Consider the following 57,671-nt stretch of genomic DNA (forward strand, 5'->3'; position numbering starts at 1 on the left):
CTGCGTCGAGCCGCCCGCGCACCGCGGCGGCGGCCGTATCCGGGTGCTGGGCAATGTCGGTGCGCCACGGCTCGCCCAGCAATTGCCCGGTAATGTTTAGCAATGCAGGAAATTGCACGCCGAGATTGATGCAGAATTTGCCGGTACTGCCCTCGTTCCATTTGCCCCCCTGGAAGTCGAAGATCTCGAAACAGCGTTCGTCCCCGGCTCCGCTGTCGCGCCAGAGCTTACGGCTCTTGCGCGTAAATCCAAGCGGGGCCATGGCGGTGCCCAATTCGGCAGCGAGAAAATCAATTTTCTTGCCAATCTTTGCATCTTGGGCAGGTACGGATCGCGGCATCGATACTCCTGTTATTACGCGTATATTTTCGGTGCATGAATTATGCAAAACTAATTGCAAGTATTCAATACGCCTGCCGCCCCGACGGTCCGATCAGCCGTTCGGCTCCCGCACGCGGTGCGCAATACCTGCCGTGAAGCGGCACCCTGCCTTCCTGATCTGGCATGGCAAGCCATAAAAAAAACCCGCCGCAGTATGCACCGGGGCGGGCTTTTTGCACATTGATGTGCTTACTCGATTTCGACCGTTTCCTGCGGCGCTGCCGGTGGCGGCAGGTCGCCTTCGGGGAAGTCGAGCGTGACATTGTCCTTCTCGTCCATGTCGACCGTGACCTTGCCGCCGTTGACCAGGCGGCCGAACAGCAGCTCGTCGGCCAGGGCCTTGCGGATCAGGTCCTGGATCAGGCGCGACATCGGGCGTGCACCCATGAGCGGATCGAAGCCTTTCTTGGCCAGGAACTTGCGCAGCGACTCGGTAAAGATGGCCTCGACCTTCTTCTCGTGCAGCTGCTCTTCGAGCTGCATGAGGAACTTGTCGACCACGCGCAGGATGATTTCCTCGTCCAGCGCACGGAAGCTGATGGTCGCGTCGATCCGGTTGCGGAACTCGGGCGTGAACATGCGCTTGATGTCGGCCATCTCGTCGCCCTGCGCCTTGGAGTCGGTAAAGCCCATCGAGCGCTTGGTCAGGCTTTCGGCACCGGCATTGGTGGTCATGATGATGATCACGTTACGGAAGTCAGCCTTGCGCCCATTGTTGTCGGTGAGCGTGCCATGGTCCATCACCTGCAGCAGGATATTGAAGATATCCGGATGCGCCTTTTCGATCTCGTCGAGCAGCAGCACGGCGTGCGGCTTCTTGGTGATTGCCTCGGTCAGCAGGCCGCCCTGGTCGAAACCAACATAGCCCGGGGGCGCGCCAATGAGACGGCTGACCGCATGCCGCTCCATGTATTCGGACATGTCGAAGCGGATCAGTTCAATGCCCAGGATGAAGGCAAGCTGCTTGGCCACCTCGGTCTTGCCTACGCCGGTCGGACCGGAGAACAGGAAGGAGCCAATCGGCTTGTCGGTCTTGCCCAGGCCCGCACGCGCCATCTTGATCGCTGACGACAGCGCATCGATGGCAGGATCCTGGCCGAACACCACGTTGCGCAGGTCGCGGTCGATGGTCTGCAGCTTGCTGCGGTCGTCCTGGTTGACTGTTTGCGGCGGGATGCGCGCGATCTTGGCAATGATGTCCTCGATCTCGGTCTTGCCGATGGTTTTTTTCTGCTTGCTCTTTGGCAGGATGCGCTGGGCAGCCCCGGCTTCGTCAATGACGTCGATGGCCTTGTCGGGCAGGTGGCGGTCGTTGATGAAGCGCGCCGCCAGTTCGGCCGCCGTCGACAGCGCCGACGATGAATACTTCACGCCGTGGTGCTCTTCAAAGCGCGACTTGAGGCCGCGCAGGATCTGCACGGTCTGCTCCACGGTTGGCTCGTTGACATCGACTTTCTGGAAGCGGCGCGACAGCGCGTGGTCTTTCTCAAACACGCCGCGGAACTCGGTATAGGTGGTCGCGCCGATGCATTTGAGCTGGCCGTTGGCAAGCGCAGGCTTGAGCAAATTCGAAGCGTCCAGCGTGCCGCCGGAGGCCGAACCGGCACCGATGATGGTGTGGATCTCGTCGATGAACAGGATGCCGTGCGGGGTATCCTTGAGCTGCTTGAGCACCGCCTTGAGGCGCTGTTCAAAGTCGCCCCGGTACTTGGTGCCGGCCAGCAGCGCGCCCATGTCGAGCGAATAGACGACGGCATTTTGCAGGATTTCAGGCACGTCTTCCTGCGTGATGCGCCACGCCAGGCCTTCGGCGATGGCCGTCTTGCCGACGCCGGCTTCGCCCACCAGCAAGGGATTATTCTTGCGGCGGCGGCACAGGATCTGGATCACGCGGTCGACTTCATCTTCGCGACCGATCAGAGGATCGATCTTGCCTTCGGAAGCGGACTTGTTCAGGTTTTGGGTGAACTGGTCGAGCGGGCTTTCCTTGGCCTGGCCTTCGACCTGGGCTTCTTCCACGCCTTCGGACGTCTTTTGCGCTTCGGACTGCTGGTCCTTGCGCACGCCGTGCGAAATGAAGTTGACCACGTCCAGGCGCGTGACGCCCTGCTGGTGCAGGTAGTACACGGCATGCGAGTCTTTTTCGCCAAAGATGGCCACCAGCACATTGGCGCCCGTGACTTCCTTTTTGCCATTGGACGCCGACTGCACGTGCATGATGGCGCGCTGGATCACGCGCTGGAAGCCGAGCGTAGGCTGGGTGTCCACTTCGCCCGTGCCGGGCACGGTGGGCGTGTTGTCGCCAATGAAGTTGGTCAGCGTCTTGCGCAGGTCTTCTATGTTGACAGCACAGGCGCGCAGGACTTCGGCGGCCGATGGATTGTCGAGTAGCGCCAGCAGCAGGTGCTCAACGGTGATGAATTCATGCCGTGCTTGCCGTGCTTCGACAAAGGCCATGTGTAGGGAGACTTCGAGTTCCTGCGCGATCATACTTCCTCCATCACGCATTGCAGGGGGTGACCTGCCTTGCGCGCATGCGTTAAAACAAACTCCACTTTGGTACACGCTATATCTTTTGAAAACACGCCGCACACTCCTTTGCCGTGGCGATGAACAGACAGCATGATCTGCGTGGCCGTCTCGCGGTCTTTATTGAAGTACTCCTGGATGACGGCGACCACGAATTCCATGGGCGTATAGTCATCGTTGAGCAGCGCTACCTGGTATAGCGGCGGTGGTTTGACCGTTTGCCGCTCCAGCAATTGTTCTGTGTCTTGCTTGGTTGCCATACGCTTATTCTAATGCTTTCAATGTTGATGCATTACGTAAATATCAGGGCATTTACATTTGTTTTCCATATTACGCGTTTTCCGGTTATTGCGCAGATGGCGTCCCGCATGCGAAATTCAAGAGTTGGTTTCATGCAGCTCGTGTCAATTTTGGCAAGCATGATACAAAACCTCTTGACTTCGTTATTTTTTCATCCAACAATGCAGACATTGACTTGTACTTATGTACATTGTTAATAAGAAGAGCAGGCTGAGGAGGGGGCAAAAGAGCTTCTTGCTTTTATAGCTCACGTGATTGGTTCTTATTTGAAAGTTCTTTATGGCAACAGGTACAGTTAAGTGGTTCAATGATTCCAAAGGTTTTGGCTTCATCACCCCAGATGACGGCGGCGAAGATCTGTTCGCGCACTTTTCCGCAATCAACATGAACGGTTTCAAGACCCTCAAAGAAGGTCAAAAAGTTCAATTCGAAGTCACGCAAGGCCCTAAAGGCAAGCAAGCTTCCAACATCCAGGCTGCTTAAGCATCCCCGCATGTAAAAACCCCGCTTGCGAGCGGGGTTTTTTTATGGGCGCGGCGCGCTTTCCCGCACGCCTGCGGCGGGCGTCGAAGACTGCGTGCCATGCCGCCAAGCCTGCGCGCCATGGGGCAAGGGCGGGGGCCCCGACGCTCACGCCTGGCGCAGCTTCTTGAGGATTTCAGCCATGCGGTACGGCTTGCCGATCAGCTGGAAGCGGGAGATGTCCGTGATCCGGCTGGCCAGCTCGGGCGCCGCGTAGCCCGACACCAGCAGGATCTTCAGCTCCGGCCTGAGCTTGAGCGCTTCCATGCCCAGTTCATAGCCGTTCATGCCGGGCATGACGACATCTGACAGCATCACGTCGATGTCGGGCATGCGGCGCAGGATCGCCAGCGCTTCGGCCCCGCTGTTGGCCGAGAAGACGTCGTAACCCATGCTCTTGAACAGCTCCACCGCAATATCGAGCACTTCCGGCTGGTCATCGACGATCAGCGCCTTGTCATTGCCGCTGTTGGTTTCGGCGGAGGCTCCCTCCTCGCCCTCGCCCATGACCAGCATGGGAAAATACATGGAGATGCAGGTGCCCTCTCCCGCTTCGCTGGCAATCTGCAGCGCGCCACCCGATTGCTGCACCAGGCCGTAAGCCTGCGACAGGCCCAGTCCCGTCCCCTTGCCCACCGGCTTGGTGGTAAAGAAGGGCTCCACCGCGCGTGCCCGTACCTCGGGGTCCATGCCGGTGCCGCTATCCTTGACCGTCATGACCAGATAGCGCCCGGCGGCCAGCTGCGTGACCTCGTGCTCGTCCAGCGTCACCACTGCGGTGGAAACGGCAAGCGTGCCGCCGTGCGGCATGGCGTCGCGCGCATTCGATACCAGGTTGAGGACGGCCGCTTCGAACTGGGCCGCATCGATGTGCACCAGATTGGCCGCCTGGCACAGGGCCAGCTCGAAACGCACATCCGGCCCGGCCGCGCGGCGCAGGATGGCCTCGAATTTCTGGATCAGCTTATTGAGGTTGTAATCATCCTGCACCAGTGGCTGCTGGCGCGCGAACGAGAGCAGCTGCTGGGTCAGCGTGGCGCCGCGCTGGGCTGCGCGCTGGATGCTCTCCAGGACCTTCTGTCCGCCCGGAGAACGCACCTCGCGCGCCAGCAGTTCGGACCCGCTCACGATCACATTGAGCAGGTTATTGAAGTCGTGGGCCACGCCGCCGGTGAGCTTGCCGATGGCTTCAAGCTTTTGCGACTGGAACAGTGCCTCGCGCGTGCGCTCCAGGGTGGCGGCCGCGTCGCGCCGCTCGGTGATGTCGCGCGTGATCTTGGCAAAGCCGAGCAGGCGCCCGCCGGCATCGCGAATGGCGTCAATGACCACATGCGACCAGAAGCGCGTGCCATCCTTGCGCACGCGCCAGCCTTCGCTCTCGATGCGGCCTTCGCGCTCGGCCGTGGCCAGCGCGCGCTGAGGCAGGCCGGCAGCGCGGTCGCCCTCGGTGTAAAAGCGCGAAAAATGCGAGCCGACCACTTCGTCGGCGCGGTAACCCTTGATCCGTTCGGCACCGGCATTCCAGTTCGACACCACGCCTTCGGGGCTGAGCATGTAGATGGCATAGTCGGTCACCCCCTGCACCAGCAGGCGGAACTGCTCTTCGCTGGCGCGCAATTCATCCTGGGCGCGCTTGCGCTCGGTGAGGTCGCGCGTGATCTTGGCAAAGCCGAGCAGCTCGCCGTGCTCGTCGCGCACCGCATCAAGGACCACGCTGGCCCAGAAGCGGGTGCCGTCGCGGCGCATGCGCCAGCCCTCTTCCTCGAACTTGCCTTCGGTGGCCGCCGTGTGCAGGGCCCGGGCCGGCTTGCCGCTGGCGCGGTCTTCATCAGTATAAAAGCGCGAGAAATGTTCGCCGATGATGTCTTCGGCGCGGTACTGCTTGAAGCGTTCCGCGCCGGCGTTCCAGCTCACCACCGTGCCGGCAGGCGAGAGGGCGTAGATCGCATAATCGGTGACACTGGCAACAAAGCGTGCCAGGCGCCCCGCCTCATCGGCCGGACCGCGCGCGCTCGGCGGATTGCCCGGGGGCGAGGAGGACGGGTCCGATGAAGGTGCAGACATGGCGGCGGCTGGTCAAGTTGAGAGGTTGCCAAGTGTACATCATGATGACTTTTTGTCCCACCCCGCACGCAGGCAATCGGGCGCCCCTTCTGCCAACAGGCCGCCTTACGGCGCGGTGAAGGTCAGCGAGGCCAGCAGGGGCGCAAAAAAAGCCCGGCTGGCGGCCAGATCGCCACATGCATCATCGTGAAATACTGCGCGCACGGTCTTGCCCTCGCGCGCCAGGATCTTGGTGGTCATGCGGCACTCGGCCACCTGGTCATAGCTGTCGAGAATGGCGATGCAGTGCTGGCCGTCGCAGTCGAGGCGCTGTTCCAGCACGCGCCAGGCGCACTCTTCCATATGGGTGAGCTTGTTCAGGTCGGCCGCCAGGAATGATTCTGCCATTTCCCGCGGCGGCAGGGCCTGGCCGGGCGACGCCGTCCAGGTGGCGATGTACATGCCGCGGCTGCCGTCGCCGGACTCGAAATACAGGCCCGTATCGGGATCGTCGGTACTGGTCCAGTCGGCCGGCAATTGCACCGTCCAGGTGGGGTTTGAAATTGTCTGCGTGCTGGTGCTCTCGCTCATGGCAATGCTCCAAAAGAAAAAAGGCCCCACTCCCTGGACAGAGAGCAGGGCCTGGTCGCATGGGATTTACATCTGTTCGATCATCACATCGCCAAAGCCCGAGCACGACACCTGGGTGGCGCCTTCCATCAGGCGCGCGAAGTCATAGGTGACTTTCTTGCTGGCGATCGACTTTTGCATCGAGTCGATGATGAGGTCGGCCGCTTCGGTCCAGCCCATGTGGCGCAGCATCATTTCAGCCGACAGGATCAGCGAACCGGGATTCACATAGTCCTTGCCCGCATATTTGGGCGCCGTGCCATGGGTCGCTTCGAACATGGCGACCGAATCGGACAGGTTGGCACCGGGGGCAATGCCGATACCGCCCACCTGGGCTGCCAGCGCATCCGAAATATAGTCGCCATTCAGGTTCAGTGTGGCAATCACGCTGTACTCTGCCGGACGGAGCAGGATTTGCTGCAGGAAGGCGTCGGCAATCGAATCCTTGATCACGATCTCGCGCCCCGTCTTGGGGTTCTTGAACTTGCACCATGGACCGCCATCAATCAGCTCGGCGCCAAATTCCTTTTGCGCCAGCGCGTAGGCCCAGTCACGGAAGCCACCTTCGGTGTACTTCATGATATTGCCCTTGTGGACAATGGTGACCGATGGCTTGTCATTGTCGATCGCGTACTGGATCGCCTTGCGCACCAGGCGCTCGGTGCCTTCGATCGAGACCGGCTTGATGCCCAGGCCCGAGGTTGCCGGGAAACGGATCTTGGTCACGCCCATTTCCTTGACCAGGAAGTCCATCAGCTTCTTGGCCCCTTCCGACCCCTGCTGGTATTCAATACCGGCGTAGATGTCTTCGGAATTCTCGCGGAAGATCACCATGTCGGTCTTTTCCGGCTCTTTCACGGGCGAAGGCACGCCGGTGAAATAGCGTACCGGCCGCAGGCACACGTACAGGTCGAGCTGCTGGCGCAGGGCCACATTGAGCGAGCGGATGCCGCCGCCAACGGGCGTGGTGAGCGGGCCCTTGATGGAGACCACGTAATCCTTGAGCACCTCGAGCGTTTCTTCCGGCAGCCACACGTCGGGGCCATACACGGTGGTGGACTTTTCGCCGGCGAAAATCTCCATCCAGCTGATCTTGCGCTTGCCGCCATAGGCTTTTTCCACGGCCGCGTCGACGACCTTGATCATCACAGGACTGATATCGACCCCGGTGCCATCGCCTTCGATATAGGGAATGACCGGGTTATCTGGTACATTCAGCGAAAAATCGGCATTGACGGTGATTTTCTGGCCGTCAGCAGGTACTTTGATATGTTGAAACATCGTGATCTCCGAAGTGGACGTGGTGCAGGCGGCACATGGCACGCCGGGCATGTTCTGTATGTGATTTCACTAAAACCAACGAGAAGTCTTCTATAAGACCTAAGACCCGCGTTCCGCATTATGCCCCAGTATTTTACTGGGCGCTACGATTTTGCGACACTGGCAATCAGGTTGAAAGCTTAACATTTTCCCGACTGGCGCCCCATTATGCCCCTCATTTTGTTTAACAAGCCGTTCCAGGTGCTGTGCCAGTTTTCGCGCCAGGAAGGCCGGCAATGCCTGGCCGACTACATCAAGACGCCCAACATCTACCCCGCCGGCCGGCTCGACGCCGACAGCGAAGGCTTGATGCTGCTCACCGACGACGGCAAGCTGCAGCACCTCATCGCTCACCCCGACCACAAGGAAGCGAAGACTTACCTGGTGCAGGTGGAAGGCAGATGCACTTCCCAGGCGCTGGCCAGGCTGCAGGCGCCGATCGACCTAGGCGACTTTGTCACCAAGCCGTGCCAGGCGGTACAGATTGCCGAGCCGGGGTGGCTGTGGCCGCGCAACCCGCCGATTCGCACGCGCGCGGACGCGCCCACGAGCTGGATCGCGATGACCTTACAGGAAGGGAAGAACCGCCAGGTGCGGCGCATGACGGCGGCCGTGGGCCTGCCCACGCTGCGCCTGGTGCGCAGCAGCATCGGGCCGTTTTCGCTGGCGACCCACCCGCTCATGCCGGGCGACTACATGGCAGTCGATGCGGGCGGGGTGCGCGCATAGCGCCGGAAGGCGGCACGGCAAAGCGAAAAACCCGCGATGACCATAGTCAGGCGGGTTTTTTACATCACGTACACTGGCAGTGGCGGAACCAGGTCCGCCGGGCGCGCTGGATTTAAGCGGCGGCTGCTGGGACCGACATTGCCTTCATGGCAGCGGCCAGGCGGCTCTTGTGGCGAGCTGCCTTGTTCTTGTGGATGATTTTCTTGTCAGCGATGCTGTCGATCTTCGATACCGAAGTCTTGAAGATGTTTGCCGCTGCATCCTTGTCGCCGGCCTGGATGGCCTTGCGAACTGCCTTGATTGCGGTGCGCAGGGTCGAACGCTGCGACGAATTGTGAGCGTTTTGCTTAACTGCTTGACGAGCGCGCTTGCGCGCTTGTGCGGTATTTGCCATGGAATTTCCTAGATCGGGTCAAGTTGCGTTGGCAAACATAAGCGTCTGCCCAACATTAGTGTTCTGCGTAACAGAATTCTGTACAGCCTTCGATTATAGCGAGTTATTCCGTCAAGGGCAATTCCTAAATTGCAGCCCCGGAAAAGCGCTGTCGCGCCCCGAGCAGGCTGCAAAGCAGTCAGGAATGCAATGCCGCCACGCTATAATTCTGCCCCATGAACCTGCTCAAGACCCTCGCTGCCATTTCCAGCATGACCATGCTGTCCCGAATCACAGGACTGTTGCGCGAGAGCCTGATGGCACGCGCATTCGGTTCCGGCGTGTTCATGGATGCCTTCATTGTCGCCTTCCGCCTGCCCAACCTGCTGCGCCGCCTGTTTGCCGAAGGCGCCTTTTCCCAGGCGTTCGTCCCGCTGTTATCGGAATATAAAACCAAAAATGGCGAGGCCGACACCAAGAATCTCGTGGACCAGGCCGCCACCTTCCTGGTCTGGGCCACGGTCCTCATCAGCGTGCTCGGTATCGTCGGCGCGCCCCTGCTGATCAGCCTGATCACCGATCCGGACAGCCAGACGCCGGAAAGCCGCGACGCCACCATCTGGATGACGCGCTTCATGTTCCCCTACATCGTGTGCATGTCCTTCGTGGCCATGGCGGGCGGCATTCTCAACACCTGGCGACAATTCAAGATCCCGGCGTTCACCCCCGTATTGCTGAACCTGTCGTCGATCTTCGGTTCACTGGTGCTCTACAAATATACCTCGCTGCCCATTTACGGCCTGGCAGTGGCGGTGATGCTCGGTGGCCTGCTGCAGGTGGGCCTGCAGATTCCGGCCCTGCTCAAGATCGGCATGCTGCCGCGCCTGTCCATGAATCCCCTGCGCGCCCTGCGCGACGTGGGCGTGCGCCGGATTCTCAAGCAAATGGTGCCGGCATTGATGGGCGTGGGCGCGGCCCAGGTCAGCCTGCTCATCAATACCGCCATTGCCAGCAGCCTGGGCCCGGGCAGCGTGTCCTCGCTCAACTGGGCCGACCGTCTGATGGAGTTTCCCACTGCCATGCTCGGCGTAGCGCTGGGCACCATCCTGATGCCCGGCCTGGCCAAGGCCAATGCCGGCGGCGACAGCGAGGAATACTCGGGGCTGCTCAACTGGGGCCTGCGCCTGACCTTCCTGCTGGCCCTGCCCTCTGCCGTGGGCCTGGCCATCCTCGCCACGCCCGTGCTCGCTACTGTGCTCAACTACGGCAACTTCAGCGCCGCCGCCACCGAGGCTGCCTCTGCGCCGCTGATAGCATACTGCGTCAGCCTGATCGGCATCATCGCCGTCAAGACCCTCACCCCCGCCTTTTTTGCGCGCCAGGATTTCCAGACGCCGCTGCGCATCGCCATTGGCGTGGTGGTGGCCGTGCAGCTGATGAACCTGGTGTTCGTGCCGGCCCTGGGCGTGGCCGGCCTGGCCCTGTCGATTGGCGTGGGCGCCTGCATCAATGCCCTGTGCCTGTATGTGCTGCTGCGCAAGCGCGGCATCTTCAAGCCGCAGCCGGGCTGGATCATGTTCTTCATCAAGCTGGCCCTGGCTGTGACGGTGATGGGCGCGATCGGCTGGTATGCCAGCGCCCAGTACGTGTGGACCGGGCCGCAGGTCAATGGCTGGCTGCGGGCGGGACTGCTCACCGCCATCATCAGCACCTGCATGGTGGCCTATTTCGGCGTGCTGGGGGTACTGGGATTCCGGGTGCGCGACTTCAAGCGCACCGGCCGCTAGGCGCAGGTGACTGGGAAGAATAAAGTCGGTCGGACTCGCCAAGGATAAGTCGTTGATTTCGCGGCAGGCCAGCTCCAGGTAAAGTCGGTCGGGGCCTCCGTCTTGCTAAGGCGAGAGCTACCCGAACAATAAAGTCGGTCGGGCCGTGAGTCAGCTTTCGCCCCCTACCAGTCGTTCGACTTTCATTCTGAATCCTCTGCTGCACGCCAAGGCCAATCGTGGTACGAACGAATCAGATTGGCGGTCGGGCTAGCTGTCCAGTAGAGGATAGTGCTGACCCGCTGTTGCTGCTCAGGAGTCAACCTGGTTTCCTCGATCAACGAGCGGTAGGCATCCATCAGAAAATGCTTGCCAAACCATGTGATTAAATAAAATGGAACTTCCTTTGTGCTGACATCCCAGTTCGATCTTGCAATTTCGGCTAGAAGCTCTTTACAGCATCGCGTAGGGCGAGGGTCGATCTCAACCATTAAGCAGGCGGCTAACCCACCAGCTCTCCCACCTGCTAGCGATTGGGTGAAAAGAAAATCGAAGAGCTCGGCCCCTGAGTTCGTGCCCAGCTCCAGCGCCAAGTCAACGAAAGCGTCGTAATCGGGGACGCTCTCGATACGGCGCAGACCAATTTCCTTATCCATATTCTGTATCCATTTATACGCCGTTCCCGCAACAAAGATTTTATGCAGTTGAAGGGCCGCTTTTGGTTGTGGATTCAATCGGTCGCGCGATGATAGGAGCTTGCCAATTGAAAAGCGCAGCATTTGGGCTGAAAGCCGCCTGTCGCGGCCGGCTGCTACCAATGTGGGCCGAGTAAAAACGGTAGCCGATACCGGCCGGTCGATCGGGGCACTTTGCATGAGGTAAGGCTACAAGGTTAGCAGTTGGTGGGTGCACGCGGGATCACAAAAATTACTCAAATTGGGAAATTCAGCCTTATGTTGCTATGGTGTAGGTCCGAGTAGGCCTAGGTGTTTGGCTGAGGTATCGGGCTGACTACTTTAGCATCGATCAACTCTCCAAAATAGTCGCCCATGTGTCCGGTAGGCCCCCTTCTAAATTGGCCGACGACGGTCATTGGCGACGGCTTGCCCCACTTCATACCGATCTGCACCCAGAGTCCGGTATGCGGCGCGAATTCCTCCGCCGGTGCGGACATGTTACGAGGTGCAGGATAAAGCGCTGTTTGCTCGAAGCCCTGTGCGTAGATGCCCTCTACCATGACCCAGCGTCGATGAAATTGCTGCGGTGTCCGCGATAGGTGATGGAGCGTGGTTCGGCATGGACTGTGGGGCGAGTCGCCCGTATAAAGTTCCACACAGGCATGCGCCTCGAGCGGATCGGCATCATCGCGCTTCTGAATGGCAGCCTCAATTATGGTTAGGCGGAGCTGCGCGGCGTCTAGTTCTCTTTGCATCTGGATGTGGCGCATAGTTAGATACGCGCTTAGGGAAGCACAGCAAACGATGGCAGCGACTGCGAAATTCGATACGTGAACGCGCATGGGTTGATCTTGGATGCCGTTAATAGGTACGCAGTCGTTCGAGGATTAGTCGGCAATGGACATCCCCGTGACCGAACTCGGCGATTCGCGTCAGAATACCAGATAGCCGCACTGAAATACCCGGACTTTCACGACAGGCGGCTTCCGCCCCATACCGGTCCTTCCGGGCAAGCTCATACGCGGGAAAGCCAATAACTAGTCAGATATTTGTGGCAGCACGGACTCACAGCGATTTCAGCTCAGCAGTACTGAGTAACGTGTTATGGTACGCGCGTGTTTTCACTTCATCGATCAAACCGCGACCCAGCAATTGTAGGTCTAGCGCCTGATGTGTCAGCTCGCGCTGTACAAAAACATGCGCTTGTAACGCCGCTTCCGTCTCGGGCAGTCCTACCTGTATATCAAGATCCCAGATCGCCGCTTGATCTGCTGCTTCATAAGCGCGTCGTGCTGCCCATGCTGCTTCCTGCGGGTCGCGGTTCAGCAGGCACCTGATCGAGTAAGCTAAAGAAGAGACGCCATCGTCGGCAAGTGGCGCCGTCCCTTCATCCGGAATCATGCTCATCACCTCGTCAAGGATTGCCGACCAGTATGCCGCGTCGACGGGCCGCGTACCCAGGATTGTCCAAAGTGAGGATGCAATTGCACGCAGCCGCAAGGAGTAGCCGCCACTGGCATCCTTCATGAAATATTCATAGACGGAAAGCTGTCGGGTTGCCGCAGCGGTCGCGAACGCGACCAAACAGCCGGCTTCCAGTTCAGTTAACGCTAAAACCAGAGATGGTTCATCATACCTACGCATCATTTTCGTCTTTATCTCGTAACGATCGGCAGAACTTGCCACAACGGTCCGCTAGGCCTAGCTTCGCCTACGTCGAATGACCGGTCCTGGCCGAACTCGGGCGTTCGCCCCAGCATAGCAGTTTGCCGAGCTGAATAATTTACAGACTGTCCCGACAGGCAGCTACCGCCCCAGGCCGTGTAAAAACAGACGCACTAACTCCAGTACCCACATTTTACCTTTAAGGGTTCATCTGGAGGCCGCCGCAGGCCCTTAAGGCCAGCGGAGTTTTTCCCGGACCTAGCGGGATCATCAGCATCGCAAAGGCCCATACGACGCGTAGCAGAGTCATAAATAGGGCTTGCGCCCTTATTGCTTCGATGATCCTGGTCATGCCCAATACCGCGAGCAATCGTTTGAAGTTATAGGCGAGCACATGCAGGCTCATCTCGGTCCTCACGCGCTCTAACCCCTTGGTCAGGAAGTGCGTTGCCCCCATCCATGACTTAATGGTTCCGAACGGGTGCTCGACTGTGCAGCGACGAATGCGCATGGTCTCGGGCTGCTGCTCAAGACGAACCTGCATGTCATCGAGCACGCCCTGGTGTTCCCAGCGCGTCACGCGTCGCGCCTGGCTCGGCGTGCACTTGTCCTTGAGCGGGCAGCCCTTGCAATTCGAGCTCCAGTAACGGTTGAGCGTCATACCCTTTTCGACGCAGGCAAAGCGCCAGATCAGCGATTGACCCGCCGGGCACCGGTATTCATTCTTCTGCTGATCGTAGATGAAATCAGCCTTGTCGAAGCGGCCCTCCGCCTTGGCGTTGGAGGTCTTGGTCGCAGGGACCAACGGTTCAATACCGGCCTCGCGGCATGCCAGGATTTCTTCGCCTTTGAAGTAGCCGCGGTCGGCGATTGCCGTCAACTTGGCGGTACCAATCGCAGCGCGAGCTTTCTTAGCCATGACAGAGAGTTGATCGCGGTCGTTGCCGATGTTCGTAACTTCGTGTTCAACGATGAGATGATGCTTGGCGTCGACGGCAGTTTGCACGTTGTACCCAACGATGCCGTCACCGCGCGTGATCATTGACCGTGCATCGGGATCGGTCAGCGAGATTTGCGTTTCGCCAGAGGCTTGCAGCTGTGCTTCGACTTTCTTAAGCTCGGCCATCTGTCCCTTCATCGCCGCGATTTTCTCGTTTAAACGCACCGATCGTGCTTGTGCCGTCGCCGGTGCCTGCCGATCGGCGGTGTCCAGTTCTGCTAAGTAGCGGCCAATGTTTGCTTCGATCTCTTCCATCCTACGCTTGAGTTTCCCGTGCGTGAAATTGCGGTCACTGGTGTTGACGCCCTTGAACTTGCTGCCGTCGATAGCCACTACCGCATCTTGAAACAGATCGAGTCGCTGGCACAGCACGATAAACTGCCGGCAAACACTGCGGATGGCCTTGCCATTGTCTTTCCGGAAGTTCGCGATAGTTTTGAAGTCGGGAGCTAGGCGGCCGGTCAGCCACATCAGTTCCACGTTGCGCTGCGCTTCGCGCTCGAGCCGGCGGCTCGACTGGATGCGGTTGAGGTAGCCATAGATGTAGAGCTTCAGGAGCACAGCGGGGTGATAGGCAGGCCGCCCTGTCTTTGCTGGGAGAACTCGTGCAAAGCCCAGCGCGGCCAGGTCAAGTTCTTCAACGAAGATATCGACTACGCGGACAGGGTTGTCCTCGGTTACGTAGTCGTCCAAAAGCTCGGGGAGTAGCGTGCCTTGTCCACGGTCCTCGCCTTCAATAAAACGTTTCATACAGCACCAGTATTGATGAGATACTGGCTCAACGTTTACCGTGGAAAATCCGTTTACATGGGATCACGTTTTTACACAGCCTGGCCCCATTGCGGACATTCCTTAGCTCGCAGAATTTAGAACCTGCGAGTTCCGACCTCAAGCTCTTCTTCGTGACAATAAAAAAAGACTGTTTTGTCGATGTTGTGCAAAACGATTGCATCATCCCTCGATGGAACGAAGACGTCCTGCCAGCAGTTGATAAAAGCGGCCGCATCGACCACGCAGACATGGTCTGGACCGTAGACAACTTGGAGCGTTCCTTCCGCTCGCAAACGAGCCTTCAACCATGCATCGGCAACGCTGCGGCTTTCGATGATGTGCCGTTCAACCTTTTCAGTCGTATGCTCGTTCAGTCCGTACCGCTCGTTACTGCTGAACTGTAAAGCATTGGCATAAGCGTTTTTGGCGCGTTCTTCCTTAAGCCATCGGGCTTTGAGACCGAGCACTCTGTATTCGTCCACGTACCCCATAACAGAACCTTTATCTACATCTGGGCATGAGAACAACGCCATTGGGAATCGACCAATTGATCGAATGTCTGCTTCTGTCGGCCGCGTCCGCAAACTCTACATGAGCTCGCGCGACATAGCCAGCAGCAAGGAGGCTCTTCCGCTCCCATTTCCGACCGACTTTATTCTGGCCCGACCGACTTTATTCTCTCTGATCACAGGCGAGCGGCATCAGCGCCGGCGCGACACCGGTGGCGGCAGCACCGGCGTGGCCGGCTGCACCGTGGTGTCGTCGTCGCGCGCGCGGCCATCCTTTTCCTCGGCTCTCACTTCCTCCCGGCCTTCCTCGCGACCTTCCGCCCCCTTGTCTTCTTCCTTCTCCTTGTCTTCCTCCTTCTTGTCTTCCTCCTCTGGCGGCGGGGGTGCAGGAGACTCCTCGCGCAAGGCTTCCTCGACCGGTTCGGCTTCCACCGGCACCGGTACCGGCCCAGCCGGCGGCTGACCGGCATCCTTGGCGCCTGCGCTGCCCTGCACCGCGCCCGGCTTGCCGCCCGCACCCGCGCCGCCCGGGCCGGGCGCAAACAGCGATGGCGCACCCGGGGTGTCGTTGCCGGTCATGGAATTGGGCGGCGTGATGATGCCACCCACACTGCCCTGCCCACCCGCCATCACGAACTTCCAGTCCGAGATGCGCTCGCGGTTTTCCAGGTTTGAAAAACGCAGGTCGAAGTTGGCGATCTTGAGCGGCTTGCGGTCCGACAGGCTGTGCACGGCCACTACTCCGACCTTGTCGCCCAGGTAGATGACGCCCCATTCGGGCTTCCCGGTGACGGGGTCAACGAAAATCTTGCGCAGGTGCCGGCGCACATTGGGAAAGCGCGGGTCGCGCAGCAGGTCCTGCAAGGTGGGCGGCTGCTGCGGCTTGCCGGGCGGCGTGGCGGCCGCATAGCTGCGCAGTGCCTCGCTGAACTGGGCCCCGATCTCGAGCAGTTCTTCTTCCTGGGCGGCGCGCTGGAACAGGGACCCCATCTTCAGGCCAGCCGCCGCCACCAGGCCGATGATGGTCACCAGGATCATCAGGCTCAGGTAGGTAAAGCCGCGCTGCGGTGATCGGATCACGCCGTCACCACTCGGCGTACGGCTTGCCGCTGCGGTCATTGCCCGGGGCGCCGCTCCTGATGCTGTACAGGCTGCCCTTGGTCGCGTCTTCCGGCGGCACCAATATCCAGCTGGTGCTCGTTTCCGTGATCGGGTCGACCGGCATGCTGCGCAGGTAGCGCAGTTCCACCAGGTGTTCGAGCGAATCCGGATAGCGGCCACGGTCGGCATAGAACTGGTCGATGGCGTCGCGCGTGTTGCGCAGGTTTTCAGCCAGGATGGTTTCCTTGGCCTTGTCGATACTGGGGAAAAAGCGCGGCACGGCCAGCGTGAGCAGCAGCGCCACGATGGCCAGCACCACCAGCAGCTCGATCAGGGTAAAGCCTTGGCGCAGCGCGCGGAACATGCGGGCGGTCATGGTCACCACTTCCTGTAAGGTATGTCGTTCAGGCCCACGCGCTCGGACAGCGAATAGACATCGTACACGTCCTCGCCTTCGCGCGGCTCGTCAGCTTCGCTGGCGTAGCTGCGCTTACCCCAGGTGTCGGCGTCGCTTAGCTGTGGGTCGCTGCTGAAAGGGTCGCGCGGAATGCGGCGCAGGAAAAACAGCTTGGCGCGCTTGGGACTGCGCAAGTCCGCCACCCCTTCCACCAGCACTTCCAGGTTCTTCGGGTAGCCGGTGCTGTTGAGCGAGCGGGCCATGCGCCCTTCATCATAGGCCCGCTTGTAGGCGTCGATGGCGGTGCGGATCTCGCGCAGGGAGCGGCGCAGTTCCTGCTCCTGCTTGCGCTGCAAGACCACCTGGGTCACGGGCACGGCCAGGGTGCCGAGCAGGGCGATGATGGTCAGCGACACCAGCAGTTCGATCAGCGTAAATCCGCGCGCCGCGCGCACCATGCCCATGGCGGCTTACTGCCGGATGTCGCCGGCCGGAAGCGCCTGCCCCTTGAGCGGCGAATCGGGCGTGGCAATTGGCGTGACGATGGCGCCCTTTTCGGGCGACGTGACCGGGATCGGCTGGGCCGGGCCGGGCGCGGTCACGGGCGCCGCGGCCGGCAGCGCCGGCACGGGCGGTACTGGCTGCAGCGGCATCTGCGGCGCCGGCATCTGCGGCTGCTGCATTGGCTGATTCTGCGGCACTCCCGGCGGCAGCTGGCCCGGGTTTGGCGGCAGCACGACCGGCGCACGCACGGCGGTGTCGGGGCGGCGCCGGAAGCTCGATTCGGTACCGGCATTAAACTCCGAGGCCGCCGCGGACGGCCGCTGGATATTGCGGATCAGGTGCGGCGTAATCGACAGCACGATCTCGGTCTTGTCGTTGGTGTCGCGCTGCGACCCGAACAGGCGGCCCAGGATCGGGATGTCGCCCAGCAGCGGGATCTTGTTGCCGCTCTCGCGATCTTCGTTGTTGATCAGGCCTGCCAGCACCTGGTTCTCGCCATCTTTCAGTTGCAGCATGGTGCTGGCCTCGCGGGTGCCGATCTGGTACGCCGTGGTGCCGGACTTGGTGGTGGTGGAGCCGACCAGGTTACTGACCTGCAGCGAAATGCGGATCGCAATCTCGTTGTTGAGGTAAATGGTCGGTTCCACGTTCAGCGTCAGGCCCACGTCCAGGTAAGTCACCGATTCGGAAGCGAAACCGTTGGCCCCCGGCGAAATGGTGGTGGTCACGTTGGGCACCTTGTCGCCGATGACGACCTTGGCCTTTTCCCGGTTGCGCACCCGGATGCGCGGGTTGGCCAGGGTGTTGGAGTCGCCATCGATCTTGTTGGCGTTGGCAGTGGCCGACAGGCCCGAAATGCCAATGTCATTGCGGGTCAGGCGGCGCAGCTGGTCAAGCGTGATGGGGCCACCATCGGCGCTGCCATCGGCCGATTTGCCGCCCACCAGCGGCGTCAGCGTCACGCTGCTGGGCCAGGCGATACCCAGTTCCACCAGGCGGCTGCGCTTGATTTCCAGGATTTCCACTTCCAGCATCACTTCCGGCTCGGCCACGTCCTGCAGGGCCACCAGCTTGGCGGCCAGCTTGATCGCATCCGGATTGTCGCGCACGATCACCAGATTGAGCTTTTCGTCCACCACCACGTCGCGCGACTTGAGGATGGTCTTGAGCGTATTGCCCACTGTCTTGGCGTCGGCGTTGGCGAGGAAGAAGGTCTTGATCGTCGTTTCCTGGTATTCGCGCAGCTTGCTCACGACATTGGGGTAGACCAGGATGGTATTGCCGTCCATGACCTGCTGCTCGAGCTGGTTGGTCACCAGCAGGAAATGGACCGCCGCTTCCACGGTGCTGTTCTTCAAAAAGATCGAGGTCCGCTGATCGGTCTTGACGTCCTTGTCGAACAAGAAGTTCAGGCCAGAGCGGCGCGACACCACTTCAAACACCTGCTTGAGCGGGGCATCGCGAAACTCCAGGCTGATGGGCTGGCGGTAGGCGGCGGACAGGCCCGTTTCGGCGGCCGGGGTGCTGGTCTTGTCGGTAATTTCCAGCATGAGCTGGCGCGCCGGCTCGTGGCCGGGGCGCTCGGTCAGGATCGACTGCACGCGGCTGCGCGCCAGTTCCATGTCACCGCTGTTGAAGGCATTCTGCGCTTCGCCCAAAACGCGGCTGTGGCGCAGGTCCGCTTCGAGGGCGCGCAGGCCCTGGCGCGCGCGCTCGTTGGCCGGGTCGATGGCGAGCACGCGCCGGTAATCCTGCTGCGCCATGTCGGCTCTGCCGGCGGCCAGTGCACGCTCGGCCTGCTCCAGCAGGCGCGTGGCATTGCGGTCGCGCGTGGTCAGGTAGGCCGAGCGAAAGCGCGGATTGGTGGGCTCGGCCGCGATGGCTTGCTGGTACTTGACCAGGGCCGCCTCGATCTTGTCCTGGGCGGCCAGGTTGCGGCCTTCGTTGTACGCCATCTGGGCCGTGCAGCCGGACAGCAGGAGCGCGGCCAGTGGCAGGGCCAGGCGGCGGATCAGTTGACTAGGCATCAGTCGAGTACTCCAATGTTGATCTGTTGAACCTGGTTCAGGGGCAGATAGGTAAGCTTCAGGATCGGTGGCGCGATGGCGTCCACACGGTAGGTGCCGTCGATGATCATCTTGTCTTTCACGATATAGGTCTGGTCGCCGCGCGCCAGGAACACTTCCCAGTTGCCTTGCGAGACAGCCTTGCCGATAAAGGTGAACGGCAGTGGCGGGGCCTGGGGTGGCGGCGGCGGTGGCGGCGCCTCCTGCTTGGGCGGCGGTGGCGGCGGCGGCGTCCAGTCGCGCCGTCCAAAGACGTCGGCGCCCGAGCCCATGGCTTCATCGCTGTCGCCAATCAGGGTGGCGCGCGGGATCAGGCGCAGGATCGATGGCGCGGCCGCCTGGCCCCTGGCGGGCGCGGCCGATGCGGCAGGGGCGGTGGCACTGGCGGCGGCCGGCGCGGCGCGGCGCACCGGCTCGGCCACTTCGCTCTCGGGCGCATTGTCGCCAAACAGCACCAGGCCGGCGGCAAGCACCAGCGCGACCCCCATGGCGAGGTGGCGGGGGGTCATCGCGCGCCCCCGCTGGTATCGGCCGCCATGAACAGGGTCAGGCGCAGGCGCGCTTCCACGGCCGGGTCGCCAATGGTCTCGCGCTTGAAGCTGATTTCGTCGAGCGAGGCGAAAGGAATGGCGGCCAGGGCCAGCATGCCAAACTGGAGCACCTTGTCATAACTGCCCTTGACCGGCAGCGTCACCTGGTAGGTGTACAGGCCGGCGTTGCGTTCGTAGGCGCCCTTGTATTCGCCCTGGCTGAGCGCCAGGCCGGCCTTGTCGGCCAGCGCGAACAGGGTGCGCACCTGCTGTTCGGCGTGGCGCTTCTCGCCCAGCGTCTGGTAGAACAGGATCAGATTGTCGTTGGCGGTGACCGGGGCGGCAACGGCAGTGGCCACCGGCGGCATGGCCGCGGCGCGCATGGCCTGCCGATGGCGCTCGGCCTGCAGTTCGCCCTGCGGCAGCAGCCACACCAGCGCGGCGCCAGAGAGCAGCATCAGCAGCACGGCGCCGCACAGGACCGGGCCGAGCGCGGCCAGCGCCAGGCGCAGGCGCAGGCCAATGGCGGCCAGGCTGGTGTTGTTCATGGCGCGCTCCATTCGGCTTCGATCTGAAAGCGGATGGGCCGGTTCGGATCCTGCTCATTGATTTCGTGGCGCGTGAGCGTCACCGCAGAAAAGGTCTCCTGCTCCTTGAGCGCTTCGACGTAGGCGATCATGGTGTCGCTGGACTTCGCTTCGGCCGTGATCTTGATGCTGCGGCGGCGCGCATCCGGCTCCAGCGCCAGCATGGCAATGGTGGCCGGCGTGGCAGCGCCGATGGCGTCGTGCAGGGCGCGCCATGGCAGGTTGAGCTGCATGACGGCGGCATTGACGGCGGCCGCCCGCGGCTCCGAAATGGCAACCGGCGCCACCACCACCGGGGCCGTCACGCGCACGCTGGCGCGCTCCAGTGCGGCGTGCTGCTGCGCCGCGTCCAGCTGCTGCTGCTCCCACAGGCGCCAGCCAAGCCAGGCCGCGGCCAGGGCAAGCAGCAGCGCCACGCTCAGCAAGACCCAGTCGCGCCTGCGCGTGCGGTACAGGATGCGCGCCAGGCTGGGTGGGGAAAAGTCGATCGGCATGGCTTTCATGAGAGGATTCCGGTAGCGGCCAGGCGGGCGGCGGCGGACAGCTGGCCGGGGGCCGGGCTGCCGAGCAGCACACAGGGCAAGGCGGCCGTGCTGTTGTTCCAGGTGGCCGGCGCCTGGCCGGAGACAAACAGGCGTGCCGGCGCGGCCATGTTCAGGCGCAGCGCTTCGCGCGCCACGTGCTGGCCGAGCCAGTCGGCGGGGGCGTGCTCCGGAATGGCGGCAGCGCGCAGGGCACGCACCCGGCCACCTTCGAGCGCGCCGATGGTCAGCACCTGCGCCTGCACCAGGCCATACCAGGCGTCCGGCAAGATGGCCGAGCGCCAGCGGTTCCATCCGGCGACAAACTGCGGCAGCACTTCGACGATGGTGGCGCGGCTGTCAAAGGCCGCCTGCTGGAGCAGCGCCAGCAGCTCGCGCGGCATGGCCGCAGCCAGAAATGGCGCGCCCGTGTCCCAGCCGGCCGAAAACGTCCACTGCCCCGCGCTCTCGCCATACAGGGACTGGAAGCGCAATGCGGCAGCCGCTTCCAGGTCGGCCAGGCGGGTGCTGCCCCGGGGCGGCGTGACCTGCCACATGCGCACCAGGTCATCGGCAAGCACCACCGACAGCGGCCAGCCGGCGCTGCCGAAGTCCGACAGCAGCTGGCGCGCGGCCGCGCCAATGGCGTCCATGCCGGTGCCGCCCAGCGCCACCTCGGCCACCACGTCGGCGCGCGGGCTGCCCCAGCGGCTTACCTTCAGCAGCGCCACATCGTAGGGTGAAACGCCCAGGCGCAGGCTTTGTCCGAAACGTTTACGCATGCAAGGTCACCCGCTTGATTTCCGTCAGTGTGGTGGCGCCGCGCCTGACCAGGTCGAGCGCGGCCAGGCGCAGGCTGCGGGTGCCATTGTCGTAGGCCGCCTGCTTGATCTGGCGGATCGGCGCCTTGTCCACGATCAGTTCGCGGATCTGGTCGTTCAGGGTCAGGATTTCGGCAATCGAGCGGCGCCCCTTGTAGCCGGTGCCGCGGCAGTCGCCGCAGCCCTTGCCTTCCATGAAAATGAAGTCTTGCACGTCCTTGCGCTCCAGATTGACCGATGCCAGTTCGGCGTCGCCGGGCGTGTAGCGCGTGGCGCAATGCGGGCAATTGGTGCGCACCAGGCGCTGGGCCCAGATGCCGTTCAGGGCCGACACAAAAGCATAGGGGTCGATGCCCATGTGGGTGAAGCGGCCGAACACGTCGAACACGTTGTTGGCGTGGACCGTGGTCAGCACCAGGTGGCCGGTGAGCGCCGACTGCACCGCGATTTCGGCCGTTTCGCGGTCGCGGATCTCGCCCACCATGATCTTGTCCGGGTCGTGGCGCAGGATCGAGCGCAGTCCCTTGGCAAAGGTGAGGCCCTTTTTTTCATTGACCGGGATCTGCAGGATGCCCGGCAGCTGGTACTCCACCGGGTCTTCGATGGTGATGATCTTTTCGCGCCCGTTGTGGATTTCGGTCAGCGCCGCGTACAGCGTGGTGGTCTTGCCCGAACCGGTGGGGCCGGTCACCAGCAGCATGCCATACGCTTCCTGGGCCAGGGTGCGCAGCGATACCAGCGAGGCCGCGTCAAAGCCCAGTGCTTCGAGCGTGAGCGAGCCGTAGGCTTCGATCATGGCACGCTTGTCGAGGATACGGATGACCGCATCTTCGCCATGAATGCTCGGCATGATCGATACGCGCAGGTCGATCTCGCGCCCGCCCGACTCGACCCGGAAGCTGCCGTCCTGCGGCACGCGCCGTTCGGCGATATCGAGTTCGGCCAGCACCTTCAGGCGCGAGATGATGTGCTCCGCCACTTCGACGCCGTTGACGGAGGTGGCGTGATCGAGCACGCCGTCGACCCGGTACTTCACGGCCAGGCCGCCGGCGGTGCTCTCAAGGTGAATGTCGGAGGCGCCGGCCTTGAGTGCGTCGTACAGGGTGGAGTTGACCAGCTTGACGGCAGGACTGGCCGCCTCGGAGACGGACGCAAACGAGAGCACGGCGGCGGTCTTGCCGTCGCGCCGCCCGTCGCCGGTGCCGGCCACCAGGGTGTCGACCGCGCGCGCCGACTCTTCCTGCTTGGACAGGTAGGCCTGGATGTCGGACTGCAGCGCCAGGCGCAATCGGAGCGGGCGGGCGGCGGTGGCGCGGGCCTGGGTTTCGAGCCAGGTCTGCAGGTCCACATTGAAGGGGTCGGCGATGACGCCGGTGAGCTGGTCGTCGGCGCCGCGCAGCAAGACGCAGTGGCGGGCCAGGGCCTGGGCCAGCGGCAACAGGTCAAAGGCGGGCGCCTGGCCGAACATCTCGGCCGTCTCCATGACCGACAGGCCAAAGGGCTGTGCCAGGTCGCGCACGATCTGGCGCGCATCGAGGCCGGAGATGGCTTCCAGTTCCGCCATCAGCGGACGCTGGCTGTGCAGGCTTTGCGCGCGGGCGCGGGCCAGCAGTGCAGCGTCAATCATGGTGCTCAAGACATGTCTCCGGCGAGGTCGAAAATGGGCATATACAGAAGCACCACGATGGCGCCCACCACCAGGCCGATGGCGGCCATCAGGAGCGGCTCGAAGGTGCGGGTGAAACGGTCGATCCAGCGGCTGATTTCGCCGTCGTAAAACGCGGCCGACTGGGTCAGCATGGGCCCCATGTCGCCGGTGCGCTCGCCCACGCGCAGCATGCGCAGCGAAATCGGGGTGGTCAGGCGGTTTACTTCAAAGGCGTGCGAGAGCGGCTCGCCCGCTTCAATGGCCTGGCGGGCCAGCACCAGGCTGGCGCGCATATTGGCCGACACCATGCCCTGCACGGTTTCAATCGCGTGCACGATGGTGATGCCGCCTTCACTGAGCATGCCGAGCGTGAGGTACAGGCGTGACAGTTCATAGATGCGAATGCGCTCGCCAATGCCGGGCAGGCGTGCCAGCAGCCGCGCCAGGCCGCCCTCGCGCGTCATGCGCCGCCACAGCGCCACCATCAGCACCGCCAGCACGGCAAGGCCGGCCAGCAGCAGGCCGGTGTGCTGCGTCACCACCTGGCCCCAGGCCAGCATCATGCGCGACATCCACGGCAGTTCGCGCCCGGCGCCCTGGTACACGGCGGCGAATTTCGGCACCACATAGGTGATCAGGAACAGGCTCACGCTGGCGCCCACGGTGAGCAGGATGACGGGATAAATGGCGGCGCTGACGATCTTGGCGCGCACGGTGTCGATGCGCTGCTGGTAATCGATGTAGCGCGCCAGCGCGCGCGGCAAATCGCTGGTGCCTTCGGCCGCGCGCACGATGCCGATATACAGCGGTGGAAACAGGTCGGGCTGCTCGGCCAGCACGGAAGAGAAGCGCTTGCCTTCACGCAGGCCGCCCAGCAGGCGTTCGAGCACGCCGCGGGTGGCGGGACTGGCTTCCTTTTCCAGCAGCGCTTCGAGCGCTTCCACGATGCCCAGGCCTGCCGTGAGCAGCGCCAGCAGTTCCTGGCTGAACAGCACCAGCGACAGGCTGCGCCCGCGCCGCTTGCCCAGCGCGCCGCCGCCGACCGCTTCCACACTGCTCACGAACAGGCCGCGCGCTTCCACCTGGCGGCGCGCATCGGACTCGTCGAGCGCGTCAACGGTCATGCGCGTGATGGTGTGATCAGGCGCCAGGGTGCGAACGGCAAACTGCATGGCTTACTGGCTCGGGGGCTTGAATGGGGCGGTCTTATTGCGACACGATGTCGGCATTTTCGCCGGTGCCGCCCGGCTGGCCATCCTTGCCATTGGAGACAATCTCGTATTCGGATTTGGTGCCGGGCGCGCGGTAGGCGTAGGGGTTGCCCCAGGGGTCCTGCGGCAGCGCCTTGGACAAATACGGCCCGGCCCATTTGGTGCCGGCCGTCGGCGGCGCGGCCATCAGCGCGGCCAGGCCCTCTTCGGTCGTGGGATAGCGGCCCACGTCCAGACGGTAGGCATCGAGCGACTTCTGGAACGCATCCATCTGGGTCTTGGCGACCGCCACTTCCGACTTGCCCACCTGGGACAGGTACTTGGGACCGACGTAGGCAGCAAGCAATCCAATGATCACGATAACGACCAATAATTCCAGCAGGGTGAAGCCGGCGCTGCGCCGGCGAACGATGCTGTGGGGCTGTGGTGCAAACATCCGAACGACTCCTCAAAGGCTCAATTTGGCGTGCAAGGCTACCATACCCGCTGCAATACCGACAACAACTCTTTGGCCTGGCGAATCAGTGGATGGACGCCATGGTGTTGCATGATTTATTGCCCTTCAGAAAAGAGCCGCAAAGCGGTGCAGCGTGCCACCGCTTCGGTACGGTTGCGCACCCCGAGCACCTGGTAAATCCGGTGCAAATGGTTCTTCACGGTCAGGGCGCTCAATCCCAGCAGGCAGGCGATTTCCTCGTTGCGCTTGCCGGCGCGCAGCCAGTGCAGCACCTCGCTCTCGCGCGCGCTCAGGGGACGCAGGATGGCCTGCCCCGCCTCCCTGCGCGCAGTGACGGGCGCGCCTTGCGCCAGCCGCGCCAGGGCCAGGTGCAGGTGCGGCAGCAACAGCGTCAGGAAGTAGGCATGGCGCGGGCCGGGACGCATGGGCAAGCCGAACAGGGCAAAGACGGTGGCACCACCGGCCAGTTCTCCGCTGCCGTCGATGAGCACATTGTCGAAGCCGCAGGCAGCGAGCTGCTGGTGCAGCGCCAGGATGGCGGGGGCCGGCGCGGCATCGTGCAGGTCGGCCAGGCAGGGCAAGGCCCCGGCGGCGCTGCAATGGCGGGCCAGCGCGACGGCCAGGCCCGTGTGCGGGTTGCACAGGCGCGCCAGCGCGGCGTCGTCGATCACGGTGCCGTGCAGGCACTCCAGGCGCTGCAACGCCTGGCCGGGGCCAAACTGCATGCACACGAGAAGCTGGTGCGGCAACAGGGCCTGCAGCTGGCCCTGGCTCCACAGGAAAAACTGGTGCACATCGGCCACCTGCACGGCCGACTCGATGATGCGCAGCAGGTATTCCTGCTCGAGCGGGCTGAGGATGACGGGCTGGCTCACGCTGGGACAGTGGCTGCGGCAAGCCGTCAGGCGGCAGCCCGCAGGCCGAGCCTGGCGCGGGCAGACCATGCCACGAAGCGGTAGCCGCTGCCGCGCACGGTTTCGATATGATCCTGGTGGCCACTGGCCTGCAGGGCGCTGCGCAGGCGGCCCACATGGGTATCGACCGTGCGTTCATCGAGAAAGACATGGTCGCCCCATACCTGGTCAAGCAGCTGGGAGCGGCTGTGCACCCGCTCGGGATGGTGCATCAGGAAGTTCAGCAGGCGAAACTCGACGCGGCCCAGGGCAATCTGGCGCGTGCCGGCGGTGACGCGGTGGGTGCTGGGGTCGAGCCGCAAGCCCGCCATTTGTACCGTGTCGGCCGCCGCCAGGGGCGCGCGCCGGCGCAGCAGGGCCTGGATGCGCGCGAGCATTTCGCGGGGGCTGAAGGGCTTGGTGATGTAATCGTCCGCCCCCGCTTCCAGGGCCATGATCTTGTCGTGTTCGCCGGCCCGTGCACTGACCATGATCAAGGGCAGTTCGCGGGTGCGGGCATTGGCGCGGATGCGGCGGATCAGCGACACGCCGGACTGGGCAGGCAGGTCCCATTCCAGCAGCAGCAGGTCCGGCATGGCATCGTCAAGCACCAGCCAGGCCGACTCGGCGTCGCCGCAGCGCGCGACCAGGTGGCCGGCGCGGGTCAGGTTAAAACCGATCAAATCCTGGACGGCAGTGTCGCTGTCAACAACAAGCAGGTGGGCGGACATGGCTACCTCGGCAAAATCTCACACAAAATTGCATAATAAAATGACTATGCCTGAAGCCGGAAAGCAATGACTAATATATTTTTGTTTGAGTATTCAGACAATTGTCGACTAAATCAGGCCCGCCATTCTAGGTGCATTTGCAGCAAATTGCAGTAGAGGAATTACGCAATCCATAAAAAAAGACACATCTGTCGTTTCCGAGCAAATGTGTCTTGGAGAACATGGGGCCAGAGGCCCCTATGCGAGAAAAACAGTGCGCAATCAGTGCGCGCGGCGGCGCATGACGGCGCCGGCCAGCGCCAGCGCGCTCAGCATCAGCAACAGCTGAGACGGCTCCGGCACTTCACCCACGCTGGCCAGGTCACCGGCACTAATGACAATCGATGCGGCCACGCCATTGGCGCCGGGGATGATGGTGAAGTCCACCAGCTGGGCCAGCATGGCAGTCATGTCGGCGTCGTACAAGGCCACGCTGAACAGGGACTCGTTGACATCGTCGATGGTTTCAAAGTCACCGCCGAAATGGACGGTGAAGCCGAAGTTGCCGCCCAGCGTCACGGCCTGGGTCAGATAGCTGATCAGCACATCATTGGTCATGGACACCATGCCGGGAATGGCGCCGCTGACGCTGCCGAAACGGTCGAATTCTACACCGAAGCTGCCGCTGAAATTGGACAGGGTGGCGGTCGCACCCACGGTGCCGACGAAGCCATTGCTGAATGCGAAGTCCAGCAAGCCGCTTTCACCGGCAAAGCTCGAGGTGTCGATGGTGACCTGGTAGGTCGGTCCGGCCACGGCGGCGGCGCTGCCACATGCCATGGCCAGGGCAAACAGGGCTTGCTGCGCGAATTGCTTGAAGTTGAACATGATCTTGTTTCCTTAGACTTTAAAAAGTACCGCTGTAAATGGTGTGGGTGTAGCTCATCGGCACTTTCCTCGGGTTGGAGAACACGAGGCTGACCGTGAATTTGGCGCCAGGCGCCACCGAAGCGTTATTGACCGTGATATAAGGCGCGCCATCCTTGCTGCCGGTGGCGTTGTCCAGCGTGATGCCGGCCGGCAAGTCCTTGAGCTGCACCTGGAACGGGCCGCTGATGGCCGCGCTGGTGGTATTGGTCAGCGTGATGGTGCCGCTGAACTTGCCGGTCAGGCGGTTCAGGGCCAGGGCCGAGCGCTGGATGGCAAAGCCGCCGGTGACGTCGGCATAGGCCGGTGCCAGGTTCAGGCTTACCACCACAGGGTCGTGGTCGGCAGAGCGGTAGGCGTGGTCTTCAATCAGGGCCAGGGCGGCCGGGCTCTTGCCGTCGAGGTTGTAGTCGATCATGGCCGGCTCGTCGGCATTGATATGCCATTCGGTGGCGCCGACGATCTGGGCGTTGAGCGAGGCACTGGCCAGGGCGTGGTCCAGATAGCCCACTTCGCCGTCAAACACGTAGGAGTAAGGAATCCCGGACGGGCGCACGAAACGCTCGAGCTGGTTGACCAGGCCGGCCTGGGTCAGCAGGTGGATCGGGTCTTCGAAGCCATGGGCATTCATGTCGCCAATGACCAGCAGGTCCGGGTCGCCGGCCGTGCTTGCCACGAGGGGCAGGAAATAGTCGCGCAGGCGGGCCGCCTGTTCGGTGCGGCGCAGGTTATGGCAACCCTGGCCATCGCCCAGGTCACCATTGGCGCCCGAGCCGCAGCCGGACTTGGCCTTGAGGTGATTGACCACCAGTGAGAACTTGGCACCGTTGGCCGTCTTGAAGGTCTGGGCCATGGGCGGGCGGCTGTTGACGTCGTCGCTGTCGGACAGCGCACTGCCCACCAGCGACACCTTGGCCGGCTTGTAGATCATGGTCACACGAATGGCGTCGGTACCGGTGGCAGGCGGGGCAGGCACATAGGTGTAGGTCGGGAAACCAATGGCCGCATTGAGCTGCCTGACCAGGTAATCGACCGCGACATCACCATTGTTCTGGATTTCCATGAGGCCGAGCACATCGGCGTCAAGGGCCTTCAGTTCATTGACGATCTTGGCGTTCTGGCGGTCGAACTCGGCCTGATTGTCGGCACCACGGCAATTGCTGCGGCGGATGCTATTGCCCAGCGTGCAACCCTGGTCCACGTTGCCAAACACGTCAGCGCCATTGGTGAAGGTCGTGAAGTAATTGAGCACGTTGGCACTGGCCACGCGCAGATTGCCCGCCGCCAGCTGGGGCGCTGCGGTACGTGGATTGCTTGCCGTGAATGAGGGCTCCACGCTGTACTGCAGCTTGAAGCCGCCGCCACCGCCGCCGATGGAACCATAATCGATCACGCCGGTCAGACCGGTAACGGTGTCGCCGGCGCGGACCACGCGGCTGCCACCGTCAATGTAAGGGATCACGGTTGGGGTACTGAACAGGCTGTCGTCCAGCACCAGCTGGTTTTTCGCATTGGCTGCGGCCAGGGCAATGGCTTCAGGCGTATTGGGACGGAAGCGGTTGGTCGCCGTTTCGCGGCGCCCGTCGGCCAGGGTCAGTTCGCCCCGGTTACCGAGGTAGCTGGTCTGGTTGACCACCAGCGGGTTCACCACATTGACGAGCATGGCTTCCAGGCGCGCCAGGTCCAGGGTGCCGTCAAAGGTGATGTTGGTGGGGGTGACGCTGTTGCCGGTGCTGAGCACGGCAGACGCCGTCACATCCTTCATTTCCGTGTAGGTGCGTGGCGCGCCACTCGGCCGGTATTCCGTGATGGTGCCGCTGACGCGCATGCGGTCGCCCACATTGACCGCCGTTGGCGCGAACACGAACAGCCCGTCCGAGGTGGCGGGGTTGCCGTCGCCGGTCGGGTCTTGCAGGAAGAAGCCGTTGGCGACTTTATGCGTGACCACGCCTTCGGTGGTGACTGTCAGGTTGTTGAAGGGGCTGGTGGCGCCCTCGCCCTGGATTTGTGGAATCGTTGCCGCGCCAGACACACTGACGTTGACCGTGCAGCTTGCTTGCTGGCCGGCGTTGTTGCCAAAGCTGATCACGACCGGATAGCTGCCCACGCCAAGGCTGGCATCAGCCTGCAGGGTCACGCTGGCGACACCGCCCTCGGCACCGGCGGCGGCAAAGCCGGCCAGCGTGATACCGGGCACGCCGCCACTGGTGATGTCGGCGCTGTTGACGACGCTGTCGGCATCGGTGGCCGACAGCGCGGCCATGCCGCCGCTGCCCTGCTCTACCGACAGCGATTCCGGGCAGGCAGGAATAATAGGCTGGGCGACATTGCCGCCGCCGCACAGATTGCGCGCCGAATCGCTGGTGCGCGGGGCCGGCGCGCCGGTGGTGATGTCGAGATCGTTGGCATCGGTATCGACGCAGCCCCCCTCGGCGCGGAACAGGGCCAGGGTATTGCTGCCGGACGGCGCGGCCGTGCCTTCGGCCCCGGATGCAGAACCGAAACCGATCATGTCAACCACGTTCGGCGTCGCCGGGCTGTGGCCGTTGATGGTCACGCTGTCATTGACCAGGGCCAGCTTGCCGTTGGCCGCTGCCATGTTGAACGCGCCGCTCAGGGGCACCACCACCGGCGTGGGCAATGCGGGCTGGGAAGTGCCGCCGCCGCCCTGCTGCTGGACCAGCACATATTGGCCAGGCTCCACCGTCATGGTGGGCAGGATTGCCTTGCCGGACCAGGTGCTGTTCGATGCGGAGGCATACTGCAGCGACCAGCCGCTGAGCGTGACGGCGGTAGCGCCGCGGTTGAAAATTTCAACGTAGTCATTCTTGTAGATCGTGGTTCCGGTATTGCCACCAGCGCCATATACCTGGCTGATCACGAGGTTGGGCGACGCCGCCAGGGCAGGCCAGGACAGGCCTGCCAGTAGCGCGGCAAGCACGGTCATGCGGCCGGGGTGGGAAACGACGAGCTTTTTCATCAAGGAATCCTGAGGTGAGAGGAAGAAAATCGGTATTGTAGAGTTGACCACGGCCGGTGCGGCGCGGCGTTATTAAAATTATTCGATCAGCTAGCGCGATACTAATGTGTCCAAGTGACAAGCTTATGACGCCGCCTTGGGAAGAACGGACCAATCTCGCCCCTGCCAGCCACCGTCATGCGCGGATGTACGTGGAAAATCTGCTTGCCGGAACCGTCTCAACGCGAGGCTCAGCCTGTCTAGAATGACAAGCTCCCCGGTGCTGTCCGATAGAAAAACTGACAGGATGCCCGGCGGCCCGGTGACAAATGCGGCGCGGTGGCGCAGAATTTTTTTAACAACAATGAGTATTTGACAATCAATTCGCACTAAAATGCTATGCCTGTCCAGCCGAAGTTGACCCGAGGAGACCGCACATGACCCTGCCCCTGCATATTGACGACGAAGAACAATTTCAAGTCTCGCAGACCATCCGGGAATTCAGGCTACGACGGCGCGAGATGGGGCAGTTCCCGCTGCCGAATCCATCGACTGTCGTTGCGGCCGAACTGCTAGCGCGCTCGCTGATGGACATGAACGCTCCGGACCTGGGGGCGGTCGGGGTTGCCGAAGTCACCGCCAATGGCTTGACAACCTATATCGCCACATCGTCAGGATTTGGCATGCTGCCAGACGACGTCATCCGGCAATGGTCGGCGTACCTGACCGCGACCCTCGAAAACAGTTATCAGAAAGTTAGCTGCATGAGCCTGAGATCGCATGCCATCTTTTACGCGCCGGCGCACATGGACACGATCCGCTTCATCACCCAGGCGTTTCCCGCTTTCGAGGGCCGGCATCAGCCGATCAGCCAGGCCAACGTCGACGCGGCAGCGCTGGCCTTGCGCCGGTTGCCCCAGGACACGCCATTCGGAACGGACCTGGCAGGCGGCCCCCAGCTGGTCGGCTACGGTCCGGCCATGACAGCCATTCGCATGGCGCTTGCCTGCGCCATCGGTGTTCGCATCAACGCGGCAGGCGCGGAGGATGCGCGCCGCAACGTATTGGCGGCACTGGATCGGCTGAACGATGAACTCGAGGACGCGCCTTATGGCGACCGCTATATGCTGGCACAAAACCTGGCCGCCTTGGCCAACAGCGGCGGCCATCCCGAGCAATTTCGATATCGTGAAAATCCCTTGCAGTCGATATCGGCGGTCACCAAGATCCAGGGCGTGCTGACCGACGCCTGGCGTGTGGCCGACCTGAACCGCTTCTGCGCCGAACCCAAATTGTTTACCTATCTGGCCAACAAAGGCCAGCCCGGCCGCCTGACGGGACAGGTCGCCATATGGTGGGACCGGACGCGGACCAACAACTACTGTCCCGCCCCGGGTACCGGCGTGTGGGCCGACTACATGCTGCCTTGCACGTCCTGCCAGAACCGCTCGCAACAAATGCTGCAAGGCATACCGGTTGGTCCGGAGCGGGTCGAGGAAATGCCGGCAATGGTGCTGGCAAACAAACCGGCAGCGCGGCAGCGGCGTAACTCGATCGGCTGACAGGCGGCCAGGCGGGCACCGGCACAGCGCCGGGGTCTTTCAGCCATGCCGACGGGCGGCGCGCGTGGACCCGGGCGACCGCATGCAAAATAACAACAAGGGAGCCGCAGCTCCCTTGTTTGACCGGCCTGCCCGCTTATGCGCGCTGGTAGATATCTTCGAAACGGACAATGTCGTCTTCGCCCAGATAGCTGCCCGACTGCACCTCGATAATGTGCAGCGGTACCTTGCCTGGGTTTTCCAGGCGGTGGTTCATGCCGATCGGGATGTAAGTCGATTCGTTTTCCGACAGCAGGCTCACTTTCTCGCCACAGGTCACGCGCGCGGTACCGCTCACGACCACCCAGTGCTCGGCCCGGTGGTGGTGCATCTGCAGCGACAGCTTTTCGCCCGGCTTGACCGTGATGCGCTTGACCTGGAAGCGGTCGCCCGCATCAATGCCTTCGTAGTGGCCCCATGGACGATACACCTTGGTATGGTGCAGGTGTTCGGTGCGCTCCTTGAGCTTGAGATGGTCCACCACATTCTTGACGCGCTGGACGTGGTCCTTGTGCGCCACCAGCACGGCGTCCGGCGTTTCGACCACCACCAGGTCTTGCACGCCCACGACCGCCACAATGCGGCTTTCCGCCCGCACCAGCGTGTTGTTCACGCCATCGAGGTAGACATCGCCCCGCTTGACGTTGCCACGCTCGTCGCCGGTCGGCTGCAGCACTTCCCACAGCGCCGACCAGGAACCGACATCGTTCCAGCCAATATCTGCCGGTACCACCACGGCGCGGCTGGTCTTTTCCATGACAGCGTAGTCGATCGAATCGGACGGGCACATGCTGAACGAGGCTTCGTCCAGGCGACAGAAATCCAGGTCCTGGTAGCCGAGGCGCACCGACGCCTCGGACGCTGCCGCGATGGCCGGCGCCAGTTCCTTCAGTTCATCCAGATAGGCCTGAGCCGGCAACAGGAACATGCCGCTGTTCCAGAAGTACGAGCCTTCGTCGAGGAAGCGCTGGGCCGTGTCGCGGTCGGGCTTTTCGACAAAGCGGTCCACCTTGAATCCTGCATCGCCCACTGGCGCACCGCTGTGGATATAGCCATAGCCCGTCTCTGGCGCGGTTGGCACGATGCCGAAGGTTGCCAGGCTGCCGCCGGCCACCAGCGTGGCCGCCTTGGCCACGGCGGCTGCGAACGCCTCGGTGTTCTTGATCACGTGATCGGCCGGCAGCACCAGCATGACCGCCTCAGGATCGGTCCGGATCAGGTAGTTGGCGGCGGCCGCCACGGCCGGCGCCGTATTGCGCCCTACATGCTCAAGCAGGATACCCAGTGGCTTGACGTCAATTTCGCGCATTTGTTCGGCCACCAGGAAGCGGTGTTCATTGCCGCATACGACCAATGGCGCCATCAGCTCCGGCCAGCCGGCCACCCGCAGGACGGTATCCTGCAGCATCGTCTTGTCGCCTACGAGCGGCAGCAATTGCTTGGGCAGCACCGCGCGCGACAGTGGCCACAGGCGGGTGCCGGCACCGCCGGACAAGATGACGGGATAAATTTTCATAGATCTGCTTTCTGATTATTGACTGCTAGGTTCACTTGTTAATTCACTGCGCCGGGTCTGGCGCCGGTCGCGCGCGTTGACCCATTCGCCGTCCGCGTAATCGGAAATGTGTTTCATCTCCCCTTCGCGGTCGACGCTGTAATCTTTATAGACAATCATTTCGTGCAAGTTTACATCATGCAATACCCGGGTATACTCAAACAGCACACTGCGTACCACCTTGGCGCCGGAACAGATATGGCTGCCATGGCCTATCCAGCATGGGCCGACGATGTGCACGCCGGGTTCAACGTGGGTGCCCGAACCGATATACACCGGCCCCTCGATGGTGGTGCCTTCCCAGTCGATCTTGGTATTCAAGCCCACCCACAAGCCATCCTTGATCTGGGTGCCGGGCACGTCGAGCTGGGGAATTTCGCGCAGCAATACCTGCTGCACCACCTGCCAGTAGTCGGACACGGTGCCGATGTCAATCCAGTTAAATGATCGGGCCTGGGCATAGAAGGGCATGCCCTCCTTGGCCAGCAGCGGAAACAGTTCCGAGCCAATGTCGAAGGAGCGGTCCTTGGGAATCAGGTCAATGACTTCCGGCTCAAAGATATAAATGCCGGTACTGATGAAATTGGATTTGGCTTGTTCCGGGCTTGGCTTTTCCTGAAATTCCGTGATGCGTCCCTCGCCGTCGGTGACCACCACGCCATAGCTGGAGACCTTATCCCACGGCACTTCGCGCGTGATGACGGAAGCCAGTGCACCCTTGCGGCGGTGTTCGAACAGGGCCGACTTGAGATCGAGATCGATCAGCGCATCGCCGCACAGCACGATGGTGGTTTCATCGAAAAAGCCGCCGAACTCCTGGATTTTTTTCATGCCGCCGGCCGAGCCGATTGGCTGCGGCACCACTTCGCCTTCGTCGTTGGTATAGCCTTCGAATGAATAGCCGATCTGCACGCCGAACTGATTGCCTTCGCCGAAGTACTCTTCGATCTTTTCGTGCAGGTAGCTGACGTTGACCATGATTTCGGTGATGCCGTACTTGGCAAGGTGCTCGACCAGATAAGCCATGACCGGCTTGCCCAGGATGGGAATCATGGGCTTGGGCAGTTCATAGGTCAGGGGTCGTACACGGGTGCCTTTGCCGGCTGCCAAAATCATCGCTTTCATCGGTATCTTCCTTAATTGTTATTTGGGCAGGGACTGCCATCGCCACGAATCGGCACACATTTGCGCGATATCGCGCTCCGCGCGCCAGCCAAGCTCCGTCTGCGCAAAGGTCGGATCGGCATAGCAGGCGGCGATATCCCCGGGACGGCGCGCCACAATCTGGTAGGGCACGGACTTTCCGCTGGCGCGCTCGAACGCGCGCACCATTTCCAGAACACTGTTACCACGCCCGGTTCCCAAATTGTACGCAACAATTCCTGGGGCTGTCGCCAGCTTGCTTAAGGTTTTGACATGACCTGCGGCGAGGTCGACCACGTGGATATAATCGCGCAAGCCAGTACCATCGGGGGTCGGATAATCGCCCCCAAATACGGACAGCTTGTCGCGCCGGCCTTCGGCCACTTGCGCGATATACGGCACCAGGTTGTTGGGGATGCCGTTGGGCTCTTCGCCAATCAGGCCGCTTTCGTGGGCGCCCACGGGATTGAAGTAGCGCAGCAGGGCGATGCGCCAGCTCGGGTCCGACTTGTGCAGGTCGCGCAGGATCTCTTCGATAAACAGCTTGCTGCGGCCATATGGATTGGTGGCCGACAGGGGAAAGTCTTCGCGGATGGGCACCGTGGCCGGATCCCCGTAGACCGTGGCCGACGAACTGAACACGAGCGTCTTGACACCGTGGGCCTGCATGGTCTCAAACAGTGCCACACTGCCGGTGACGTTATTGTCGTAATAGCGCAAGGGCTGCTCGACCGATTCACCGACCGCCTTCAGGCCAGCGAAGTGAATCACCGCATCGAAGGCATGGGCCGAAAATGCCGCGTCCAGCGCGGCCCGGTCGCGGATGTCGCCGACGATATAGGCCAGCGGCTTGCCGCTGATGCGCGCCACCCGTTCGGCGACGCCGGTGGTGGTGTTGGACAGGTTGTCGTACGCAATCGGCTCATGGCCGGCCGCGATCAGTTCGACGCAGGTGTGGGCACCAATGTAGCCAAGGCCGCCGGTGACGAGAATTTTCATGGGTCGCTTCCTGAATAAATGAGAACAAGCCGCCGCGCAGGCATGCGTGCGGCGCGGCCGCGCGCGTCGCCATGCACGGCACGGGCATCGCGGCAGCGCACAACAGGGCCGCGCTGCTGGCGCAGCGGTGCCGTGCGGATCAGGCCTGGAGCCGGGCCAGCTCGCGCGTGAGTACTTCGACGATGCGCTCGGCGGCCTTGCCATCCCACAGATGCGGGCGGCGGCCTTGCTTGCCCTGGCCGGCCAGCACCTTGCGCGCCTCGGCGACGATGCGCACGGGATCGGTCCCGACCAGCACATTGGAGCCTTCATCGACAGTGACGGGACGCTCGGTGTTTTCGCGAATGGTAATGCAGGGCACGCCCAGTGCCGTCGTTTCTTCCTGCAGGCCGCCGCTGTCGGTCAAGACGACCGTCGCGTCTTTCCACAGGTTGAGGAAGGACATATACGCCTGTGGTCCCATCAAGGTGATGTTGGGACCGAGATCGATGCCGAAGCTGGCCAGGTTGGCGCGGGTCCGGGGGTGGACCGGGAATACCAGCGGCAGGTCGGCCGCGATTTCCTTGAGAGCGCCGGCAATGCGGGTCATCATGACCGCATCATCGACATTACTTGGACGGTGCAGCGTGATGACGCCATAGCGCCCGCCCTGTTCCGCCATGCCGGCCTTGAAGGCTGCCGTTTCATAGCTCGAGGTATCGGCAGTGGTCAGTTTGTCGGCCTGGAACAGGACATTGTCGACCATGACGTGGCCAACGTAATGAATGGCGTCATCGCTCTTGCCTTCCTTTTGCAGGAACTTGACGGCCGACGGTTCGGTAACGAAGAACCAGTCGCTGATGCTGTCGGTGACGAGGCGGTTGATTTCTTCCGGCATGGACATGTCGCCGCTGCGCAGGCCGGCCTCCACGTGGGCGACGGGGATATTGAGCTTTTTGGCAGAGATCGAACAGGCCAGCGTGGAATTGACGTCGCCCACCACCAGCACCGCCGCAGGACGCTCGGCAATGCACAACTCCTCGAACTGCACCATGATCTTGGCGGTCTGGGCCGCGTGGCTGCCGCCGCCGGCGCCCATGAAAATATCGGGCTGAGGAATGCCCAGCTCTTCGAAAAACACCTCGTTCATGTCCCGGTCGTAGTGCTGGCCCGTGTGGACAATCTTGAAGGACAGTGCGCTTTGTTGCTGAAGCGCGCGCACGATCGGGGCGATCTTCATGAAATTTGGCCGGGCGCCGGCGACGAGGTAGATCAGGGACATGGCTGTTCGATTTTTGGCAAAAGGACAATTATAGGATGAAAGCCGGATTTGATGGTTTCCGTTTGATGACAAGCGTAAATATCAGCCCGACACCTGCCATCGCCTGCCCTACCAGAATGTCCAGTTGCCCGTGTAGACCACCCAGCAACCCAGCACGCCATTGGTCAGCGCATGGGCAATCACGGGTGCCCATAAGCTGCGTTGTCGCACGTACAGCCAGCTGTAGGCAGCCCCTGCCACAATGCCGGCCAGCCACAGGTGATGCTCAAAGCCGAAAATGACGGCGCCGATGGCGGCGCTTTGCAGCGTCACCCGGGCCGGATCGAGCGACAGGAAATCGTTCTTGTCCAGCCAGCGCATGAGGAAGGAGCGCCAGAACAATTCTTCCATGACGGGCACCACCAGGGCAGCGCCGGCGATGCGCGCCGCCACCAGCAGCCAATCGACCTGGCCGCCACTGCTGGGATCGTACCCGCCCGGCGCGCCGATCACCATCCACCCCGTGCTGAGGGAAATCCACAGGACGAACACGACGGCACCTACCGCCAGGGCAGCGATGACACCCTTTGGAGTCATGTCCCAGCGGTGAAGTTCCGTGTAGTCGCGCCAAAAATACGCAAGCGTTGCGACCACGGCCACTGTCTTGACCGGATACAGGTAGCGCAGGCTGTCGGCCGCTACGCCCAGGGAGGCAAGCAGGGGCTCGACCAGGAAAAAGGCCAGGTACACCAGAAAGGGCAATACCCGGGCCCATGCAGCGCGGCTGAGCAAGGGTTGCTTGCCTGGCCGGGCGGCACCGTGCTGATCATTTGCCGGCATCAGGGCTTATCCTTTGCTGCGTGCTTCAATCTGTTCCCATTTTTCCAGCGCATCCATGAGCAGCTGATCGATTTCGGCAAAGCGCGCGTTGATGCGCTTGGCGTCGGCCGGATTGGTCTTGTAGAAATCAGGGGCATTGAGCTGGGCCGTGATGAGAGACTGTTCATCCTCCAGGCTGGCAATGAGCAGGGGCAGCTCTTCGAGTTCGCGCTGCTCCTTGTAGCTCAGTTTGGATTTCTTGGCCGGCGCTGCCGGCGCCGCGGCCGCGACTGGCTTTGCCGCAGGCTTGGGCTGCGCAGCCGGCGTCTGGGTCTTGACCCGCTCCCAGTCGCTGTAACCGCCCACGAATTCGCGCCAGCGGCCCTCGCCCTCGGCCACGATGACCTGGGTCACCACATTGTCGAGAAACATGCGGTCGTGGCTGACCAGGAAGACGGTGCCCTTGTAATCTTCCAGCAATTCTTCCAGCAATTCCAGCGTATCGATGTCGAGGTCGTTGGTCGGCTCGTCAAGCACCAGGCAATTGGCCGGTTTGGCAAACAGGCGTGCCAGCAGCAGGCGGTTGCGCTCGCCGCCGGAGAGCGACTTGACCGGCGAACGTGCGCGTTCTGGCGCGAACAGGAAGTCGTTCAGGTACGTCATGACGTGTTTGCGCGCGCCATTGATCTCCACCCAGTCGCTGCCGGGGGAAATGGTGTCCATCAGGCTGGCCTCTTCATTGAGCTGGGCCCGCATTTGGTCGAAATACGCCACCTGCAGCCGGGTGCCAAGCTTGACGGTGCCGCTGTCGGGCGCCTCTTCTCCGAGGATCATCTTGAGCAAGGTGGTCTTGCCGGCGCCGTTGGCACCGATCAGGCCAATCTTGTCGCCGCGCAGGATGGTACCGCTGAAATCCTTGACGATGACCTTCTCGCCATACGACTTGTTCACGTTTTCCAGGTCGGCCACGATCTTGCCGGAGCGCTCGCCCGCACTCACTTCAAGCTTGACCTGGCCCTGCATTTCGCGGCGGGCGGCGCGCTGCACGCGCAGCGCTTCGAGGCGGCGCACGCGGCCTTCATCACGCACGCGGCGGGCCTTGACGCCCTTGCGGATCCAGACTTCTTCCTGCGCCAGGAACTTGTCGAACTTGGCCGCTTCGACTTCCTCGATCTCCAGCTGTTCGCTCTTGCGGGTCTGGTAGGCCGAGAAGTTGCCGGGGTAGGACAGCAGCTTGCCGCGATCGAGTTCAATGATGCGGGTGGCCACATTGTCAAGGAAGGAGCGGTCGTGGGTGATGAACAGGACCGAGCCCTTGAAGTCGCGCAGCAAGCCCTCGAGCCACATGATGGAGCGGAAATCGAGGTGGTTGGTCGGTTCGTCCAGCAGCAGCACGTCGGGCGCCGAGACCAGGGCCACCGCCAGGGCCACGCGCTTTTGCATGCCGCCCGAGAGCGTCCCCATCAGCATTTCGCCGGACAGGCTGAGGCGATCGAGCGTGGTATCGACCTTGTTTTGCATGCTCCAGCCATCGGTGGCATCGAGTTTGACCTGCAGCTCGTGCATGCGTTCCATGAGCGCGTCATCGTCGCCCTGGCCGAACTGGCCGGTGAGCTGCTCGTACTCGGCCAGCATGGCTGCCTGTTCGCCCATGCCGGCGGCGACGGCGTCGAACACCGACATGGAAGGATCGAAGGTCGGCTCCTGTTCCACGTAAGCGATTTTCAATCCCTGCTGCTGGACCAGCAAGCCATCGTCGAGCTTGAAGCGGCCGGAAATAATCTTCAGCAAGGACGACTTGCCGGTGCCGTTGCGGCCGATCAGGCCGACGCGTTCACCCGTTTCCAGGGAAAACTCCGCGTGATCGAGAAGCGCGACGTGGCCGAACGCAAGTTGCGCTGACGATAGAGAGATGACTGCCATAGTGTGTAGAGTGCGGGGCCGGCGAAAGCGGCCGAAATGAATCGGAAGGCAGCATTGTACCGATAGAAACGGCCGGGCTGCCAGTTTGGGCAATTTTTGCCTGAAAGGCGCTGGTGCGGAGATGGTGTCGCCAGCAGGAATCGAACCTGCATCTAAGTCTTAGGAGGACCTTGTACTATCCATTGTACTATGGCGACACACGAGCCCGTGATTATACCGCGTCACCCCGGCCCTGACCACTGGCTGCGGCAACTTCCTCCTCTACGCCCAAAATCAATTTCCCCCCACCAGGGTCAGACCACTTAAACGCGGCAAAATCAATTTCCTGCACGCGGGGTCAGACCACTTAAACGGGCAAAATGCAACTATTTTCCAACATCCATTACCTACTTTGAACTGCTGTCCGCCTCCCACACTATGAAAATCCCATGCCGAACCCGCTTGCCGGGCGACGGACAACGGTGTGGCAAAACGGTGGGGCAATGCTGGACACAGCAGCGGAGCCCGGGAGTTTCCTGAGCCCGACAACGTAAGATTCATTGGCCATAGCTTAGTGTGGCCAATATCGTTCCTTGAAGTAATTACTTTTATCGTTTTCGGCATGAAAACGGCGAAAAATATTGCTTTAACTGCGTTTAAGTGGTCTGACCCCGCCTATGGGAAATTGATTTTGGTGCGTTTAAGTGGTCTGACCCTGGTTTTTGGAAACAAAAGGCACGCGGATTTTCGTTACCGTCAGGGGATGATGGCGGTGACTTCGATTTCGACCCGTGCCCGGTCTTCGATCAGGGCGGCAACTTGCACGGCAGTCATGGCCGGGTAGTGGCGTCCGATCACGTCCCGGTATGCCATGCCCACTTCTCTTCCCGCTGCGAGATATTCCTTTTTGTCCAGCACATACCAGGTCATTCGCACGATGTGCTCCGGCCGCGCGCCTGCTTCGGCCAGCACCGCCACCACGTTTTCCAGCGCCTGACGGGTCTGGCCGGCAAAATCATCAGTGTGGAACTGCCCCTGGCCGTCCCAGCCGATCATGCCGCTCACATGCACACTGCGGCCGCTCGCGGCCACGCCATTCGAATAGCCCCTGGGACGCGCCCAGCCCGGCGGTTGTAACAAGTCCATGCTCATTCCTTTGCTCTAACCTCAGCCGCATCGCGCAGCAGTTCGCGGGCGATGATCAGCTGCTGCACTTCGGTGGCACCTTCGTAGATGCGCAGCGCGCGAATTTCACGATACAGCCGCTCGACCGGATGCTCGCTCACCACGCCCAGGCCGCCGAACATCTGCACGGCAGCGTCGATCACTTTTTGCGCCGTTTCGGTCGCGCTCATCTTGGCCATGGCCGCTTCCTTTGTCACTTTGCCGCCCTGGTCGCGCTGCCACGCGGCGCGGTAGGTGAGCAAGGCGGCAGCGTCGATCCCGGTCGCCATCTCGGCCAGCTTGGCCTGGGTGAGCTGGAAGTCCGCCAGCGTCTGTCCAAACATCTTGCGCGCAGTGGCGTGGCGCAGGGCTTCGTCGAGGGCGCGCCGCGCGAAACCCAGGGCCGCAGCGGCGACCGAGGTGCGAAAGACGTCGAGCGTGGCCATGGCGACCTTGAAGCCCTGCCCGGCGTCCCCAAGCCGCTGGCCGGCGCCGACGCGGCAGTCCCGGAACGCGAGCCGCGCCAGCGGGTGCGGCGCGATGACGTGGATGCGCTCTGCAATCTCGAATCCCGGCGTGTCGGCGTCGATGATGAAGGCACTGATGCCGCGCGCCCCGGGCGCCTCCCCGGTCCGCGCGAAGACCACGTAAAAATCGGCGATGCCGCCGTTGGAGATCCAGGTCTTTTCGCCATTGAGAATGTAGTCGTCCCCTTCCCTCACGGCGCTGCACTGCATGGCCGCCACGTCCGACCCAGCCTGCGGCTCTGACAGGGCAAAGGCGGCTATCGCCTCGCCGCGCGCCACGCGCTGCAGGTAGCGCTCCTTGTTGGCGGCGCTGCCGAACAGGGAGATCGCGCCCGAGCCCAATCCCTGCATGGCAAAAGCAAAGTCGGCAAGCCCGTTATGGCGGGCCAGCGTTTCGCGAATCAGGCATATCGCGCGGGTGTCAATGGCGTCGCTCCCCTGCCCCACCGCGTGCGCCAGCCAGCCGCCTTCGCCCAGCTGGCCCACCAGCGTGCGGCAGGCCTGGTCAACATCGTGCCCGTGCTGCTCGGCCACGTTGGCCGCCGCCCACGCGTCAAGCGCCCCTTCAAGCTGGCCATGCGCCGCAGTGAAGAATGGCCAGGCCAGATAGCTTTTGTCTGCCATGTCAGTCGCCCTCGAATTGCGGCTGTTGCCTGGCCACGAAGGCGTGGTAGGCGCGATGGAAGTCATTGGTGGCCATGCAGATGGCCTGCGCCTGGGCTTCGGCTTCAATCGCTTCGTCCACGCCCATGTTCCACTCCTGCTGGAGCATCTTCTTGGTCATGCCGTGCGCGAAAGTGGGTCCGCCCGCCAGCGCCGCGGCCAGCGCCTGCGCGTCGGCCAGCAGGGCTCCCGGCTCGCTGATGCTGTTGAAGAAGCCCCAGCGCTCGGCCTCGGTCCCGGACATCGAGCGCCCGGTGTACAACAGTTCCGCGGCCCGGCCCTGCCCGATCACGCGCGGCAGCAGCGCGCACGCGCCCATGTCGCATCCGGCCAGGCCAACCCGGGTGAACAAGAATGCGGTCTTGCTGCGCGCGGTGCCGATGCGCATGTCCGATGACAGCGACAGGATGGCGCCGGCGCCCGCACACACGCCGTCGACGGCGGCGATAACGGGCTGGGGACAGGCCCGCATGGCCTTGACCAGGTCTCCGGTCATGCGGGTAAATGCCAGCAGCCCGGGCATGTCGAGCTTTGTCAGCGGCCCGATGATGTCGTGCACGTCGCCCCCCGAGCAGAAATTGTCGCCGGCACCGGTGATGACGATTGCCTTGACGTCGTCGGCGTAGGCCAAGGCGCGGAACAGGTCGCGCAGTTCGGCGTACGTGTCGAACGTCAGCGGGTTCTTGCGCTCAGGGCGATTGAGCGTGACGGTCGCCACGCCGCCTTCGACCTCGAACCTGAAGTGGCTGGCCGTGTAATCAGCGAGCCGGCTGCGGTTGCCCGGCAGCTGGTGCGCCTGGCCTGGTAGGTAACGCATGGTGATTCCTTATTCCTGTTTGTCGTCGGCCGAGTTCAGGTGCTGCTTCATCTGCGACAGCAGTGTGATCAGCTGGCCCTTGTCGTCGGGAGAGATATCCTGCAGCAGCTCGGCGATCCAGCCTTCATGCACCACCGCCATGTCGGCAAAGGTGCGCCGCCCCGCCTCGGTAAGCTTGACCGTATACACCCGGCGGTCCTTTGCATCGGGCACGCGCACCACCAGCTGCTCGCGCTCGAGCTGGTCGGTGATGCCGGTGATGTTCCCACCGGTGACCATCATGCGCCTGGACAGCTCGCCCATGCGCAGGCCTTCGGGATGGCGCTCCAGCTGCGCCATCAGGTCAAAGCGCGGCAGCGTGATATCGAAGGTGGTGCGCATGCGGCTGCGGATTTCATTTTCGATCTTCACGGTGCAGGCCAGCATGCGCAGCCACAGCTTGAGCGACTGATGGTGGTCCTGTGTCAGGCGGCTGGCCAGGTCAAGTGGCTGCGCGCCATCTCCCTGTACCGCCCCCGCGCCGGATTGGTCGCTCACATGACCTCCCCGCCCGCCACCGCAAGCGCCTGGCCGTTCATGGCGCCCGACCCGGGCAGGCATAACCACCGAACGGCGTTGGCCACTTCGTCGGCCTGCACCAGTCGTCCCTGGGGATTGCCGGCGGCCAGTTCGCTGCGCGCCTGCTCTTGACTGCGCCCGGTCTTGGCCACGATGTTGGCCACCGCGTCGCTGACAATGCCGGTGTCGGTAAAGCCCGGGCACACGGCGTTGGCCGTCACGCCCTTGAGCGCAACCTCCAGCGCCAGTGCGCGCGTCATGCCGATCACACCATGCTTGGCCGCGCAATAGGCTGCCACGTAGCGGTATCCGGCCAGCCCTGCGGTGGAGGCGACATTGACCACCCGTCCCCAGCCCGCGGCCAGCATGGCGGGCAGCGCGGCCTGGGTGCAGTGAAAGGTACCGCTCAGATTTACGTCGAGCATGCGCTGCCACGTGGCCTCGTCGGTCTTGCCAAAAGGGGCAGATGCGGCCTGCCCTGCATTGTTGACGAGGATGTCCACCTGGCCTGCCTGCGCGAATGCGGCGTCCACCTGGCGCCGGTCCGCCACGTCCATTACCACGCAGGCGGCGCCGATAGCGCGGCCTGCGGCCAGCAGCCGGCTTTCGTCGCGCCCGCAAATCGTCACCCGCGCGCCGGCATCAATCAGGGCCCGCGCCACCGCCAGGCCGATGCCGCTGCCGCCACCCGTCACCAGCGCGTGCTTTCCGGTCAGTTCGCCCATCATCCCTCCAGCAGCCGGGCCGCCACCTGCTGCGGTGTGAGGCCGGACGATGCGGCCGCAATCTGGCGTTCGCGCTCCAGGTTGCGTTCCAGCTGTACTTTGGCTGGCCGGTACTGGCGCGGCCACTCGAGCGCGGTAAAGCCAATGCGGGCCGCTTCGGTCAGCGTCCAGGCCGGGTTGGCCAGGTGCGGCCTTCCAACCGCGCACAGGTCGGCGCGCCCGGCGGCGATGATGCTGTTGGCGTGGTCGGCTTCATAGATCGATCCGACCGCGATGGTGGGGATCCTGGCTTCGTTGCGCACGCGGTCGGCAAACGGGGTCTGGAACATGCGGCCATATACCGGCTTTTCACGCTTGCTCACCTGGCCCGAGGAGCAGTCAATCATGTCGGCGCCGGCATCCTTGAACATTTTGGCGATCTGCACGGCGTCGTCCGGCGTGATGCCGCCTTCGACCCAGTCGTGCGCTGAAATGCGTACACTGACCGGCTTGTCCACCGGCCACGCGCCGCGCACTGCGCGAAACACGCGCAGGGGATAGCGGCAGCGGTTCTCCAGGCTGCCGCCATAGTCGTCCTGGCGCTGGTTGGTCAGGGGCGAAATGAACGACGACAGAAAGTAGCCGTGGGCGCAGTGCAGTTCCAGCCAGTCGAATCCCGCTTCAGCGGCGGCGCGCGCGGAGCGCACAAAGTCCGCTTCGATGTGCGCCAGGTCCTGCTCCGTCGCTTCGCGCGCCATCTGCGACACGCCTTCGATGTACTGCTGGCTCGACGCCGATACCAGCGGCCAGTTGCCCTCCGCCAGCGGCTGGTCGATCCCTTCCCACATCACGCGCGTCGATCCCTTGGCACCGGCATGCCCCAGCTGCACGGCGATCTTCGCGTCTGAGTTGGCATGCACGAAGTCGACGATGCGTTTCCATGCCCGGGTGTGCTCCGGCGCATACAGGCCCGGACACGCAGGCGTGATGCGGGCGTCCGCCGATACGCATGTCATCTCCGCGAACACCATGCCGGCGCCGCCAAGCGCGCGCGCGCCGAGATGGACCAGGTGATAGTCGCCCGGTAGGCCGTCCACCGCCGAATACTGGGCCATGGGCGAGACCACGATCCGGTTCTTGAGGGTGACGCGGCGCAGCCGGAACGGGGTCAGCATGGGAATCACGCGGGCACCCGGCACCAGGGCAACACCGGCCTGTTCGCAGGCGCGCCGCGCGATCCATTGTTCAAAGCCTGCCACGTAGCCGGCATCGCGCACGCGCAGGTTTTCGTGCGACAGGCGCTGGCTGCGGGTGAGCATGGAATAGGCAAACTGCGGCGCTTCCATGGCGGTGTAGCGCTCCACGTTCTCGAACCATTCCATGGAGTTGCGCGCCGCGCTCTGGATCTTCAGCACTTCCACGGCGCGCGCCGCAGCGTAGGCGTCGAGCGCAGCGCGCACGTCAGCGTGGCTGGCGAAGCAGCACGCCAGTTCAATGGCGTCTTCCAGCGCCAGCTTGGTGCCCGATCCGATCGAGTAGTGGGCGGAATGGGCGGCGTCGCCCATCAGCACCACCGGCCTGCCGTCCTGCCAGTGAATCCACTGCCGGCATACCACGCGCGGGAAAGTGATCCACATGGCCGAGCCGCGCAGGTGACTGGCGTTGGACATGAGCTTGTGGCCGTCCAGCTGCTCGGCAAACAGGCGCTCGCAAAAGGCAATGCCATCTTCCTGCGACATGTGATCGAGGCCGCACTTGCGCCACACTTCTTCGGGTGTCTCCACGATGAAGGTGGAGGTATCGCCATCATATTGGTAGATGTGGGCCTGGAACCAGCCATGCTCGGTCTTCTTGAAGGCGAAGGTAAAGGCGCCGAACTTCTTGCGCGTTCCCAGCCACACAAAGCGGCAGCGGCGCGCTTCGATGTCGGGCTGGTAGGTCGCTGCATAGCGCTGGCGGATGCGGCTGTTCAGGCCATCAGAGGCAATCACCAGATCGGCACCATGACGGGCCGCCAGTTCCTGGTCGTCGGTGACGTCGCACTCGAACACCAGCTGGACACCCAGCTCTTCGCAGCGCTGCTGCAGGATGTTGAGCAGGCGCTTGCGTCCGATGCCGCAGAAACCATGGCCGCCAGAGGTGATCTTTTCGCCCTTGAAGAAGATGTCGATATCGTCCCAGTGGTTGAACGACTGCAGGATCGCGCGTGCACTGGACTCGTCCGCAGCGACCAGGTTGCCCAGGGTCTGATCGGAAAACACCACGCCCCAGCCAAAGGTGTCATACGGCCGGTTACGCTCGACGACGACAATGTCGTGGCTCGGGTCCTGCTTTTTCATGAGCAGGCCGAAATAGAGCCCGGCCGGGCCGCCACCGATACATACAATCTTCATTCAGGCTGCCCGTAGTTTGAAGCGCTGCAGCTTGCCAGTCTCGGTGCGCGGCAGTTTGGCAAGGAATTTCACGGACCGGGGATACTTGTAGGGCGCAATCTGCGCCTTGACATGGTCCTGCAGCTCGCGCACCAGCGTCTCGCCTTCCGCAAACCCGGGCTTGAGCACGACGTGCGCCTCCACCACCTGTCCGCGCTCGTCGTCGGGCCGGCCCACCACGCCGCATTCGAGTACCGCAGGATGGCGCATGAGGGCATCTTCCACCTCGGCGCCGGCGATGTTGTAGCCTGCCGAAATGATCATGTCGTCCGTGCGCGAACGGTAGACGAAGTAGCCGTCGGCATCCATTTCGTAAGCGTCGCCGGTCAGGTTCCAGCCATTGACAACGTAGTCCGTCTGGCGCGGATCGGCCAGGTAGCGGCAGCCGGTCGGCCCCTTTACGGCCAGGCGGCCGATGACACCGGGGCCCACCTGCCTGCCTTCATCGTCCAGGATGCAGGCCTGGTAGCCGGGCACCGGTTTGCCGGTGGCGCCGGGACGAATCTCGTCGCCCGCGGCCGAGATGAAGATGTGCAGCATTTCGGTCGCGCCAATACCGTCGATCATGGCCAGGCCGGTGGCACCTTGCCATGCTTCGCGCGTGGCCAGCGGCAGCGCTTCGCCGGCAGAGACGCTCTGACGCAGGCACGACAGGTCGAAGCCGTGCGCCAGGGGAGCCATCTGGCGATAGAAGGTCGGCGCGGTGAAGCATATCGTGGCGCGGTACTTGTCGATGGCGGCGAGCAGGGTGTCCGGCGCGAGCTTTTCGAGCAGTACGCCGGCGGCACCTGCGCGCAGGGGAAACAGCAGCAGCCCACCCAGCCCGAAGGTGAACGCCAGCGGCGGCGTGCCGATGAAGATGTCGTCGCGCGCGGCGCGCAGCGTGTGGCGCGGAAAGCAGTCGCAGATCGCCAGCAGGTCGCGATGGAAGTGCATGGTCCCCTTGGGCACACCAGTGGTGCCGGAGGTGAAGCTGATCAGGCAAACGTCGTCGGCGGCGCTGGGGTGCGCCGCGAAAGGCGCATGGTGGCGCGCCATGAGCGCTTCGAGCGTCCCCGGCTCCCCGCCACCGTTGAAGTAGACGACCTTTTTCGGCGGCGTGGCCAGGGCCTCGATCTCGCTGCGCAGGCTGGCCGAACACAGGACCGCGTCCACACTGGCCTTGTCGGAAATGGTGGTCAGTTCGCGCGCACGCAGCAAGGGCATGGTGGGCACGGCGATCAGCCCGGCCTTGAACACGGCCAGGATGGCCGCTGCCATCATGGGGTTATTCGCGCCGCGCAGCAGCACCCGGTTGCCGCTGACCAGCCCCAGCTCGCCGCGCAGCACGTGGGCGATGGCGTCCACCTGCTTCTGCAGCTCTGCGTAGGTCCAGCTCCCGCCTTCGCCAATGATGGCAATGCGCTCGCCATCGCCCCGCGTCACCGCGCAGTCGAGCAGTTCGGCGGCGCAGTTCAGGCGCTGCGCATAGACCAGTTCCGGCAAGTCGAAACGCAACTCGGGCCACTGCCCCGGCGGCGGCAAATGCTCGCGCGCGAAGTGGTCGTCGTAAGCGGACTGGCTCAGTACTGCACTGTGACGTGTCATGTTGGCCCCATGCTTGGGTGAGTATCGGCGAGCAGATACTTTAGACCTAAACAATCACGGTATCAAGCAATATTATTGACGGGATTGAAATTCATTGATGGCGGCGACCTGGCAGGTAGCGGCACGTACGATATCGGCCAGCACCGCCTGCACCTGCGCGCGGTCCATGGCGCCGTCTGGAAGCGCGCGCAAGCCTTCCGCTGCGCCGTTCAGGCCCAGGGTGAGGCAGCCGGCGTGGAGCCGGTCCAGGCGCAAGCGCGCGGCATCAATGTCGCCACTGGCGATGATGGCGTCGATCTCCGGGGCGGCCAGGGCAAGCTGGGTCTGGAAGCCGCCCAGGTACACCAGCAGGCGCTCGCCATTGATCCCGAGCCGGTGCATGGTCGCTTGCGGCGTTTCGCATTCCATGTCGTGATGGGCGGGGGTCAAGGGCGCCAAGAAGGAGCGTACCTGGTCGTGCTGGAAGGGCTTGACCAGGTAGCCGTTCACGCCAAGGCCGGTGGCCTGGTCGACGGTGGCAGTATCGTTGGCCGAGGTGACCAGTACAAAGGGCATGGAGGCCAGCTCGGGATGGCCCTTGACGCGCTCGAGCAGCTCCATCCCCGACAGGCGCGGCATGCGCAGGTCGCAAAAGCAGATGGCGGGACGCAGCCCGGCGCACAGCTGGTCCCACGCATCCTGCCCGTCTTCGGCTTCGATGATGTCGACATGGCCGCAGGCGTCAATCAGGTGCATCAGCACCATGCGCGAGACCACGTCATCGTCCACCACCAGAACTTTCATGCCCATCTCCGTCAATCCTTCTTGCTGCCAGTGGCAAGGACATCAATATTACAGCAAAACCAAGGCCGCACTAGGCCTGTCCCGGGGTCGTCACGCTAAAGTGATCGAGCAGTTCGCGCACGCGCGGCAGGCCCGCTTCCACCTCCTGCCAGTGGCCCCGGTCGGCCGCCAGTTCCAGCGCGCCGCACAGGGCATGCAGCTCACGCGCTTCCAGATAAGCGGCGCTGCCCTTGATCCCGTGCAGCAGGCGCCCGGCTTCGGCGCTGTCGCGCGCCAGCACCGCGCGCTCCAGGTCTGCGCGGCGGGCCGGCACGTCGCTGGCAAAGGCGGCCCGCATGCGCGTGCGCAGGTCACTGCTGCGGCGCGCGTACTGGTGGGGCGGCGTGGCAGTGGGCGGTGCAGCGGCTACGCCGAACATGGCGTCGAGTTCACTGGTGCTTGGCGTGCGCGGTGCACGCCGCGCCAGTGGCCGCAGCGCCACGCCGCGCGCAAGCTGGCGTTCAATGGCGCGTGAAAGATGGCGGTGCAGCGCCGTTTCGTCGATCGGCTTGGACAGGAAGTCGTCCATGCCGCTGTCGATGTAGCGCTGCCGGTCTTCCTCGCTGGCGTTGGCGGTCAGTGCAATGATCATGAGGTCGCGATCAAGCACGGGGCGTTCGGCCGGGCCGCCGCTGCGAATCAGGCGCGTGGCGCTGGCGCCATCCATTTCCGGCATGCGCCCGTCCATGAGTATGAGGTCATAGCGATTGAGCGCACAGGCGGCAACGGCCAGCGCGCCGTTGTCGGCGATGTCCACCTGGTGCCCCAGTTCCTCCAACATCATGCGGATGATGATCTGGTTGGTCGGGAAGTCTTCGGCGCACAGTACATGCAGCCGGTGCGAGTGCGGGGCCAGCTGCGCCGGCGGCTGCATGGGCGGCGCCACGCCGTCTGCCATCGGCAGCACCACGGTAAAGGCGCTGCCCTGCCCCACCTCGCTGCGCACGCTGATGGTGCCTCCCATGAGCTGCACCAGCTGGCGGCAGATGGCCAGGCCCAGACCGGTGCCGCCATAGCGGCGCGTGGTGGTACTGTCGGCCTGCTCGAACTTCTGGAACAGGCGCTCCAGCGCATCCGGGGCAATGCCGATGCCGCTGTCGCTGACGCAGAAGGAAATCAGGTTGACGCCGGGCGCCGTGTCCGGGCCGGGTTCGAGCAGCGTCACGTCCAGCCTCACCGCGCCGGCGTGGGTGAATTTGAAGGCATTACCCAGCAGGTTGACCAGCACCTGGCGCAGCCGGGTCGGGTCGCCCACCACGAATTGCGGCAGCGACTGGCCCAGCACAATCCGGAAGCCGACACTGCGCGCCGCCGCCTGCTCTTCAAACAGGGTGCCCACGTTGGCCAGCATGGGTGCCAGGGCAAAGTCGATATTCTCGATGGTGAGCTTGCCCGCTTCGATCTTGGAAAAATCGAGCAGGTCGTTGATGATGGTGAGCAGGGCCTGGGCATTGGCCTGGCCGCGCAGGATCTGTTCGCGCGTGTTCTCGTGCAGGCGCGCATCGCGCAGGGCAAAGCGCAGCATGCCGATCACGCCGGCCAGCGGGGTGCGCATTTCGTGACTCATATTGGCCAGAAATTCCGATTTCTGGCGCGTGGCGTCCTCCGCCTTCTGCTTGGCAAGGCGCAGCCGCTCGTCATTTTCCTGCAGCGCGCGATTGGCTTCGGCCAGCTGCTCGGTATTTTGCCGCACCTGGCGTTCCTGCTCCATCAAGCGCGCCTGCGTTTCTTCGAGCTCGCGGTAGGCGCGCGCATTGTCCAGCGCCACGGCGGCGTGCGCGGCCAGCGTTTGCAGCATGTCCAGGTGGACCTGGCGATAGGCATTTCTCTCCACGCTTTGCACGCACAGCACACCCATCATGCGCTCCTTGACGATGAGCGGCACGTACATGGTGGAGCGGGGCCGCGAGCGCGGTTCACCATCGACCCGAAATGGCGGCGCAGGCGGCGGGCTTGGCGGCTGCGGGAGGTAGCGCGTCCAGTCGGCATCCATGTCATTGATGAACACTTCGCGCCGCTCGTGGAAGCACCAGACCGCAAACTGATTGCGGTCTTCCAGGGAGCGCTCGTAGTACTGGCTGCGTACGCCCTGGTCCATCGCAAAGGGGAAGCGGATCAGGCCAGCTTCTTCGTCATAAAAGCCGATGCCGAATATGCGCGCGTCCATCAGGTGATGGACGTGGCGGTACACGGCCAGCATGATGGTTTCCATGTCCAGCGTGGCCGTCAGTTCGCGTCCGATCCCCGACAGCACCGAGATGTTGCGGTGCGCCTGTTCCACCTGTTCCTTCTGCAGTTCGACCTCGTAGCGCTGGCGCTCGGCCTCCGAGCGGCGCTGCTCGGCCTCGTAGCGCTGGCGCTCGGCCTCCGAGCGGCGCGATTCGAGTTCGCCTTTCTGCCGCTCGAGCAGCTTGTTCTGCTCTTCGATTTCCAGCGTGCGCGCACGCACCTGCCGCTCCAGCAGCGCCTTCTGGCGCCGCAGCCCGGACAGGCGGGCGCGGTACACCAGCCATGCGCTGCCCAGCACCAGCAGGGCGACCGCGGCGCGGAACCATAATGTCTTCCACCACGGCGGCAGGATCTCGACCTCGATGCTGGCACTGTCGCTGCTCCATATGCCATCCTTGTTGGCGGCCTTGACGCGGAATGTATAGTGTCCCGGGTCCAGGTTGGTATAGGTGGCGAAGCGGCGTCCGGCGTCTGTGCTGACCCAGTTCTCGTCGAAACCCTCCAGCCGGTAGGCGAAGCGGTTGCGCTGCGGCGCGGCGTAATGCAGGGCGGCGAATTCAAACGAAAACACCGAATCCTCGGCCCGCAGGGTCAGGGCGCGGGTCTTGTCCACGGGCGCGGCGAGCATGCCGGGACGATACTGTTCAACCGGCTTGTTGAAGATCTGGAAGCCGGTGATGGCCACGCGCGGGGCGGCCAGGTTGTCGACAATGGCGTCCGGATGAAATGCGGTGATGCCATTGAAGCCGCCGAAATACATGGTGCCGTCGGCCAGGCGCACGGCCGAACCGTCAAAATACGCTCCTTCGATCATGCCGTCGACCGCGCTGTAATTGCGCCACTGGCCAGTGGCCGGATCCAGGCGCGATATGCCGGCGTTGGTACTCACCCACAGCCGTTCGCGCTCGTCCTGCAAGATGGCGGCCACGCCTTCGTCGGCCAGTCCATCGCGCACGGTGTAGCGCTTGAAGCGTGATCTGGGGCCGGCGTCGTGGTCCATCCTGTTGAGCCCACCGGCGGTGCCGACCCACAGGGTGCCGCGCCGGTCTTCGAGCAGGTAATGCACTTCGTCGTGACTGAGGCTGGCCGGGTCGCGCGCATTGTGGCGGTAGTGGGTGAATTTGCCGGTCGCGCGATCGAGCTTTTCCAGGCCGTCAAAGGTGCCGATCCACAGCTGGCCAAGGCGATCTTCCAGGATGGGACGGGCAATATCGTCGGACAGGCTGGCTGGGTCGACAGGATTGTGGCGATAGGTGGTGACGGCGCCGCTTTGCGGGTCAAGGCGATGCACGCCGCCGCGCGTGGCCAGCCACAGCATGCCGCTGCGGTCGCACAGCATGCCGCGCACATTGTTGCTGTCCGGGTCGCCGCCGGCCAGCACGCGCCGCTGCATGGCACCGCTGGCCGGATCGAAGCGGGTCAGGCCATTGTCGCTGCCCACCCACAGCACGCCCTGGCGGTCGCGCGCCAGGGCGGTCGCCGACAGGCCCACCAGGGTGCGCGGATCGCGCGGATCATGCCGGTAAAAGCGCGCCGCACCGGTGGCAGGGTCAAGGTGGGACAATCCTTCGTTGGAGCCGGCCCACAGCTTGCCGTCGCCCGCGTCCAGCAGGGCGCGCACCTTGTTGTCGACCAGTGTGTGCGGCGGCGTGGACTGGCGCACCACGCGGGCAAAGCCTCCGCTGCTCAGATCGACCCGGCTCACGCCGGCGTACCAGGTGCCAACCCAGAAGGTGCCCAGCCGGTCGCGGTACAGGCTGGACACCTGGTTGTCGCCAACGCTGCGTTTGTCGCCCGTCAGGTGGCGGTAGTTGCTGAAGCGGCGCGCGGCCGGATCCCACAAGTACAGGCCCTGCGTGGAGCTGCCCATCCAGAGGCGCCCTTCGCTGTCCTGGTACAGGGCCGTGCTCCAGCCGCCGCCCACGCCTTCGGCCGCGCCGAGGCGCTGGCGCTGGCCCGGCATGCCCTGCTTGCCGAGGGCGATGGTGTCCAGCGCGGCCAGGCTGCCGATCCACAGGGTCTGGCGCTCGTCCACCAGCAGCGACACGATGGAGTCGCTCTTGGGGTCGGCGCCGGGCGATGGATGGTAGTCAAAGCGCGTGGCGCCGGGCGCCAGGCTGTGCAGGCCACCATTGGTGCCGATCCACAGGCGTCCGCCGGCGTCCAGGGCCAGGGCCCCAATCTGGTCGTCGCGCAAGCTGCCTTCCTCGCCCGGCACATGATGCCAGGTGCGGAATTTGCCGGTGGCCGGGTCAAAGTGCTGCAGGCCATCGCCCGTGCCGAGCCACAAACCACCGCGCGCATCTTCGACAATGGTGCGGATGCGGCGAGCGCCATTGCCACGGCGTTCGCGCTGCGAAGGCGAATAATGGGTGAAGGTCTGGGTCAGCGGATGGTACAGGTCAAGCCCGCCGTCGGTGCCGATCCACATGCGCCCGCGCCGGTCCACGTGCAGCACGCGCACCCAGTTGTTGACCAGGCTGCGCGGGTCGGCCGGCAGGTTGCGGAAATTGCGAAAGCCATAGCCGTCAAAGCGCGACAGGCCGCCCTGGGTGCCGAACCACATGAAGCCGTCGGCATCCTGCACCACCGCCAGCACTGATTCCTGGGCCAGTCCCTGGTCCACGCTGAGGTGCTCGAAGCGCAGCGTGCGCGCCGGCCCGCCAGCTGTGGCCAGGAGGGGCAGGCAGCATAGCAGCAGGAGCGCGGTGGCGCGCCAGCGCCGTTTGATCAGGTCGTAGTAGGTCATGTCAGTGGCCGAAGAACGCCAGCACGTCGGCCTTGCGCGCATGCGTGTCACGCTGGCCGAGCCGAATCAGCTCGCACGTGTAGCTCGATTCGAACAGCAGGTAGGAGGCCAGGGCCGAACCGCGCGCCTCGGTCGCGCCGATGCCCGACAACAGGGTGCGGATAGGCTTGGGCAGGCTCGCGGTGTGGCGGCTGGCGATGGCGTCGAGCCGCTCGGACGGCGCAATCACCAAGAGCTGCACCGGCTTCAAGGGCGTTTTGGCGAGGTATTCGGCCGGCAGCATCGATAAGGTCAGATTGATGCGGTTCAGGCGCTCGATGTCCACGGCCAGGCCATCGAGGAAGATCGAGGACATGGCGTGACCGGCAATCTGGGCCAGGCTCGGATAGCGTACCTGTCCAGGCATGGCCTGGGCCGGCTCGTGCAGGCGTCCTGCGCCCACCACCAGCACCCGGGTGGCGCCCAGGTGAATGGCCGGCGAGATCGGGGCCAGCTGGCGCATCGACCCGTCGCCGCAAAATTCGCGGCGGCTGCCCATGAATAGCGGCACTGCGGGAAAAATGAAGGGAATGGCCGACGACGCCAGCAGATGCTCGACGCCGATCTGGTCCTGCAATGCCACGCGCCCCATGCGCACCCATGGCTTGATGTCGGCGGCGGTCTGGTAAAAGGTCACGTGATTGCCGCCCGTGTAGGACGAAGCGGTGACGGCCAGCGCATGCAGCAGCCCGTCCGACAGGGCAGCATCAAGGCGCGGCAAATCGAGCATGCGGTGCAGCAGCCCCACCAGCGGGGTATTGTCGAGCAGTGAGGTGGGGGGCGCGGCGCGCCATTTGCGCAGCAGCCAGCCAAACGAGAGCAGCGACAGCCAGCGCGCGCCTGAACGCAGCACGCCCAGCGAATCGGCGCGGTAGACCTGTTCGACCGTGAAGTTTTCCCACACGTCGAGCAGCTTTTGCACGCCTTCCGAAAAGTTATCGGCCCGGCAGCCCAGCGCCGCTGCGTTCAGGGCGCCGGCCGAGGTGCCGCAGATGATGTCGAAGGGATTGCGCGCCGGCCGCCAGCCCGATTCCCACAGTATCTGGGAGATGGCCTGCAGCACGCCAACCTGATAGGCCGCGCGCGCGCCGCCGCCAGTCAGTATCAGGCCGGTTTTTTGTTCTATTCCCATCCAGCAAGCGTAGCAGGGTCTGGCACCTTTGCGGGAAAAAAGCGCGCTGCCGATGGCAAATCGGGCACAGTCTCAATCACCCCTGGCCACGCCTTCGCGGCGCGGATCGGCGCCACCGAACCACCATGGCTGCCCATGAATGGAGATGCGCTGCACCCCTTGCAGGCCGGACGTCATGTCGTAGCTGCGCAGGCTGTGGCCGCGCGATCTGAGAGCTTCCTGGATGGCGGGCGGGAAGCGGCCCGTTTCCAGTTCGGTCGGACCATTGCGGCTGCCGAAATTGGGCAGATTGATTGCCTGCTGCATGTTCAGGCCCCAGTCCAGGGTGCCGACCAGGGTCTTGGCCACGTAGTTGATGATGGCCGGGCCGCCGGGCGAGCCCACAGCCAGCACCAGCTTCTTGCTGGCGCGGTCGAACACGATGGTGGGCGACATGGCGCTGCGCGGGCGCTTGCCCGGCTGGACGCGGTTGGCGATGGGGCCATTGGCATCGTGCGAATCGAAGGAAAAATCGGTGAGCTGATTATTGAGCAGGAAGCCGCGCACCATCTGGCGCGCGCCAAAGGCGTCTTCCACCGATGTGGTGAGCGAGACACCGGCGCCGCTGGCGTCCACCACCACCACATGCGAGGTGGCCTTGGCCTCAATAGCATTGTCGGTGCCCCAGGCCACCTCCATGCCGGGCGGCGTGCCGGCAGGCGCGGTGCCCATCGATTTTTCGCCAATCAGCGCTGCGCGCTGCGCCAGGTAGGACTTGTCGATCAGGGCCGGCACGCCCCGCCCGGGCAGCGGCACGAAGTCGGTGTCGGCCGCGTACCGGTTGCGGTCCGCATAGGCCAGGCGCGCCGCTTCGGTAAACAGGTGCAGGGCCTCCACCGCGGGCACGCCGTCCTGCGGCGGGTGCGCCGCCATGTTGCGCGTTTCGAGTATGCCCAGCATCTGGGCGATGGCGATGCCGCCCGAGGATGGTGGCGGCATGCCGCACACGGTAAAGGCGCGGTAGTCGCTGCATACGGGCGGGCGCAGCACGGCCTTGTAGCCTGCAATATCGGCCAGCGACAGCTTGCCGGGATTGGTCGGGTGGGACGCCACCTTGGCCACGATGTCGCGCGCAATAGCGCCCTTGTAGAAGGCGTCGGCACCGCCCGCCGCAATCATGCGCAAGGTCGTGGCCAGGGCGGGATTCTTGATGATGTGACCCACCGGCCATGGCTTGCCATCGTGGTAGAAGTAGGCGGCAGCGACCGGGTCCTTGCGCAGGTGCTGGTCATGATCGAGCTGGCGGTGCAGGCGGGCCGACAGCGCAAAGCCGGTATCGGCCAGCTTGATGGCCGGTTCGAACAGCGCCTTCCAGGGCAGTTTGCCGTGCTCCTTGTGCGCCAGTTCCAGCATGCGCAACACGCCCGGGACACCCACCGAGCGCCCGCCGACCACGCCGGTCGCGCGCGACACGGGGCTGCCGTCGGCGTTCTGGAACAGCTTGTCGGTGGCGGCAGCCGGCGCCGTTTCGCGCCCGTCAAAGGCTTGCACCTTCTTGCCATCGTAATGCATCAGGAAGGCGCCTCCGCCAATGCCCGACGATTGCGGCTCCACCAGCGTCAGCACGAGCTGGACGGCAATGCCGGCATCAATCGCACTGCCGCCCTTCTTGAGAATGGCGTAGCCGGCCTCGGCTGCCAGCGGGTTGGCGGCTGACACCATGAATTTCTTGGCAGCCCAGCCTGCCTTTTCCTGAAAACCGGTGGCAATTTCCGGCGCCTTGTGCGCCGCATCGGCTGCCGGGGCAGCAATCTGTGCGGTAGCGCCGGCGCTGGCCAGGGCCAGGGCCAGCAAAGTCAGTTTGACCATGTACTCTCCTAGTGACAACGCGCAGCCAGGGCTGCGCGCTTGAACAAAAGGTATCGTACAGTAAATTGCTTTATTTCGGCTGCATGCGGATGGCACCGTCCAGGCGGATGGTCTCGCCGTTGAGCATGGTGTTTTCAATGATGGCCTTGGCCAGCTGGGCGTACTCGGCAGGACGGCCCAGGCGCTGCGGGAACGGGACCATGTTGCCCAGGGCGGTGCGGACTTCTTCCGGCATGCCCATCAGCATTGGCGTTTCGAAAATGCCAGGGGCGATACACATGACGCGAATGCCGCTGCGGGCCAGGTCGCGCGCCATGGGCAGGGTCAGGCCCACCACGGCAGCCTTGGACGAGCCGTAAGCGGCCTGGCCAATCTGGCCATCATAGGCGGCAACGGACGCGGTATTGATGATCACGCCGCGCTCGCCGGAGTCGCCCGCTTCCGTCTTGCCCATCGCATCGGCAGCCAGGCGCGACATATTGAAGGTGCCCACCAGGTTGATGTTGATGGTGCGCTGGAATACCTCGAGCGGGTGCGGACCATCCTTGCCCACGGTCTTCACGGCCGGCGCCACACCGGCGCAGTTGATCAGGC

General features: G+C 63.3%; 48 protein-coding genes, 1 tRNA gene and 1 pseudogene (2 of these 50 cut by a window edge). 4 read left to right on the plus strand and 46 right to left on the minus strand.

All coding sequences use genetic code 11. The features are described from left to right. From KY495_RS01705 to clpS, 3 genes are all read right to left on the minus strand, one after another. Nucleotides 1-340: the 5' portion of a DUF4304 domain-containing protein gene (locus KY495_RS01705; RefSeq protein ID WP_219882062.1), read on the minus strand. The gene continues 383 nt to the left of window position 1, outside the view; only the first 340 of its 723 coding nucleotides appear in the window; its start codon is at nt 338-340; its stop codon lies off the left edge, out of view. Nucleotides 341-570: 230 nt separating this feature from the next. Then, a complete protein-coding gene (clpA, locus tag KY495_RS01710) occupies nt 571-2,871 on the minus strand; it encodes an ATP-dependent Clp protease ATP-binding subunit ClpA (RefSeq protein WP_219882063.1) in 2,301 nt (766 codons plus the stop codon). After that, nucleotides 2,868-3,170 carry an ATP-dependent Clp protease adapter ClpS gene (gene clpS, locus KY495_RS01715; protein ID WP_099881541.1) on the minus strand — a complete coding sequence of 101 codons (303 nt, stop codon included), beginning with the start codon at nt 3,168-3,170 and terminating at the stop codon, nt 2,868-2,870. The genes clpA and clpS overlap by 4 nt, the downstream gene beginning before the upstream one ends. 319 nt (nt 3,171-3,489) lie before the next feature. On the opposite strand from clpS, the gene KY495_RS01720 reads away from it, so the two are divergent. Next, the gene (locus KY495_RS01720) at nt 3,490-3,693 is read left to right on the plus strand and encodes a cold-shock protein (protein WP_010395943.1); all 204 of its coding nucleotides are present in this window, start codon (nt 3,490-3,492) and stop codon (nt 3,691-3,693) included. Nucleotides 3,694-3,840: 147 nt separating this feature from the next. On the opposite strand, the gene KY495_RS01725 is transcribed toward KY495_RS01720, so the two are convergent. From KY495_RS01725 to icd, 3 genes are all read right to left on the minus strand, one after another. Continuing rightward, nucleotides 3,841-5,796 (minus strand): PAS domain-containing sensor histidine kinase, encoded by a 1,956-nt coding sequence (locus KY495_RS01725; RefSeq protein WP_219882064.1) that lies wholly within the window; start codon nt 5,794-5,796, stop codon nt 3,841-3,843. A gap of 105 nt (nt 5,797-5,901) precedes the next feature. Continuing rightward, on the minus strand, nt 5,902-6,366 hold the full coding sequence (locus KY495_RS01730) for a hypothetical protein (RefSeq protein ID WP_219882065.1): 465 nt from the start codon (nt 6,364-6,366) through the stop codon (nt 5,902-5,904). Nucleotides 6,367-6,432: 66 nt separating this feature from the next. Further along, entirely contained in the window at nt 6,433-7,686 is a 1,254-nt protein-coding gene (gene icd, locus KY495_RS01735; protein ID WP_219882066.1) for an NADP-dependent isocitrate dehydrogenase, read from the minus strand. 207 nt (nt 7,687-7,893) lie between these two features. On the opposite strand from icd, the gene KY495_RS01740 reads away from it, so the two are divergent. Beyond that, nucleotides 7,894-8,454 carry a pseudouridine synthase gene (locus KY495_RS01740; protein ID WP_219882067.1) on the plus strand — a complete coding sequence of 187 codons (561 nt, stop codon included), beginning with the start codon at nt 7,894-7,896 and terminating at the stop codon, nt 8,452-8,454. 112 nt (nt 8,455-8,566) lie between these two features. Here KY495_RS01740 and rpsT read toward each other — a convergent pair whose 3' ends face one another. Beyond that, on the minus strand, nt 8,567-8,848 hold the full coding sequence (gene rpsT, locus KY495_RS01745; protein ID WP_219882068.1) for a 30S ribosomal protein S20: 282 nt from the start codon (nt 8,846-8,848) through the stop codon (nt 8,567-8,569). 215 nt (nt 8,849-9,063) lie between these two features. Between rpsT and murJ the strand changes: the two genes are divergently transcribed. Then, nucleotides 9,064-10,614, plus strand: coding sequence for a murein biosynthesis integral membrane protein MurJ (gene murJ / locus KY495_RS01750; RefSeq protein ID WP_219882069.1), 1,551 nt, complete (start codon nt 9,064-9,066; stop codon nt 10,612-10,614). 182 nt (nt 10,615-10,796) lie between these two features. On the opposite strand, the gene KY495_RS01755 is transcribed toward murJ, so the two are convergent. From KY495_RS01755 to KY495_RS01850, 20 genes and pseudogenes are all read right to left on the minus strand, one after another. Continuing rightward, complete coding sequence (locus KY495_RS01755) at nt 10,797-11,372, minus strand: hypothetical protein (protein ID WP_219882070.1); 576 nt, start codon at nt 11,370-11,372, stop codon at nt 10,797-10,799. Between the two features lie 203 nt (nt 11,373-11,575). Beyond that, a complete protein-coding gene (locus tag KY495_RS01760) occupies nt 11,576-12,040 on the minus strand; it encodes a hypothetical protein (RefSeq protein ID WP_219882071.1) in 465 nt (154 codons plus the stop codon). A 295-nt stretch (nt 12,041-12,335) separates the two neighbouring features. After that, nucleotides 12,336-12,956 (minus strand): hypothetical protein, encoded by a 621-nt coding sequence (locus KY495_RS01765; RefSeq protein WP_219882072.1) that lies wholly within the window; start codon nt 12,954-12,956, stop codon nt 12,336-12,338. A 301-nt stretch (nt 12,957-13,257) separates the two neighbouring features. Continuing rightward, nucleotides 13,258-14,685 (minus strand): annotated as a pseudogene (locus KY495_RS01770) (IS1182 family transposase); the annotation flags it as partial. 116 nt (nt 14,686-14,801) lie between these two features. Beyond that, a complete protein-coding gene (locus KY495_RS01775) occupies nt 14,802-15,239 on the minus strand; it encodes a hypothetical protein (protein WP_219882073.1) in 438 nt (145 codons plus the stop codon). Between the two features lie 168 nt (nt 15,240-15,407). Further along, nucleotides 15,408-16,295, minus strand: coding sequence for a type II secretion system protein (locus KY495_RS01780; protein WP_229518459.1), 888 nt, complete (start codon nt 16,293-16,295; stop codon nt 15,408-15,410). Between the two features lie 4 nt (nt 16,296-16,299). Then, the gene (locus tag KY495_RS01785; RefSeq protein ID WP_229518460.1) at nt 16,300-16,692 is read right to left on the minus strand and encodes a type II secretion system protein; all 393 of its coding nucleotides are present in this window, start codon (nt 16,690-16,692) and stop codon (nt 16,300-16,302) included. 2 nt (nt 16,693-16,694) lie between these two features. Further along, nucleotides 16,695-17,171, minus strand: coding sequence for a type II secretion system protein (locus tag KY495_RS01790; protein ID WP_219884009.1), 477 nt, complete (start codon nt 17,169-17,171; stop codon nt 16,695-16,697). A 12-nt stretch (nt 17,172-17,183) separates the two neighbouring features. Continuing rightward, nucleotides 17,184-19,244 (minus strand): secretin N-terminal domain-containing protein, encoded by a 2,061-nt coding sequence (locus KY495_RS01795; RefSeq protein ID WP_219882074.1) that lies wholly within the window; start codon nt 19,242-19,244, stop codon nt 17,184-17,186. Continuing rightward, a complete protein-coding gene (locus KY495_RS01800; protein ID WP_219882075.1) occupies nt 19,244-19,792 on the minus strand; it encodes a hypothetical protein in 549 nt (182 codons plus the stop codon). The genes KY495_RS01795 and KY495_RS01800 overlap by 1 nt, the downstream gene beginning before the upstream one ends. Further along, nucleotides 19,789-20,361 carry a hypothetical protein gene (locus KY495_RS01805; protein ID WP_219882076.1) on the minus strand — a complete coding sequence of 191 codons (573 nt, stop codon included), beginning with the start codon at nt 20,359-20,361 and terminating at the stop codon, nt 19,789-19,791. Before KY495_RS01805 ends, KY495_RS01800 begins: the two co-directional genes overlap by 4 nt. Further along, nucleotides 20,358-20,903 (minus strand): PilN domain-containing protein, encoded by a 546-nt coding sequence (locus KY495_RS01810; protein ID WP_219882077.1) that lies wholly within the window; start codon nt 20,901-20,903, stop codon nt 20,358-20,360. The genes KY495_RS01805 and KY495_RS01810 overlap by 4 nt, the downstream gene beginning before the upstream one ends. Further along, nucleotides 20,900-21,703 (minus strand): hypothetical protein, encoded by an 804-nt coding sequence (locus KY495_RS01815; RefSeq protein WP_219882078.1) that lies wholly within the window; start codon nt 21,701-21,703, stop codon nt 20,900-20,902. Before KY495_RS01815 ends, KY495_RS01810 begins: the two co-directional genes overlap by 4 nt. Then, a complete protein-coding gene (locus tag KY495_RS01820; RefSeq protein WP_219884010.1) occupies nt 21,696-23,369 on the minus strand; it encodes a GspE/PulE family protein in 1,674 nt (557 codons plus the stop codon). The genes KY495_RS01815 and KY495_RS01820 overlap by 8 nt, the downstream gene beginning before the upstream one ends. A gap of 5 nt (nt 23,370-23,374) precedes the next feature. Continuing rightward, the gene (locus KY495_RS01825; protein WP_219882079.1) at nt 23,375-24,562 is read right to left on the minus strand and encodes a type II secretion system F family protein; all 1,188 of its coding nucleotides are present in this window, start codon (nt 24,560-24,562) and stop codon (nt 23,375-23,377) included. Nucleotides 24,563-24,596: 34 nt separating this feature from the next. Further along, on the minus strand, nt 24,597-25,037 hold the full coding sequence (gene gspG / locus KY495_RS01830) for a type II secretion system major pseudopilin GspG (RefSeq protein ID WP_219882080.1): 441 nt from the start codon (nt 25,035-25,037) through the stop codon (nt 24,597-24,599). A gap of 116 nt (nt 25,038-25,153) precedes the next feature. After that, a complete protein-coding gene (locus KY495_RS01835) occupies nt 25,154-25,933 on the minus strand; it encodes a LuxR C-terminal-related transcriptional regulator (protein ID WP_219882081.1) in 780 nt (259 codons plus the stop codon). Between the two features lie 26 nt (nt 25,934-25,959). Further along, a complete protein-coding gene (phoB, locus tag KY495_RS01840; RefSeq protein ID WP_219882082.1) occupies nt 25,960-26,682 on the minus strand; it encodes a phosphate regulon transcriptional regulator PhoB in 723 nt (240 codons plus the stop codon). 261 nt (nt 26,683-26,943) lie between these two features. After that, a complete protein-coding gene (locus KY495_RS01845) occupies nt 26,944-27,549 on the minus strand; it encodes an NF038129 family PEP-CTERM protein (RefSeq protein ID WP_219882083.1) in 606 nt (201 codons plus the stop codon). 19 nt (nt 27,550-27,568) lie between these two features. Further along, complete coding sequence (locus KY495_RS01850; RefSeq protein ID WP_229518461.1) at nt 27,569-30,568, minus strand: ExeM/NucH family extracellular endonuclease; 3,000 nt, start codon at nt 30,566-30,568, stop codon at nt 27,569-27,571. 416 nt (nt 30,569-30,984) lie between these two features. Between KY495_RS01850 and KY495_RS01855 the strand changes: the two genes are divergently transcribed. After that, entirely contained in the window at nt 30,985-32,109 is a 1,125-nt protein-coding gene (locus KY495_RS01855) for a hypothetical protein (RefSeq protein ID WP_219882084.1), read from the plus strand. A 136-nt stretch (nt 32,110-32,245) separates the two neighbouring features. Here the strand turns inward: KY495_RS01855 and KY495_RS01860 are convergent, their stop codons facing one another. The 19 genes from KY495_RS01860 to KY495_RS01950 all read right to left on the minus strand — a co-directional run. After that, entirely contained in the window at nt 32,246-33,664 is a 1,419-nt protein-coding gene (locus tag KY495_RS01860) for a mannose-1-phosphate guanylyltransferase/mannose-6-phosphate isomerase (RefSeq protein WP_219882085.1), read from the minus strand. Nucleotides 33,665-33,679: 15 nt separating this feature from the next. Then, on the minus strand, nt 33,680-34,828 hold the full coding sequence (locus KY495_RS01865; RefSeq protein WP_219882086.1) for a sugar phosphate nucleotidyltransferase: 1,149 nt from the start codon (nt 34,826-34,828) through the stop codon (nt 33,680-33,682). Between the two features lie 18 nt (nt 34,829-34,846). Next, nucleotides 34,847-35,845, minus strand: coding sequence for a UDP-glucose 4-epimerase GalE (gene galE, locus KY495_RS01870; RefSeq protein ID WP_219882087.1), 999 nt, complete (start codon nt 35,843-35,845; stop codon nt 34,847-34,849). A gap of 139 nt (nt 35,846-35,984) precedes the next feature. After that, nucleotides 35,985-37,106 (minus strand): non-hydrolyzing UDP-N-acetylglucosamine 2-epimerase, encoded by a 1,122-nt coding sequence (gene wecB / locus KY495_RS01875; RefSeq protein ID WP_219882088.1) that lies wholly within the window; start codon nt 37,104-37,106, stop codon nt 35,985-35,987. A 108-nt stretch (nt 37,107-37,214) separates the two neighbouring features. Beyond that, nucleotides 37,215-37,925 (minus strand): CAAX prenyl protease-related protein, encoded by a 711-nt coding sequence (locus tag KY495_RS01880; RefSeq protein ID WP_219882089.1) that lies wholly within the window; start codon nt 37,923-37,925, stop codon nt 37,215-37,217. Nucleotides 37,926-37,931: 6 nt separating this feature from the next. Further along, nucleotides 37,932-39,827: an ATP-binding cassette domain-containing protein gene (locus tag KY495_RS01885; RefSeq protein WP_219882090.1), complete on the minus strand. Its 1,896-nt coding sequence runs from the start codon at nt 39,825-39,827 to the stop codon at nt 37,932-37,934. Nucleotides 39,828-39,949: 122 nt separating this feature from the next. Next, nucleotides 39,950-40,024 (minus strand) — tRNA-Arg (locus KY495_RS01890). Nucleotides 40,025-40,562: 538 nt separating this feature from the next. Beyond that, nucleotides 40,563-40,952, minus strand: a complete 390-nt coding sequence (locus KY495_RS01895) for a RidA family protein (RefSeq protein ID WP_219882091.1) — start codon at nt 40,950-40,952, stop codon at nt 40,563-40,565. A gap of 2 nt (nt 40,953-40,954) precedes the next feature. Further along, a complete protein-coding gene (locus tag KY495_RS01900; RefSeq protein ID WP_219882092.1) occupies nt 40,955-42,121 on the minus strand; it encodes an acyl-CoA dehydrogenase family protein in 1,167 nt (388 codons plus the stop codon). 1 nt (nt 42,122) lies between these two features. Continuing rightward, the gene (locus KY495_RS01905; protein WP_219882093.1) at nt 42,123-42,977 is read right to left on the minus strand and encodes an enoyl-CoA hydratase family protein; all 855 of its coding nucleotides are present in this window, start codon (nt 42,975-42,977) and stop codon (nt 42,123-42,125) included. Between the two features lie 9 nt (nt 42,978-42,986). Continuing rightward, a complete protein-coding gene (locus KY495_RS01910) occupies nt 42,987-43,514 on the minus strand; it encodes a MarR family winged helix-turn-helix transcriptional regulator (RefSeq protein ID WP_229518462.1) in 528 nt (175 codons plus the stop codon). Continuing rightward, nucleotides 43,511-44,260, minus strand: coding sequence for an SDR family NAD(P)-dependent oxidoreductase (locus KY495_RS01915; protein WP_374040985.1), 750 nt, complete (start codon nt 44,258-44,260; stop codon nt 43,511-43,513). Before KY495_RS01915 ends, KY495_RS01910 begins: the two co-directional genes overlap by 4 nt. Next, entirely contained in the window at nt 44,260-46,632 is a 2,373-nt protein-coding gene (locus tag KY495_RS01920; RefSeq protein WP_219882096.1) for a bifunctional salicylyl-CoA 5-hydroxylase/oxidoreductase, read from the minus strand. The genes KY495_RS01915 and KY495_RS01920 overlap by 1 nt, the downstream gene beginning before the upstream one ends. Further along, nucleotides 46,633-48,258, minus strand: a complete 1,626-nt coding sequence (locus KY495_RS01925; protein WP_219882097.1) for an AMP-binding protein — start codon at nt 48,256-48,258, stop codon at nt 46,633-46,635. A gap of 72 nt (nt 48,259-48,330) precedes the next feature. After that, nucleotides 48,331-49,041, minus strand: a complete 711-nt coding sequence (locus KY495_RS01930; protein ID WP_219882098.1) for a response regulator — start codon at nt 49,039-49,041, stop codon at nt 48,331-48,333. Nucleotides 49,042-49,111: 70 nt separating this feature from the next. Then, nucleotides 49,112-54,058 carry a two-component regulator propeller domain-containing protein gene (locus KY495_RS01935; RefSeq protein WP_219882099.1) on the minus strand — a complete coding sequence of 1,649 codons (4,947 nt, stop codon included), beginning with the start codon at nt 54,056-54,058 and terminating at the stop codon, nt 49,112-49,114. A 1-nt stretch (nt 54,059) separates the two neighbouring features. Then, a complete protein-coding gene (locus tag KY495_RS01940) occupies nt 54,060-55,229 on the minus strand; it encodes a patatin-like phospholipase family protein (protein WP_219882100.1) in 1,170 nt (389 codons plus the stop codon). 72 nt (nt 55,230-55,301) lie between these two features. Next, a complete protein-coding gene (gene ggt / locus KY495_RS01945) occupies nt 55,302-57,077 on the minus strand; it encodes a gamma-glutamyltransferase (RefSeq protein ID WP_219882101.1) in 1,776 nt (591 codons plus the stop codon). 70 nt (nt 57,078-57,147) lie between these two features. Next, a protein-coding gene (locus tag KY495_RS01950) for a 3-hydroxyacyl-CoA dehydrogenase (RefSeq protein ID WP_219882102.1) crosses the window boundary here: on the minus strand, nt 57,148-57,671 show its 3' portion. It continues 235 nt past the right edge of the window; 524 of the gene's 759 nt are visible here — the last part of the coding sequence; its start codon lies off the right edge, out of view; the stop codon is at nt 57,148-57,150.

This window comes from Massilia sp. PAMC28688 (assembly GCF_019443445.1).
In the GTDB taxonomy this organism is placed as follows: domain Bacteria; phylum Pseudomonadota; class Gammaproteobacteria; order Burkholderiales; family Burkholderiaceae_D; genus Telluria_A.

What these genes read in the sequence shown, in the direction of transcription:
- clpA (WP_219882063.1), bottom strand. Translation starts at nt 2,871, where the DNA reads ATGATCGCGCAGGAACTCGAAGTCTCCCTACACATGGCCTTTGTCGAA.
- clpS (WP_099881541.1), bottom strand. Translation starts at nt 3,170, where the DNA reads ATGGCAACCAAGCAAGACACAGAACAATTGCTGGAGCGGCAAACGGTC.
- KY495_RS01720 (WP_010395943.1), top strand. Translation starts at nt 3,490, where the DNA reads ATGGCAACAGGTACAGTTAAGTGGTTCAATGATTCCAAAGGTTTTGGC.
- KY495_RS01725 (WP_219882064.1), bottom strand. Translation starts at nt 5,796, where the DNA reads ATGTCTGCACCTTCATCGGACCCGTCCTCCTCGCCCCCGGGCAATCCG.
- KY495_RS01730 (WP_219882065.1), bottom strand. Translation starts at nt 6,366, where the DNA reads ATGAGCGAGAGCACCAGCACGCAGACAATTTCAAACCCCACCTGGACG.
- icd (WP_219882066.1), bottom strand. Translation starts at nt 7,686, where the DNA reads ATGTTTCAACATATCAAAGTACCTGCTGACGGCCAGAAAATCACCGTC.
- KY495_RS01740 (WP_219882067.1), top strand. Translation starts at nt 7,894, where the DNA reads ATGCCCCTCATTTTGTTTAACAAGCCGTTCCAGGTGCTGTGCCAGTTT.
- rpsT (WP_219882068.1), bottom strand. Translation starts at nt 8,848, where the DNA reads ATGGCAAATACCGCACAAGCGCGCAAGCGCGCTCGTCAAGCAGTTAAG.
- murJ (WP_219882069.1), top strand. Translation starts at nt 9,064, where the DNA reads ATGAACCTGCTCAAGACCCTCGCTGCCATTTCCAGCATGACCATGCTG.
- KY495_RS01755 (WP_219882070.1), bottom strand. Translation starts at nt 11,372, where the DNA reads ATGCTGCGCTTTTCAATTGGCAAGCTCCTATCATCGCGCGACCGATTG.
- KY495_RS01760 (WP_219882071.1), bottom strand. Translation starts at nt 12,040, where the DNA reads ATGCGCCACATCCAGATGCAAAGAGAACTAGACGCCGCGCAGCTCCGC.
- KY495_RS01775 (WP_219882073.1), bottom strand. Translation starts at nt 15,239, where the DNA reads ATGGCGTTGTTCTCATGCCCAGATGTAGATAAAGGTTCTGTTATGGGG.
- KY495_RS01785 (WP_229518460.1), bottom strand. Translation starts at nt 16,692, where the DNA reads ATGACCGCCCGCATGTTCCGCGCGCTGCGCCAAGGCTTTACCCTGATC.
- KY495_RS01790 (WP_219884009.1), bottom strand. Translation starts at nt 17,171, where the DNA reads ATGGTGCGCGCGGCGCGCGGATTTACGCTGATCGAACTGCTGGTGTCG.
- KY495_RS01795 (WP_219882074.1), bottom strand. Translation starts at nt 19,244, where the DNA reads ATGCCTAGTCAACTGATCCGCCGCCTGGCCCTGCCACTGGCCGCGCTC.
- KY495_RS01800 (WP_219882075.1), bottom strand. Translation starts at nt 19,792, where the DNA reads ATGACCCCCCGCCACCTCGCCATGGGGGTCGCGCTGGTGCTTGCCGCC.
- KY495_RS01805 (WP_219882076.1), bottom strand. Translation starts at nt 20,361, where the DNA reads ATGAACAACACCAGCCTGGCCGCCATTGGCCTGCGCCTGCGCCTGGCG.
- KY495_RS01810 (WP_219882077.1), bottom strand. Translation starts at nt 20,903, where the DNA reads ATGAAAGCCATGCCGATCGACTTTTCCCCACCCAGCCTGGCGCGCATC.
- KY495_RS01815 (WP_219882078.1), bottom strand. Translation starts at nt 21,703, where the DNA reads ATGCGTAAACGTTTCGGACAAAGCCTGCGCCTGGGCGTTTCACCCTAC.
- KY495_RS01820 (WP_219884010.1), bottom strand. Translation starts at nt 23,369, where the DNA reads ATGATTGACGCTGCACTGCTGGCCCGCGCCCGCGCGCAAAGCCTGCAC.
- KY495_RS01825 (WP_219882079.1), bottom strand. Translation starts at nt 24,562, where the DNA reads ATGCAGTTTGCCGTTCGCACCCTGGCGCCTGATCACACCATCACGCGC.
- gspG (WP_219882080.1), bottom strand. Translation starts at nt 25,037, where the DNA reads ATGTTTGCACCACAGCCCCACAGCATCGTTCGCCGGCGCAGCGCCGGC.
- phoB (WP_219882082.1), bottom strand. Translation starts at nt 26,682, where the DNA reads ATGTCCGCCCACCTGCTTGTTGTTGACAGCGACACTGCCGTCCAGGAT.
- KY495_RS01845 (WP_219882083.1), bottom strand. Translation starts at nt 27,549, where the DNA reads ATGTTCAACTTCAAGCAATTCGCGCAGCAAGCCCTGTTTGCCCTGGCC.
- KY495_RS01850 (WP_229518461.1), bottom strand. Translation starts at nt 30,568, where the DNA reads ATGAAAAAGCTCGTCGTTTCCCACCCCGGCCGCATGACCGTGCTTGCC.
- KY495_RS01855 (WP_219882084.1), top strand. Translation starts at nt 30,985, where the DNA reads ATGACCCTGCCCCTGCATATTGACGACGAAGAACAATTTCAAGTCTCG.
- KY495_RS01860 (WP_219882085.1), bottom strand. Translation starts at nt 33,664, where the DNA reads ATGAAAATTTATCCCGTCATCTTGTCCGGCGGTGCCGGCACCCGCCTG.
- KY495_RS01865 (WP_219882086.1), bottom strand. Translation starts at nt 34,828, where the DNA reads ATGAAAGCGATGATTTTGGCAGCCGGCAAAGGCACCCGTGTACGACCC.
- galE (WP_219882087.1), bottom strand. Translation starts at nt 35,845, where the DNA reads ATGAAAATTCTCGTCACCGGCGGCCTTGGCTACATTGGTGCCCACACC.
- wecB (WP_219882088.1), bottom strand. Translation starts at nt 37,106, where the DNA reads ATGTCCCTGATCTACCTCGTCGCCGGCGCCCGGCCAAATTTCATGAAG.
- KY495_RS01880 (WP_219882089.1), bottom strand. Translation starts at nt 37,925, where the DNA reads ATGCCGGCAAATGATCAGCACGGTGCCGCCCGGCCAGGCAAGCAACCC.
- KY495_RS01885 (WP_219882090.1), bottom strand. Translation starts at nt 39,827, where the DNA reads ATGGCAGTCATCTCTCTATCGTCAGCGCAACTTGCGTTCGGCCACGTC.
- KY495_RS01895 (WP_219882091.1), bottom strand. Translation starts at nt 40,952, where the DNA reads ATGGACTTGTTACAACCGCCGGGCTGGGCGCGTCCCAGGGGCTATTCG.
- KY495_RS01900 (WP_219882092.1), bottom strand. Translation starts at nt 42,121, where the DNA reads ATGGCAGACAAAAGCTATCTGGCCTGGCCATTCTTCACTGCGGCGCAT.
- KY495_RS01905 (WP_219882093.1), bottom strand. Translation starts at nt 42,977, where the DNA reads ATGCGTTACCTACCAGGCCAGGCGCACCAGCTGCCGGGCAACCGCAGC.
- KY495_RS01915 (WP_374040985.1), bottom strand. Translation starts at nt 44,260, where the DNA reads ATGGGCGAACTGACCGGAAAGCACGCGCTGGTGACGGGTGGCGGCAGC.
- KY495_RS01920 (WP_219882096.1), bottom strand. Translation starts at nt 46,632, where the DNA reads ATGAAGATTGTATGTATCGGTGGCGGCCCGGCCGGGCTCTATTTCGGC.
- KY495_RS01925 (WP_219882097.1), bottom strand. Translation starts at nt 48,258, where the DNA reads ATGACACGTCACAGTGCAGTACTGAGCCAGTCCGCTTACGACGACCAC.
- KY495_RS01930 (WP_219882098.1), bottom strand. Translation starts at nt 49,041, where the DNA reads ATGAAAGTTCTGGTGGTGGACGATGACGTGGTCTCGCGCATGGTGCTG.
- KY495_RS01935 (WP_219882099.1), bottom strand. Translation starts at nt 54,058, where the DNA reads ATGACCTACTACGACCTGATCAAACGGCGCTGGCGCGCCACCGCGCTC.
- KY495_RS01940 (WP_219882100.1), bottom strand. Translation starts at nt 55,229, where the DNA reads ATGGGAATAGAACAAAAAACCGGCCTGATACTGACTGGCGGCGGCGCG.
- ggt (WP_219882101.1), bottom strand. Translation starts at nt 57,077, where the DNA reads ATGGTCAAACTGACTTTGCTGGCCCTGGCCCTGGCCAGCGCCGGCGCT.